The sequence below is a fragment of the Nocardia sp. JMUB6875 genome, assembly GCF_041154655.1.
Lineage (GTDB): Bacteria > Actinomycetota > Actinomycetes > Mycobacteriales > Mycobacteriaceae > Nocardia.
In genome coordinates this window covers 1-46,775 of sequence record NZ_BAAFGR010000048.1, presented here as the reverse complement: position 1 = coordinate 46,775, position 46,775 = coordinate 1, and the positions used below count along the sequence as shown (strand labels likewise).

The following is a 46,775-nucleotide window of genomic DNA, read 5'->3' as shown; positions in this document are numbered from 1 at the left end:
GTGACGATGCGTTGGCGGGGGTCGCCGGGGAGTTCGAGGTTCTCGTAGGAGAAGTGCAGGGTGCCGGAGTGGGGGTGGGCGATGAGTTTGGTGCCGTGGGTGCGGAGTTCGACGGCGCCGGTGCGCCAGAGGGCGGCGAATTCGATACTGCCGGTGGCGAGTTCGTCGATCAGGGCGATGGTGTCGGGGTCGTTCGGGTAGAGGCCGGTGACGCGGCGCAGTTGGGCGACGGTGGCCGCGGCGACGGAGTCCCAGTCGAGATAGAAGTCGCGGGCGGCCGGATCGAAGAACAGTGCGCGGGCCATGTTCTTGTCGGCCATCGAGCCGAAGACGTAGTGCGCCAGTGGGTTCGCGGCCAGGACGTCGAACAGGTCGGTGATGACGACGGCGGGCGCCTTGTCGATGAGGTCGAGCATGCGCAGTAGTTCCGGACGCGGTGTCGGAGCGGCGGATTCGACCGTGCGCGGTGGACGAGCGAGCGCGTGCAGGTGTTCGGTCTCGATGTGGTTGAGCCGCAATGCCGTGGCCAGCGAGTCGAGGACCTCGGCCGACGGGTTGGCGGCGCGGCGTTGTTCGAGGCGCTGGTAGTACTCGGCGCTGATGCCCGCCAAGTGGGCCAGTTCGGAGCGGCGCAGGCCGGGTACCCGCCGCATGCCGGAGGGCGGCAGCCCGGTGTCTTGCGGATCGATCCGGGCGCGCCGGGACTTCAGGAATTCCGCCAGGTCCTCACGTACGGCCATGTCCGCAGTGTGGCACAGCGCGGCGGTGGGTGGCCCTGGGAGTACGAGGCACGGCGTGAGCTGGTTAGGGGCTTTCGGGGCCAGCAAGCTCGAACTCGTGAACGAGAGATTCCAGCGGGGAGCCGCCAGGCAAGCCGAACTCGGTGGGGCGGGCGGTGTTCGGGCACGCGTCTATGGCGAACTGGCCGACATCGCACCGGACCTGCACCGGTTCGCGGTCGAGTTCGCCTACGGCGATATTCATTCCAGGCCCGGCCTGGATGCGGGCCGTCGCGAGCTGGTGATCATCGGCGCGCTCATCGCGCTGGGCGACACCCGGCCGCAGTTGGAGGCGCACCTCGGCTCGGCGCTGAATGCCGGTGTCGTACCGGGCGAGATCGTCGAGGCGATCCTGCAGGCCCTCCCCTACGCGGGCTTCCCCCGCGTGCTCTCGGCCATGTCCGTCGCCCGCGGCGTCCTGGCCGCCCGTGATCTGCTTCCCGTCCCCGATTCCATTGCACCGTAGGAGAATTGCCATGCCCGCCACCGCTCAGCAGCGCGCCGAGATCATCGAGGCCGCCACCCGCTTGTTCTGGTACATCGACATTCGCGACTGGGACACCTTCCCCAGCGTCTTCGCCGACGAAGTGACCCTGGACTATTCGAGCATCTGGGGCGGCGAGCCCTCGACCGTCACCCCGGCGCAGATCCGCGCCGACTGGGAGAAGCTCATCGGCGCCTTCGACGCCACCCAGCACCTACTCGGCAATCACCTCGTCACCGTCGACGGCGACCGCGCCGAGCTCACCGCCGTCTTCCAGGCAATCCACTTCCTGGCCAACCGTTTCGGCTCGCCGCGCTGGACCCTGGGCGGCACCTATCGGATCGGCCTGCACCTGGTCGACGGCGATTGGAAGATCGACACCGTGGTGATGACAGCCCAGTGGGCGGACGGCAACAAGGACATACTGATGATCGTCTCTGGTGGAGAGCGCCCGGAAGCGGCGTAGCAGGTCTCACCCGGACATGCGAATGGGAAGGACTATTTCCTTCCCATTCCAATCTATATCGCACATGGGGGCTTGCCGCAAGGCCCCGGTAGTGGCGCACAATCTCTTCCCTAAGGCCGCAACCTGCGGAAATTGGTATCCGCGGTGGGCGGGGACGGCCAGGCGGGAAGGGTGAGGTGCTGGTGACTGATCAGGGTTATGAAAACGAACTGCGCTCCGAGCAGGAGTACGTGGCCGGTCTGTACGCGCGGCTCGATGCCGAGCGCGCACGGGTGAAGGGCCGCTACAACGACACGTTGACGGTGCGCGGCAATGCGACGGCGCTGGTGGAGCGCGATGCCGAGGCGCGGGCGCTGGCCAAGGAGATCAATCGGCTGGGTGTGGCCGACAACGGCCTGTGCTTCGGCCGGCTCGACAGTGTGACCGGGGAGCGGACCTATATCGGCCGCATCGGGATCTTCGATGAGGAGAACGAATTCGAACCGCTATTGATGGATTGGCGTGCGCCCGCGGCGCAGGCCTTCTACATCGCGACGGCGGCGAGCCCGGAGAACATGCGCCGCCGTCGTCAGTTCCACACGCGCGGGCGGACTGTGGTGGACTTCACCGACGAGGTCTTCGGTCGTCCGGGTGAGGGTGAGCGCGGTGACGCGGCGTTGCTCGCGGCGGTCAACGCGCCCCGCGGCGAGGGCATGCGCGACATCGTGGCAACCATTCAGGCCGAACAGGATCGGATCATCCGTCTCGATCACCCGGGTGTGCTGGTGATCGAGGGCGGCCCGGGCACCGGCAAGACGGTGGTGGCACTGCACCGGGTGGCGTATCTGCTCTACACCCAGCGCGAGCAGATGGAACGCAATGGCGTGCTGGTGGTCGGCCCGAACAAGGCCTTCCTCAAGCACATCGGACGCGTGCTGCCGTCGCTGGGCGAAACCAACGTGGTGTTCACCACCACGGGCGAACTGCTGCCCGGCCTGCACGCGACCGCCGAGGACACGCCGGATGCGGCGCGGCTGAAGGGTTCGCGCAAGATCCTCGAGGTGCTGAAGGCGGCCGTCGCCGACCGGCAGCGGGTGCCGCAGGATCCGATCGAGCTCGAATTGACCGATGTCACAGTGCGAATCGGCGCGGACATCGTGGGCTGGGCGCGGGAGGAGGCGCGTGAGAGCGGGCGTCCGCACAACGAGGCCCGCGCGGTGTTCCTGGAGGTGCTGACCTGGGCGCTCACCGAGCGCGCGATCGCCAAGATCGGCAAGGGCTGGCTGACCCGAGAGGACAAGGAGGCGTGGGAGAACATGCGCGCCGACCTGCGCACCGAGCTGGCCGAGTACGAGGGCTTCGCGGCGGCGATCGAGGAGCTGTGGCCGACGCTGACGCCGGAACAGCTACTGGGCGAACTGCTTTCGTCGCAGGAGCGCTTGACGGCGGCCGGTGCGCCGCAGGCCCTCTACCGCGCCGAGGGTGAGGCGTGGACAATCTCGGACGTGCCGCTGCTCGACGAGCTGGTCGATCTGCTGGGCCGCGACACCTCCGCGGAGGAGGCCGCGGCCGAGCGGGAGCGCAAGCGCCAGATCGCCTATGCCGAAGGCGTGCTGGACCTGCTGGTGAGCCGCGCCGACCACATGGACGACGAGGACCACCTGTTCGCCACCGACCTGCTCTACGGCGAGGACCTGGCCGAGCGTTTCATCGAACGCGATACCCGCGAACTCGCCGAACGCGCTGCGGCGGACCGGGATTGGACCTACCGCCACATCGTGGTCGACGAGGCGCAGGAGCTGTCGGAGATGGACTGGCGGGTCCTGATGCGACGCTGCCCGAGCCATTCCTTCACGGTCGTGGGCGATCTCGCGCAGCGCAGTTCCCCCGCGGGCGCGACCTCGTGGGCGACCATGCTGGATCCGTACGTCCCCGGCCGCTGGCTCTACCGGTCGCTGACGGTGAACTACCGCACCCCGGCCGAGATCATGGCGGTGGCCGCGGCGGTGCTCGCCGACTTCGCCCCGGACGTCCAGCCGCCGGAGTCGGTGCGCGCCTGCGGCGTCCAGCCGTGGTCGCGTCAGCTCTCCATCGACGACATGCCTTCGGCCATCGAGGAATTCGTCCGTGAGGAGGCGCAGCGGGAAGGCACCAGCATCGTGATCGGCCCGCCCGGTATGCCGGGCACGGTGCCGGCGTGGGAGACCAAGGGCCTCGAGTTCGACGCGGTGCTGGTGGTCGAACCCGACCACATCCTGGACGAGGGCCCGCGCGGCGCGGCCGAGCTGTACGTCGCGCTCACCCGCGCCACCCAGCGCCTGGGCGTGCTGCACGAGGGCCCGCTCCCCCAGGCCCTCGCCGGTCTGGCTCCGCGCGTCGATCTCTCCACGGCGAAGTAGGGCTGCTTACACGTCGAAGTAGAGCTCGAATTCGTAGGGGTGCGGGCGGACGTTGATCTCGGCGATCTCGTTCTCGCGCTTGATGCGGATCCAGGTGTCGATCAGGTCCTCGGTGAAAACCCCACCCTGCGTGAGGTATTCGTGGTCGGCCTCGAGGCGGTTGATGACCTCCTCGAGGCTGCCCGGCGTCTGGGTGACCTCGGCGCTCTCCTCCGGGGTCAGCTCGTAGAGGTCCTTGTCGACCGGCAGCGCGGGCTCGATCTTGTTGGTGATGCCGTCGAGCCCGGCCATCATCATGGCCGCGAAGGACAGGTACGGGTTGCCCGAGGAGTCGGGGCAGCGGAATTCCAGGCGCTTGGCGCTGGCACTGGTTCCGGTGACCGGGATGCGCACGGCGGCTGAGCGATTACGCTGGCTGTACACCAGATTCACCGGGGCCTCGTAGCCGGGCACCAGGCGCTTGTAGGAGTTGACGGTCGGGTTGGTGAACGCCAGCAGGGACGGCGCGTGGTGCAGCAGCCCGCCGATGTAGTGCCGCGCCAGATCCGACAGTCCCGCGTACCCGGCTTCGTCGTAGAACAGCGGTGAGCCGTCCTTCCACAGCGATTGGTGCACGTGCATGCCCGAGCCGTTGTCGCCGAACAGCGGTTTGGGCATGAAGGTGACGGTCTTGCCGAACTCCCACGCGGTGTTCTTGATGATGTACTTGTAGAGCATCAGATCGTCGGCCGCGGCGAGCAGCGTGTTGAATTTGTAGTTGATCTCGGCCTGCCCCGCGGTGCCGACCTCGTGGTGGCCCTTCTCCAATTCGAATCCGGCGGCCTGCAGATTGGTGCACATGCGGTCGCGCAGATCCACATCGTGGTCATAGGGCGCCACCGGGAAATAGCCGCCCTTGGGCCGGATCTTGTAGCCGCGGTTCGGGGTGCCGTCGGCATTGAGTTTCTGGCCGGTATTCCAGTCCGCCGACGCCGAATCCACCTCGTAGAAGGCGCGATTCATGGTGGTGTCGTAGACCACCGAATCGAAAATGTAGAACTCGGCCTCCGGACCGAAATACGCGGTGTCGGCAATACCGGTGGAGCGCAGATATTCCTCGGCCTTGCGGGCCACATTGCGCGGATCGCGGCTGTAGGCCACGCGGGTGTGCGGATCGTGGACGAAACAGTCGATATTGAGGGTTTTGGCGGTGCGGAAGGAATCCAGTTGCGCGGTACGCAGATCCGGCAGGAGGAGCATGTCGGATTCGTGGATGGCCTGGAAGCCGCGCACCGACGAGCCGTCGAAGGCGATGCCGTTGTCGACCAGATCCGGGCCGAACATGCTGGCCGGGATCGAGAAATGCTGTTGGATACCGGGGACGTCGCAGAATCGGATGTCGACGTATTCGACTTCCTCGGTGTTGATGTAGTCCTGTACTCCATTGGTGGTAGGGGTGATCACCGCTCGCTCCTCGTGGCCGCGCACGCCTACCCGATCGGACGGCCCGGTCGGGGTCCGGCGGTCCTGTTCGTGCTAACACGATACGTCGCGGGCATAACCGGCGGACGCGAATGAGCCTGTGTATCAAGATCATTCGTTAATTTCCGCTCACCCCGAAGGGCGTCCGGCGGGCAGCGCGGCCCCGGAGCCGGACCCCTCTCCCCCGCCTTTGTCACTGTGCACAAATCCGCCGACACAGATCTTCGCCATTGCCAGTAGTCCGGCCCGTCCTTTGTGCGGTCTGCTGTACTCCGTGAGTTCTACACCGGCTGCGGGAACGGCCCCGCGCACGATGGTCGAGGCGTTCCAGGCCAATGTGGCCCGCTACCCGGACGCGGTCGCGCTGCGCACGCTCGGCGGCGAGGTCGCCATCACCTGGCGCGAGTACGGGGCGCGGGTGCGGGCGCTGGCGACCGGGCTGGCGGCGCTCGGCATCGGGCGCGGCGACACGGTCGCGCTGATGATGACCAACCGGCCCGAATTCCACCTGTGCGACACCGCGATCCTGCACACCGGGGCCACGCCGTTCTCGGTGTACAACACCAACCCGGTGGATCTGCTGGTCTACCAGTTCGGCAATGCCGGCAACAAGGCGATCATCTGCGAGCGGCAGTTCGCGCCGCAGGTGCTGGCGGCCGTCGAGAAGGCCGCGGCGCAGGGCGTCACGGTCGAGCATGTGATCTGCGTGGACGAGGCGCCGGCGGGGTGCGTCTCGCTCGCCGAGGTCGAGGCGACCGAACACGACGGCTTCGATTTCGAATCCGCCTGGCGCGCGGTCGATCCCGAGGATCTGCTGACCATCGTCTACACCTCCGGCACCACCGGCCCGCCCAAGGGCGTCGAGCTCACCCACACGAACTTCCTCGAGAACGCCAAGGTGGTGGACGAATTCGGCGGCGGCTCACCCGCCGACAAGGTGGTCTCCTACCTGCCCGACGCGCACGCGGCCAATCGCTGGTTCGCGCACTACCTGTCATTGCTGACCGGCGGCCAGATCACCACCTGCCCGGATCTCAAGCAGGTGGCCTCCGCCCTGACCGAGGTGCATCCGACGGTGTTCCTGGGCGTGCCCCGGGTGTGGGTGAAAGTCAAAGCGGCACTGGAGGAACGCTTCGCCGCCGAGGCCAGCCCGGTCAAGCGCCGGCTCATCGCCTGGGCGATCGAGACCGGCCGGGCCCGGGCCCGCGCCGCCTCGGACGGACGCGGCCAGAACATCCTCGCGACGCTGCGGTTCCGGCTGGCGGATCGCCTGGTGCTCAACACCATTCGCACCCAGCTCGGCATGGATCAGATCCGCATCGCCGTCACCGGCTCCGCGCCGATCCCGAAGGACACCCACGAGTTCTTCCTGGGCCTGGGCCTTCCGCTGTGCGAGGGCTACGGCATGACCGAATGCACCGCGGGCGCCACCGTCGACCGCCCCGAACGCATCAAGATCGGCACGGTCGGCCGCCCGCTGCCCGGCGCGGAGGTCCGCATCGCCGAGGACGGTGAGGTGCTGGTGCGCGGCAAGATGGTCATGCGCGGCTACCGCAACGCCCCCGACAAGACCGCCGAGACCATCGACGCCGACGGCTGGCTGCACACCGGCGATATCGGCGAACTCGACGCCGAGGGCTTCCTGAAGATCGTCGACCGCAAGAAGGAACTCATCATCAACGCGGCGGGCAAGAACATGTCGCCGACCAATATCGAGAACACGATCACCGAGAACACCCCGCTCGCGGGCACGGTGGTCGCGATCGGCGAGGGCCGCTCCTACAACACCGCGCTCATCTGCCTGGACCCCGATCTGGCCGCCGCCTTCGCCGAGCGCCACCAGCTAACCGACCGGAGCATCGCGGCCCTGGCCCAGGACCCGCTGGTGCTGAAGTCCCTGCAAGAGGGCGTCGACGCCGCGAACGCCAAGCTCTCCCGGGTCGAGCAGATCAAGAAGTTCGCGGTGCTGCCGGATGTGTGGGCACCGGGCAGCGATAACCTCACGGCGACCGGAAAACTCAGGCGCAAACCGATAGCTACCAACTACGCCGCTACTATCGAGTCGCTGTACGGGTAGTAGGAGAGTTATGCACGCGCGATTGCGGGACCGAGCGCTCGAGGAGCTGTACCGGCGTGCGGTCGTGGCGCGCGAGGCGATCCCCGAGGCCGTCGGACCCTATCGAACCCTGCCGGAACCGCTGGTCAGCAGCGGTTTCGAGCGCGGCACCAAACTGAATGTGGACCTGTTCTTCGACTTCATCCGCACGGGTCGTCCGCCCGCGCCGGAGGACACCCACGAACTGGTGCAGATCGCGCTGAGCCGGGTGCGCGACGGCGAATCCCTCGAGGATGTGCTCAGCCGCTACAGCCTGGGCGCGGAGTACATCTGGTCGCGGCTCAAGGAGTCCGCGACCGAACCCGAGCGGGAACTGCTCAATGACGCTGCCGTGCAGCTGCTGCAGTACGTCACCTTGATGACCACCCGGATCGCCACCGCGTGCGTGCAGCGGGCGCACGATCCGCGCTGGGAGTTGCTGGAGCGCCGCCGGGCCATTGCCGACGCGCTGCTGACCGGGCGCGATCCCATCGAATGGGCCGAGGAACCCGCGATCGCGGTGCCGGACGCGTTCCTGCTGGCCGTGTTCCGGCTCGGGGCCACGCGCGGTACCGACACCAGCGAGCTGCGGCATCGCATCGAAGCCATTCCGGGTGTGTTCCTGCGCCTGGACAGTGGCGGCTGGACCGCGCTGCTGCCGCTGCAGCCCGGCGACGACGGGACCGCGACACTGGCCGCGCTCTCGGCGCGGCTGCCCTCGCACGGTCAGCTCGCGTCGCGGCCCGCGCTTGGGCAGGCTGCACAACCGGCCGAGGCATCGGCGTCGAGATCGGGCCCGCCCGCGCCGTTCTGGGTCGGGGTCGCCACCGCGGGCTCGCGGGCCGAGGTTCCGGCGGTATTCGCCGAGGCGCGCATGCTCGCCGAACTCGGCCGCTGCCTGGATCGTCCGCATGCGGTATGCCGTCGCCCGGATCTCATGTTCGAGTACACCGTCGCCGCGGGCGGTCCCGCGCGCACCGGGCTGGCGGCCGTGCTCGCGCCCCTGGACTCGCAGCCCTTGCTGGCCGAGACCCTGGAAGTGTTCGTGGACACCGGATTCAATCAGCTGGCCACCGCGCGCCTGCTGAACATCCACCGCAATACGGTCACCTACCGGTTGGCGCGGGTGCACGAGCTCACCGGGCTGGATCCGCATCGCCCGACCGATGCCATGACGCTGTCGGCGGCCCGTATCGCGCGGCGTCTCGAATCCGCGTCGTTCGCACCGTAATTCGGCGTCTTTCGCACCCGTGATGTCGGCGTGCCTACGCTCCGGCGTCCTTGGTCAGATGCACAATGACGCGTCGCGCAGTCTTGGCGATTGCCGGTAGCGACGCGCGGGCGCTGTGCGGTGTGCTCGATTCCGACGACGAGGTCGTGCGGTCCGCTGCATTCGCGGCGGCGCGCTGCGGCCTCCCTACATCCGCAGAGGTAGATCGTTGAGTAGCACCTTCCGGCCGCGCCGGTGCCGTCTGGCGCCGTGGGCCGTGGCCGGTTTCTCCGTCCTGGCCATGACCGTCACGTCCACCACGCCCGCGGGGGCCGCGCCCGTCATCGGCCCGGTGCCGAACGCGCCCGCCAACTTCGGGCTGCCGTCGGACTATCAGCCGACTCCGGCGCCGTACGGCGTGGGTTATCAACTGGGACAGATCGTTCCGCTGTCCGACGGCGCGCAGTTGCAGGCCGAGGTGCGGTATCCGACCGATCCGGCCACCGGGCAGCGGGCCGCCGGCGAGTTCCCGGTGATCGTCAACTTCACCACCTACGGCGCGGTCACCAGTGCGCTGACCGCGGCCCTCACCAGCGTCATCGACGAGCTGCACATTCCGCTGCCGGACCAGTTGAAGGATGCCCGCCGCGTCATCAACCAGGCGACGTCCATGCAGGACATGCTGGTGCGCCACGGCTACATCGAGGTGACCGCGGACGTGCGCGGCACCGGCGGCTCGACCGGTGCGTGGAGCCCGGCGTCCAAGCAGGACGGCAAGGACGGCGCGGAGCTGGTGGACTGGGCGGCCAGGCTGCCCGGCTCCAATGGCAAGGTCGGCATGTACGGCTATTCGTTCCCGGGCCTGTCGGCCATGCGCACCGCCGAAACCGTCGGCCCGGATTCGCCATTGAAGGCGATCGTGCCGTTCGCGGTGCCCAACAACATCTTCGACGAGGTGCTCAACCACGACGGCATGATGAGTCCGCTGCTGCTGACCGTCATCTCGCTGATGGTGCCGTATCTGAGCCTGATCGGGCCGTTCGTGAGCGCGGTGGTGTCGCCGCAGCAGTTCCTGAGGTCGCTCGGCGATCACCTGACGGCGCTGGTCGGCCCGGACACCAGCACGGTCAAGCTGCTGTTCGACGCCTACACCGGCGGCCCGACCGCCTACGACAATTCCTGGTGGCAGGACCGGCGTTTCGAGACCGACCTGCACAATCTGGTGGACAACGGCATCGCCATGTACCAGGTCGACGGCTGGTGGGATCTGTATCAGGAAGGCGCGGTGCGCAATTACGCGCAATTGCAGAACCTGGCGGCCGGACGCGATCAGTTCGCGCCGATGGCCGCGGATCAGAAGGCCGACGGCCGCTACCAATTGCTCATGGGCCCTTGGTATCACGTCGGACTGGGCCTGGGCCCCGGGTCGCGGATGGATACCGATCTGATCACCCTGGCGTGGTTCGACCGGTGGCTCAAGGACATTCACAACGGTGTCGACGAGACCGGCAACCCGCTGCACGTCATCGATACCAACAACCATGCCGCCGACACCGCCCGCTACCCGTTCGAACAGGCCGCGGTCCAGCAGCGCTACTTCGACGGTGACCGGCTGGTGGCGGACAAGCCCGTCGCCGCCGACGCCTCGGATCGCCTGGCGTACACCGGTATCGACAACATCTGCAATCGCGAGTCACTGGGCCAGTACACCGCGGGCCTGCTCGATTTCGTGTTCCGCGTCTTCACCGTGTCCAACCCGTGCACCGAATGGGTGCAGGACCCGACCGCGGGTCCGCGCTACACCATGGCTCCGGTGACCGAGCCGACCATGCTGGCCGGGCCGTCGAGCGTCACCCTCTACGCGTCCTCGACCGGTACCGATGCCGCGTTCCAGGTGTGGCTCGACGATGTCGCGCCGGACGGGACGGCCGTGAACATCACGGGCGGTTCGCAATTGGCGAGCCAGCGCACGCTCGATCCGGGCAAGACCTGGAGCGCCGCCGACGGCACCGTCTACGCGCCCGAGCACACGGTGCTGAAGCAGAACGAGCAGCTGCTCGCACCCGGTGATGTCGTGAAGATGGAGATCAAGATCCGGCCCGCGTTCCACCGGCTCGAGCCGGGGCACTCGCTGCGACTGCGGATCACCTCGGGCACCTTCCCGTCGACGATCCCGAATCCCGCGGATGTGGGCCGCTTGCTGGGGACTTCGCAGCAGATCCAGCGCAATGCCGTCTACCCGTCGGCCTTGGTGGTGCCGCTCGCACCGGCGGATTCGTTCACGCACTGAGGATTCGGTCCGGTTCACAGCGCCATTGACTCGCCCTCCCGAAGGGTTCAAGCTGATTTCGATCGGATTGTCCCAGACAGAGGAGAGCCGAAATGGCGCTGCGAACCGACTCCACCGCCGAGGTCCGGCAACGCACCGTCCGCAATGGTGATATCGAGCTCGCCGTCTACGAGCAGGGCGTCGCCGACGGTCCGGTCATCGTGCTGGTGCACGGCTGGCCGGACTCACATCGTCTGTGGGACAACGTGATTCCCCATCTCGCGGATCGCTTCCGCGTGATCAGCTATGACTCGCGCGGGCACGGGCGCTCCAGCAATCCCGAGGACTTCCGCGCCTTCGCGATCGCGGAGCTGGCCACGGACTTCTTCGCGGTCATCGATGCGGTAAGCCCCGACGAGCCGGTGCACGTACTCGCCCACGATTGGGGTTCGGTGACCGTATGGGACGCGGTGTGCGAACCCGACGCCGAACTGCGCATCGCCTCCTTCACCTCCGTCTCCGGCCCCAATCTCGACCACGCCGGAGCCTGGGCGCGGCGGCGTTTCGCCCGCCCGACCCCGCGCAACCTGGTCGGCCCGCTCGCCCAATTGGCCTCGGTCGCCTATCAATTCGCGTTCATGGCCCCGATCACCCCGGCGCTGGTGCGACGCGGCCTCACCGATCGCGCCTTCCGCCTGGGCCTGCGGCTGGGCCAGGGCACCCCGCCCGAACAGGTCACCCTGGGTGACACCTTCACCGCCGACGCGGCCAACGGATTGAAGATCTACCGCGCCAATCTCGTGGTCGCCAAGGTGCTCTCATCCCGAGACCGCCACACCAAGGTCCCGGTCCAGCTCATCGTCCCCGCCTACGATCCGGCCGTCCGCCCGGCGGTGTTCGATGACGAATCCGCATGGACGCAACAACTCTGGCGCCGTGATATCGATGCCGGTCACTGGGTGCCCTATTCGCATCCCCGGGTCCTCGCCCGCGCCGCCATCCAGCTCATCGACGCCGTCTCCGGCAAGGAACCCTCCCGGGAACTGCGCCGCGCCGAGGTGGGCCGCCCGCCCGGCCGCCCCTTCGACCATCACCTGGTGGTGATCACCGGAGCCGGTTCGGGTATCGGCCGCGAAACCGCCCTGGCCTTCGCCCGCGCGGGCGCCGAGGTCGTGGTCTCCGATATCAACCGTGACGCCGCCCGCGAAACGGCCACCCTGATCGCCGAATCCGGCGGCACCGCTTACCCTTACGCCCTCGACGTCTCCGACGAATCGGCCGTCCAGGCCCACGCCGACGAGGTGGCCGCCGTCCACGGGGTCCCCGACATAGTCGTCAACAACGCGGGTATCGGCCAAGCGGCGCCCTTCCTCGACACGCCTTCGGAGAGTTTCAAACGGGTCCTCGACATCAACCTCTACGGCGTGATCCACGGCTCCCGCGCCTTCGCCCGCCTGATGTCCGACCGCGGCCTGGGCGGCCATATCGTCAATATCTCCAGCATGGCCGCCTACGCCCCGCAGCAGGGCTTCAGCGCCTACTCCACCAGCAAGGCAGCGGTTTTCACCTTCTCCGACTGCCTTCGTGCCGAACTGGCCAAGGACGGCATCGGCGTCACCACCGTCTGCCCCGGCATCGTGCACACCAATATCGTTCGCACCACCGAGTTCTCGGGCCTGTCCCCCGAGAAGGAACAGGCCCGCCGGCAACTCTTCGACACCCTCTACCGTCTCCGCAGCTACCCGCCCGCCAAGGTGGCCGAGGCGATAGTCGCCGCCGTGCAACACAATCGGGCGGTGGTCCCGGTGACCCCGGAGGCGTGGGTCGCCTACTACGCGACCCGCCTGACCCCACCGAGCCTGATGCGTTTCGCCACCGCCCGCGCCAGCCTGGCTCGCTGATCCTGATAGAAAGTCCCAATGGCACCGCGCCTTTCGCGGCGCGGCTGCGATGATCAGGTCACGGTTCCTCGACGCGGAAGGGCAGTGCCATGGCTTCTATCACCCGAGAGATCCTCATCGACGCGGCGCCCGATGAGGTGTGGGCGGTGGTCGCCGACTTCGGGGAAGGGCCGCTCCGGATGGCTCCGGGGTTGGTCGTCGCGAGCGTCGATCTGGGTGCCGGCCTTCGTGAGGTGACCTTCGCGAACGGCACCGTGGTTCGCGAACGCCTGATCACCGTCGACCACGAGGCCCGCCGGTTCGTCTACTCGGTCATCGGCGGCACCGCGGCACCCTTGCACGACAATGCGGTCTGGCAGGTATTCGCGCACGGCGACAACGGGTCCCGCTTCGTCTGGTCTCGCGATATTCTCCCCGACGCGATGGCCGCCCCGTACGCCGCCACCATGGATCAGGCGCTGATCATCGTCAAGAAGACGATCGAATCCGCCTGATCCACCCGCGAATCGGCCGGTGTCACGGTTACTGCTCGGCCGCGGAGGTGGTCGGTGCGCCGAGGTCCGGGAGGTCGGCGTAATCGGGCAGCTCGACGCCGTTGATGGCGCGGTTGATCAGATCCATGTCCCATTCGACAGGTTCGTCGCTCGGGTCGGCGGGGTGGGCGAGACTGTGCGCGTGGAGTCGGCCGATTTCCTGGTTGGCTTCGACGAAGGAGCGCATGCGGGATTCGAAGGCGGCGAAGCCGGTTTCCGGATCCCAATCGGCGGCAGCCAGTTCGCCGGCCAGCAGGTAGGCGCCGACGAGGGCCAGGCCGGTGCCCTGACCGGACAGCGGTGAGGAACTGAAGGCGGCATCGCCGATCAGGCCGACCCGTCCGGACGACCACTGGTCCATCACGACCTGGGCGACCTCGTCGAAGTAGAAGTCCGGGGTGTCGTCCAGGTGCGCGAGGATGTCCTGGGTCCGCCAGCCCATGCCCGCCATCCGATCCCGCAGCAGCTGCTTCTGGCCTTCGATATCGCGGTAGTCGATATCGACATCGGGCGAGACGAAGGAGAAGATGGCCATCGCGCGGGTGGGATCCGGAATGGGTCGCAGACCGGCGGTGCGCCCGGAATCGTGGTGGTCGATGAGAAAGCGCTCGATCCCGAATTCGTTGGGCACGGTGTAGAAGGCCAGCGTGTGCCCGAGGTGCCGGATGAACTTCTCCCGCGGCCCGAAGACCATCTCGCGCAAGGACGAATGCAGCCCGTCCGCCCCGATCACCAGGTCGAAGCGCCGCCGGTCACCGCCCGCGAAGACCACGTCGACGCCGTCGGCGTCCTGGGTCAGCTCGGCGATCCGGTCGCCGAAGAGGTACTCGACGCCGTCGCGGGTGTCGTCGTAGAGCACCCGGGACAGATCCCCGCGCAGGATCTCGATCTCGGCGATGTATCCGTCACCGCCGTCGTCGTCCGCGCGAAAGGTCTCCAGCACCTTGCCATCCGCGTCCACGGTGTGCGCGCCCGCGGTCTCGGTGCGCGCCGCGCGCACCGCCTCCTCCAGACCCATCCGCCGGATGACCTCCTTGGTCACCCCACGCGCATCCACCGCCTGCCCGCCGGGCCGCAGCCCCGGCGCGCGCTCCACCACAGTCACCTCGGCTCCGCGCCGCCGTAGCCAATGGGCCAACGCGGGCCCCGCGATACTGGCTCCCGCCACCAAAACCTTGATACCGCTCATCGCGCCTCCCGCTCGCCCCGCCGGATCCCTGTCCGGTTCGATTGCTTCTACTCTGGCCCACCGGTCTCGGTGCATCCAGACGTATCGACGACATGTCCATCCGGAATTCATCGGTGCGGTCGAGATCGTTTTCAGCGGGCGAGCCTCCTGTCCTGAGCGACATATCTTCTGGCGGTTGCGGCCTACCCACGAAGATCGACCCCGTGACACACTGAGACACCCGAAATTTCGGAGGTCATCCATGCTCGAACCGCGTCAGGGTGGATTGCGGCGACTGCGCCGCCGCACGTCCGAGCCGGACGATCGGCTGCCGAACCGAACGGCCCTGCCGACCCGAACCGCCGTCCGCAATGCCAAGATCACCGCCCTGCCGGTGGCGTACGCGGCCCGGAAGATGGGCGGGCTGGGACGGCGGGCCCTGGGCACCCCGGCGCGGGACATCGAACTCGATATCCAGGCGCGCACCGCGCAGCACATGTTCGAGGTGCTCGGGGAACTCAAGGGGTGCGCCGCCAAACTGGGGCAGTTGCTGGCGCTCTACGAACTGGCGCTGCCGCCGGAACTGGGCGAGCCCTATCGCGAGGCTTTGACCCGCCTGCAGGATTCGGTTCCGGCCATGCTGCCCACCGCGGTCGATGCCGCCATGACCGCGTCACTGGGTGAGGAATGGCGAAACCTCTTCGCCGAGTTCGATTCTCGGGCTGCGGCGGCCGCTTCGGTGGGTCAGGTCCATCGCGCGATGTGGGCCGATGGCCGACGGGTGGCGGTCAAGCTCATGTATCCGGGCGCGCGTGCCGCGGTCGCCTCCGATCTGGAGCAGGTGCGCCGACTCGCGCCGCTGGCAACTGTTTTCGCGCCCGACGTCGATGTGCGCGCCTTGGCCGACGCCTTCGCCGACTGCATCAGCGAGGAACTCGACTATGTGAAAGAGGCCGCGACACAGCGGATCTTCGCCGCCGCGTACGCGGACGACCCCGATTTCCATGTCCCGGATGTCGTGCATCAGCAGGGCGATGTCCTGATCACCGAATGGCTCGACGGCATTCCCCTGCACCGGGTCATCGCGACCGGCGATCCGGCCGAACGCGATCGGGTGGGCCTGCTGGTGGCCCGCTTCGTCATGTCGAGTTTCACCCGCACCGGGCTGATCTACACCGATCCGCATCCCGGCAATTTCCGCATCCTGCGCGACGGCCGACTCGGCGTCGTCGATTTCGGCGCGTGCACCCCGTTCCCGGCGCACTTCCCCGCCCTGTGCGGTGAGATCGGCGATGCCGCGCTCAATGGCGCGGATGCCGATCTCGAGGCGGCGCTGCGCGGTCACGGGTTCATCCGCGCCGACCGTGAATTCGATATCGCCGCCTTGGTCAGGATGATCGCGCCGATCCGCGAGCTGTTCTATCAGCGCGAGGTCCACCTGACCATGCCCTGGCTGCGCAAGCAGGTGCTCCGCGCCACCGAGCCGAGCCTGTCGAATGTGGCCCGCCACCTCACCACACCGCCGGAGTACACGCCGATCGGCCGCACCATCCTGGCCACGGCCGGGGTGCTGTGCCAGCTCGAGGTGAAGGGCCCGCTGCGCGACGAATTCACCGCGCCGCTACCGGAATTGGCGGCCGCCGTGGAGCGCTTCCACCTCGGCGAGGGGCTGGCGGCCACCGCGCCGGCACGCACCGTCGTCCCGTTGCGCGCTACAGGTGCATCCAGTTCGGCCACACCTGTGCCCACGGCTTCTTCTGTCCCGAGCAGGTCCAGATGGTGACGTCCTGGGTGTTGCCCTTGAAGCCGAGCCGGGTGTCGACCTTGCCGACGGGTGTGACGTGCTCGAACTGGCTGCGCAGCACCGCTTCGTAGCCGCCGACGGCGATCACCACGGACGCATCGTCGGGTGGCGTCCCGAAGTAGCCGAAGCCGCGGCTGGGACTGTAGATGGGCGGCAGCTTCGAGCGGCCCATCTGATCGAGAGCGCTGGCCTGCCAATAGGTGTCGGTGATGATGACAGCGTGCGCGCGCTCGGCCGCCGGTAGTCCGTCGTACACGCCGATCACCTCGTCGGTGAGCTCGTGCCAGCCGAAGGAGCCGTAGACGCCGATATTGATGGCCGCCTCGGCATCGTCCTTGGGCGGATGCACCTCGTCCGCGGGCCGCCAGGGTGTGGAGTACAGCGTGAAAGCCGTTGCACCCACGGCCAATACGGCGACGAAGGCCGTCAGGATGCGCCGCCACAGCGGCTTCACGCGCTCGGCCGTGCCGACCACACCGACCGCGCCCGCCGCGATCATGACCGCGTACATGCCGACCGCGTAATAGATTCGCCCGCCGGTGAGCAGGAACGCCGCGTACAACAGCAGCAGGGTGACCGCGAGAAATCGATAGGGCCGCAACGTATCCCAGCGCAGCAGCACCCACAGCCCCCACACCAGCAGCAGCGCACCGAGGTATCCGGCCAGGCTCACCGACATCGGCACGAACAGCAGCCGCCCGCCCAGAATCCCCTGTTCGGCCCCGATCACGCCGCCCATCTTCAGCTGCGGCCAGTCATGGTGTGCCTGCCACAGCAGTTCGGGCACGGTCGCGACCACCACGATCGCGCCGCCCAGCCACAGCAGCGGACGCCGCACCAGCGCGCGCGGACCGCACAGCAGGCTGCTGGCCGCGAGCGCGATCCAGAAGAACGGGATCAGCCACTTCACCTGCATGTCCACCGCGGTCACCAGCGCCGCGGCCAGCAGCAGCCGGTCGTCACGGGTGCGCACCCAGCGCACCACCAGCCAGGTGATGATCACCCACAGCGCCGTATCCACCGCGTTGGTGGTCAGCATGGTGCCCTGCAGCAACAGGAACGGCGAACTCGCGTATCCGAGCGCGGCCAGCAGCTGCGCCCAGCGCCCGCCCTCGAATTCGCGGGCCAGCATGGCGCACAGCACGATCGCGGCGACGGTCAGCAGCACCGACGGCAGCCGCAGCACCAGGAACGATCCGGGTGCGATGAGATCCATCAACCGCGACAGCAACGGCAGCACCGGCCCCTGGTCGGCGTACCCGAACGCGGGCCGCCGCCCGGCCGCCAGGAAGTACAGCTCATCACCGAAATACCCGTACCGCGAGGCCGACAGCACCAGCACCACCGCCGCCGGAACGGCCACCGCCGCCACCGTCCACCACGCCATGGGCGGACGATCCGAGGCCTTCGCATGCCGCCCGGAACCGCTGGGCCGGGCCGGGCGATCCACCACATCGGTCAACGCGCACTCCTCGACGGCGGGTGATGCTGCGAACAAGCCGAATCTACAGCTTCTTTCCAGCAAACCCGAGACCCGGCGCGGATCGCCGTGCCGTCTTGTCAGGCGCTCTATACTCGATGCCGGTGTGATTGCCGCGCAACGCGTTTCAGCGAAGGAGGCCCGGCATGACCGAGCAAACCCCAGACACCAATCCCTACGGCACCCCGACCACCAGCGGTCCGGAGCCGATCCGCTCCTATCAGAACGTGCTCAACGCCTTCATCCGAAGCCTGCTCAAGGTGCCGTTCCTGGCGCCCCAGGTCGGCAAGCGGCTGTGTGTCCTGCATGTGGTCGGCCGCAAATCCGGCAAGGTCTACGACGTCCCGGTCGCCTACACCCGCCATGAGGGCGATGTCCTGATCGGCACCGCCAAGCATCCGTGGGTGAGCAATATCCGCAAGGGCACCCCGCTCGCGGTGTCCTTCGGCGGCCCGAAGCGCACCGCCGACGCCGAGGTCCTCACCGACGCCGAATCGGTGGTGCGGCTGACCGAGATCATCGCCCGGGACAACAAGCAGTGGGCCAAGTTCAACGGCGTCGGCCTCGACGCCCAGGGCAATCCGAACAAGGCCGACGCCTACCAGAGCTGGCAGCAGGGCACGGTGATCATCCGGCTCACCGTGCACTGAACGCCCGCTCAGTGCACCAGGCGGGCCTGCACGTAATCCTCCGCGTTCAGGCCCACCAGCACCTGCCGCACCAGCGGCGGGGCCCAGGACGCGGACGCGTCGTGCCCGAGCACCGGATCGGTGAGCGTCACCGTGCGCCCGCGATGCTCGAACTCGAAGGTGCCCGCGGCCCGGATGTTCTTGAGCCAGTCCACGTCCCGCCCATAGGTCAGCGCGATGCGATAGCCGCCGTCGCGCGGGAAGACCATGACCGGGGACCGGTAGACCCGCCCGGACTTGCGGCCGCGATGGATCACGACTCCGAAGAACGGCGCGATCCGGGCCGCCACGCCCAGCACCGGATTGCTGATCTTCCGATTGATCTTCGCGAGTGTCCTGGGCAGCGGCATAATCTCGTCCTCCCTGACGAAAGCGATTGCGCCCCTGAGGCTACGCCGCCATCCTTCCGGCCGCCCGGTATCGCCGACGGCACGGCCGGGCCCCGGCCCGCGGTCCACGGCTAAGGTGCACGGCAGGGCGCCGGGTTGCGCGGCGCGGCGGAAACGGAGGGCCCGGCCCATGGCGGAGATGATCGCGGTGTACGACAAGGCCGGTCGCCAGATCGGCGCGGAGGAACGCGCCGTGGTGTACGCCGAGGGCATCTGGCACGCCAGCGCGGGCGTGCTGGTGCGCTCCCGCGACGGCTCGAAGGTGTACGTGCACAAGCGAACCGACACCAAGGCGGTCTTCGCGGGTATGCACGACTGCCTCGCGGGCGGGGTCCTGGATCCCGGCGAGGATCCGGCGGGCGCCGCGATCCGCGAACTCGGCGAGGAACTCGGCATCGAACTGGGCCCCGACGATGACAAGCCGCTCCCCCTGGCCACCGCGTCCTGGGACGGCGAGTGGGCGGGCCGCCCCATGCGCTGCCACCTGTTCGCCTACGAGCTGCGCTACGACGGTCCGATCCGCCATCAGCCCGAGGAGATCGTGGACGGCTGGTGGTGGACCGACGACGAACTGCGCGCCCACCTGGCGGACCCGTCGTGGCCCTTCGTCCCCGACACCCGCTCGCTCATCCCCGACCTGCTGCGCTGACCGCACTACCCCGGAAAATGCCGACGGCCCATCGAATCCCGCGCGATTCGATGGGCCGTCGTGGCTCAGTGATTCAGGTGGCTCACTTGCCGGTGGAACCGGGGACGCCACTGCCCGAGAACAGACCCTGCAGGGTCTTGATCAGGACGGCGGCGAAGAAATCTTCTGCGGAACCGGTCACGCGCGTACTCCTCATCTGTGCAATGTCGCGTCGAGCATGTGAATCATGCACGGTTCACATTCTTGTGGGAGCGATTTCCGCGGGAAATTTCCCCCGGGCCCGACTGGAGCTACACGGTAGAACGGGTTTCACCAGGCTTTATATCGGTTTGATAAAAGTGTGACTTAGGTCACAGCACTAACCGGACGAAGCACTCGAACCGGCCCACGCGGCGAAGGCTCCGGGGTTGCGGGTCTGCAGCAGTACCCGCCCCGGACCGGTGAAATCGAATACCAATCCCTCGCCCGATTTAAGCGATTGCAGCGATCGGCCGGAGACCGCGCGGCGAATGGTGAAATTCATCGCCAGGTCGTAGGCGACCACGTGTCCGGTGTCGATGGTGACCGGTTCGCCGGGTCCCAGATCGATGACGTCGATCGCCCCGAACACGCCCAGCACCACCTCGCCCTGCCCGTGCGCGCGCAACCCGAACCCGCCCTCGCCGCCGAACAGATTGGCCAGCCCGCCCCATTTGGCCTCCACGGTCACCCCGTGCGAATTGGCGATCCAGCCGCCGCGGCTGATGAAGAACGGCCGCTCCGGCGTGATCGACAAGGCCAGCATGTCGCCCGGTAGCGCCGGGGCCACGTCCACCCAGCCGCCCTCGGGCGGTGCGGTGAACGTGGACACGAAGAACGACTCCCCCGCCAGCACCGAGCGCTTGAGCCCGGCCAGGATGCCGCCTTCGGCCTTGGCGGCCAAGGTGACTCCCGCCGAGTGGGCCACCATGGCCCCGCTCTCCACGCGCATGGGCTCGCCCCCGGCCAGGAAGCAGCGGGCAATGGTCGACGACGGATTGTGCCGCAGTTCCACCTTCATGCCGCGAGATTAACAGCGCTGACCGGCGCGGGGGCGAACCTCACGGATGCGTTATTTGCCGCCCTCGGTGAGGGTGACCGGCTGTGCGGCGTAAGAACTTCCGGTGACGTCCACGCCCTGGGCCTTGAGCAGATCCAGTGCCTTGGTGACGTACTCGACCGAGTAGGCCGCGGCGTCGGGATCCTTGGTGAGGACGGTCTTGCCCTCTTGATTCTTGGTGGTCTTGGCGATGGCGACGGTGCGGTCCCAGGCGGTCTTGTCGAAGGCCCCGATTCCGTTGGGGGACGGCCAGATCAGCTTGTTCACCTCGGTGATCTGCCACTGCTGATGGCTCGCGCCCAGCGTCGATCCGGCGGCCACGGTGAGGTCGCGGCACTTCTCGACATTGTCGCGGCAGTACGCCCAGCCTTTGAGCGAGGCGGCGATGAACTTGACCGTCTGGTCGGCGTACTTCGAGTCCTTCAGCTTCTCGGTATTGGCCCAGATGGCATCCTGCAGCATGGCCACACCGGCGTCGTTCCAGTCGATGGTGGCGAAATCGTCTGCGGTGTAGAGCTTTCCGGTGGCCGGGTTCTTCACCTCGAGCAGCTGTGCGTACTCGTTGTAGGACATGGCCTGGGCGGCGTCGATGTCGTGGGCGAGGAAGGCGTTCATATCGAATTGCTGCTGCACCAGGGTGACGTCCTTGGCCGGGTCCAGGCCCGCCTTGGTCATGCCCGCGAAGAGCTCGAATTCATTGCCGTAACCCCAGTTTCCGACCTTCTTGCCCTTCAGGTCGGCGGGGCCGGAGATGCCGGCGCTCTTGAACGACACCTGTTTGGTGCCGGAGCGCTGGAAGATCTGGGCGACATCGGTGATGCCCGCCCCGGCCTCGCGGGACGCGAGGGCCTTGGGCACCCACGCGATGGCGTAATCGGCCTGGCCCTGCGCCAGCACCGTCTGCGGGACGATATCGGTTCCGCCGTCGAGGATCTGGACGTCGAGCCCCTGCTCCTTGTAGTAGCCCTGCGAGACCGCGGCCAGGTACCCCGCGAACTGGCCCTGTTTGAACCACTGCAGCTGCAGCTTGACCTTGGTGAGTCCGTCGGAGGTGGTGGAGTTGTCGGTGGTGCTGCATCCGGACAGTGCGGCCACCGCCAGGGTGGCGGCCGCCAGCACGGCCCGGATACGCAATCTACGTGTGGTACTTCTCATTTCGTTCTCCCAGGGATGGTGCGGGGTCTGCGGGTGAGCTGCTCGAGCAGCAGCACGGCGGCCAGGAACACCAGGCCGAGGATCATGGCGGCCACGACGTAGGCCCAGGCGCGCGGGTAGGCGGTATTCGCGGCCGCGGAGGTGATGCGGCTGCCGAGGCCGTGCTGCAGGCCGCCGAAGTACTCGGCGATGATGGCCGCGATCACGGCGCCCGGCGCGGCGATGCGCAGGCCGGTGAACAGGTGCGGCAGCGCGGCGGGCAGGCGGACGGTGCGGGTGAACTGCCAGCCGGTGGCGGCGTAGGCGTGCATGAGGTCGGCGTGCACGCGCGGGACCTGGCGCAATCCCCGTGCGGTGCTGACGAAGACGGGGAAGAACACCACGATGGTGGCCACCAGGCGGCGCGGCAGGTCGGTGGTGGTGGAGTACATGGAGTTCAGCAGCGGGGCCAGCGCCACGATCGGAATGGCGGCGGCACCGGCGGCGAGCGCGCCGAGGATGCCGTTCACCAGCTGGAAGCGGGCGGCCACGATGGCGGCGGCGATGCCGAGGAATGCGCCCGCGATCAACCCGACCAGCGCGTTCTTACCTGTGGCGACGGCCGCCTCGAGAATCGCGTGATGATTGTCGCCGAACGCCTTTCCGATGGCGCTGGGCGAGGGCAGCAGGAACGACGGCACCCCTGCCGCGACGGTCAGCACCTGCCACAGGGTGAGCAGGGCGACGCCGAAAAGCACTGGCGGCAACCAGGTTTTGAGCATACGGGTCATCGGATGTCCCGTCCTGCGGTGCTTTTCGGCGCGCCTGCGCCGCCGTGCCCCTCATGCAGGGCGGCGCGGACCGCGGCCACCGCGGAGAAGAACTCCTCGCTGGACCGCACATCGTCATCGCTGTCGCGATCCCAACCACCGGTCGACAGCACGTCGGTGATCCGGCCGGGCCGCGGTGACATGACCACGACCCGGTCGGACAGGAATACGGCTTCGGGGATCGAATGCGTGACGAAAAGCACCGCGGCCCCGGTCTCTTCGGCGATCCGCAACAGTTCGCCCTGCATACGTTCGCGGGTCATCTCGTCGAGCGCGCCGAAGGGCTCGTCCATGAGCAGCAGCGGAGGCTTGCGGGCCAGCGCCCGGGCGATGGCCACGCGCTGCTGCATGCCGCCGGACAGCTCGGCCGGGAAGCGGCGCGCGAACTCGCTCAACCCGGTGATCTCGAGCAATTCCGCACTGCGGGCGCGCCTTTCCTGCTTCCCGACGCCGTGCAACTGCAGCGGCAGCTCGATGTTCTCCTGCACGGTCCGCCAATCCAGCAGCCCGGCCTGCTGGAACGCGATCCCGTAGTCCTGATCGAGCCGCGCCTTGCGTGCGGTCTTGCCGTGCACCACAACGGTTCCCGAGCTGGGCTGCTCGAGGTCGGCGACGATGCGCAGCAGGGTCGATTTGCCGCAGCCGGACGGGCCGATGAGCGAGACGAATTCACCGGCGGCGAGCGTGAGACTCACGTCCTGCAGCGCGGTCACCTGCCCGGCGCGGAAGATCTTTCCGACGCCGGTCAATTCGACGGCGGGCACGGTGTCGACGGCCGGGTCCGACGCGGCCACGGATGTCTCGATGGTCACGGGGTACCTCCGAACGAAAGGGGTGGAGCTGAATTCACCGACGCGCTCCCGAGGTGTGGCCGGGGCGGGCGTAGCGGCGCAGCAGAACTTCCAGCAGTGCGACCAGGCCGGTGAGCACGACGCCCAACAGGGCGGCGGCGATCACGGCGGCGTAGAGCCGCGCCGCATTACCGGTGGACTGCTGGGAGAACACGATGATCTGGCGGCCGATCCCGCCCGCGGTCCCGGTCGAGATCTCGGCGACCACACTGCCGATCACCGCGGCGGCGGCGCCGAGACGCATGGCGGGCAGGATGTGCGGCACGGCGGCGGGTAGACGCAGGTGCAGCACTGTGGCCCACCATCCGGCGGCGCAGCTGTGCAGCAGTTCGACCGAAGCCTTTGCCGGAGACTGCAATCCGCGCAAGGTCCCGATGGCGACCGGGAAGAACACCAGGTAGGACGCGATCACCACGATGCTCATCCACGGCTGCCAGGGCTGCCCGCCGATATTGATCTTCCCGCCCCAGCCCGCGACCAGGGGTGCGAGCGCGATCAGCGGAATGGTCTGGGAGACGATCACATACGGCAGCAGCCCGCGTTCGACGAGCGTGAACCGCTGCATGAGCAGCGCCAGTGCGATGCCGACCACGGTGCCCAATCCCAGTGCGAGCAGGGCGAGTTCGAGGGTGAAGCCCGCCGTGCGCAGCAGTGTCGCGCCGACGGTGGTCTTGCCGTCGCGCTCCCCCAGCACGGTCAGCACGGCCCACGAGTGCGGCAGCGCCGCGTCGGTGGTGCGCGGCAGCACCCGCTGGCTGCCGATGCTGGCCCCGTTGGCGGGTACCAGAGCCTTCACCAGTTCCCACACGCCGATCACCAGGACGAACGCGGCGACCGGATACAGCACCCGCCACGCGCCCCGACCCACTCCGCCGAATCCGCGGGCGGGGGGAGCCACCTGTACCTCGACGGCATCGGCGGCCCGGGTGACGGTCGTAGCGGTCATGATTCGGTCACCGTCGCCTCGATCGGATGGGCCAGGCGCGGCAGCACCGATTCGCCGTAGGCCTCGAGGGTCGAGGTCTTGGCGTCGTGCTGCAGGTAGACGGCGAACTGGTCGACGCCCATCGCCTCCAGTTCCCGCAGGCGGGTCAGGTGCTCGTCCGGGGTGCCGAGCAGGCAGAAGCGGTCCACGATCTCGTCGGGGACGAACTCGGCGTGGGTGTTCCCGGCGCGGCCGTGCTCGTTGTAGTCGTAGCCCTGGCGGCCCGCGATGTAGTCGGTCAGCGCCTTGGGCACCTCGGAGTCCGAGCCGTAGCGGGCGACGATGTCGGCGACGTGGTTGCCGACCATGCCGCCGAACCAACGGCATTGCTCCCGTGCGTGTTTCAGTGCCGCGGCACTGCCGTCGGTGATGTAGGCGGGCGCGGCCACGCAGATAGTCACGTCCTTCGGGTCGCGACCCGCGCGCTCGGCGGCGGCCCGTACCCGGGCGATGGTCCAGGCGGTGATGTCCGGGTCGGCGAGTTGGAGGATGAATCCGTCGGCGACCTCGCCGGTGAGATCCAGTGCGCGCGGGCCGTATCCGGCCACCCACACCGGCAGCCGCGACTTCTCCGCCCACGGGAAGCGGATGGTGGTGTCGCCCACCTTCGCGCTGCGGCCATTGCCCAATTCCTGGATGACGCCGATGGATTCGCGCAAGGTCGCGAGGTTGGCGGGCCGCCCGCCCAGGGTGCGGACGGCCGAATCCCCGCGTCCGATACCGCAGATGGTGCGGTTGCCGAACATGTCGTTGAGGGTCGCGAAGGTGGAGGCGGTGACCGTCCAGTCGCGGGTGGACGGATTGGTCACCATCGGCCCCACCACGACCTTGCGGGTCGCGGCGAGGATCTGGCTGTAGATGACGTACGGCTCCTGCCACAGCAGGTGCGAATCGAAGGTCCACACATGCGAGAACCCATGCGTCTCCGCGATTCTCGCCAGCTCCACCACCCGTGACGCGGGCGGCGTGCACTGCAGCACCACACCGATATCCATGCGGCACTCTCCCCTCGTAGCTCGGGTGATCAGATGAGGTTCTGGGACAGTCCGCGTTTGACGAACCGGCCGTGGCCGGCGCTGCCCAGGTACTGCCCGGCGTCGACGAGGACCCGGCCGCGCGAGATGACGGTGTCCACGTGGCCGTCGATCTCGAAGCCCTCGTAGGCCGAGTGATCCATGTTCATGTGGTGGGTCTTGCCCAGGCCGATGCTGGTGTGCCCGTTCGGGTCGTAGATCACCACGTCCGCGTCGGCGCCAGGGCTGATGATGCCCTTGCGCGGGTACAGCCCGAACATGCGGGCCGGGGCCGTGCAGCACACCTCCACCCATTTCTCGAGGGAGATCCGGCCGTCCTTGACGCCCTGGAACATCAGGTCCATGCGGTGTTCGACGCCGCCGATCCCGTTGGGGATCTTGGAGAAATCGCCGAGGCCGAGTTCCTTCTGGTCCTTCATGCAGAACGGGCAGTGGTCGGTGGCCACCGTGGTGACGTCGCCGGTGCGGATGTAGCGCCACAGCTCGTCCTGGTGCCCTTCGGCGCGGGATCGCAGCGGTGTCGAGCACACCCATTTCGCGCCCTCGAAACCCGGTGCGCCCAGGTTCTCCTCGAGCGAGAGGTACAGGTATTGCGGGCAGGTCTCGCCGAAGACGTTCTGCCCCTTGCCCCGTGCCTCCGCGATCTGTTCGAGAGCTTGTTTGGCCGAGACGTGCACGACGTACAGCGGCGCACCGGTGTACTGCGCCAGCATGATCGCGCGGTGGGTCGCCTCTTCTTCCATCTGCCACGGGCGGCTCACGCCGTGGTAGTAGGGCGAGGTCTCGCCGCGTGAGAGCGCTTGCTCGACGAGCACATCGATGGCAATCCCGTTCTCGGCGTGCATCATCAGCAGTGCGCCGAGATCGCCCGCGGTTTGCATGGCACGCAGGATCTGCCCGTCATCGGAGTAGAACACGCCCGGATAGGCCATGAACAGTTTGAAGCTGGTGACGCCCTCGGACACCAATTCGCTCATGCCCTTGAGGGATTCGGCGTCCACCGACCCGATGATCTGATGGAACCCGTAGTCGACCGCGCACTTCCCCGCGGCCTTCTCGTGCCACGACGCGAGGGTGTCCTGCACCCGCTCCCCCGGCTTTTGCACTGCGAAGTCGATGATGGTGGTCGTACCGCCCCACGCGGCTGCCCGGGTCCCGGTCTCGAAGGTGTCCGAGGCCTCGGTGCCGCCGAACGGCAGCTGCATATGGGTGTGCCCGTCGACGCCGCCCGGGATCACATACTTCCCGGTGGCGTCGATGACGGTGTCCGCGGTGGCGGCCAGGTCGCTGCCCAGCGCGGTCGATCCCGGTTGCACCACCGCGGCGATGGTCTCACCGTCGATCAGGACGTCCAGGGCCTGAGATCCGGTGGCGGACACCACGATTCCGCCCTTGATGAACGTCGTGCTCACGGCTCCACCAGCTTCCCGTAGGCGTCCGGCCGCCGGTCCCTATAGAAGGCCCACCGGTCCCGAACCACCTTGATCAGATCCATATCCAGATCCCGCACGACGAGCTCGGGCGCGGTATCGGAGGCCACCTCCCCCACGAACTTCCCTTCGGGATCGACGAAGTAGCTGGTCCCGTAGAAGTCGTCGTCCCCGTACTCCTCGATGCCGACCCGGTTGATGGCCCCGATGTAGTACTCGTTGGCCACCGCCGACGCGGGCTGCTCGAGCTTCCACAGATAACTCGACAAACCGCGTGACGTGGCGGAGGGATTGAAAACGATCTCCGCGCCCGCCAGGCCCAGCGCGCGCCAGCCTTCCGGGAAATGCCGGTCGTAACAGATGTAAACCCCGACCTTGCCGACAGCGGTATCGAAAACCGGCCACCCGAGATTTCCGGGCCGGAAATAGAACTTCTCCCAGAACCCGGTCACCTGCGGAATGTGATGCTTGCGGTACTTGCCGAGATACGTCCCGTCGGCGTCGATCACCGCCGCGGTGTTGTACAGATGCCCCGGCTGCTCCTGCTCATACACCGGCAACACCATCACCATGCCCAGCTCCCGCGCCAACGCCGCGAACCGCTCGGTCGTGGGCCCCGGCACCGACTCCGCGTACTCATAGAACTTGGTGTCCTGCACCTGGCAGAAATACGGCCCGTAAAACAGCTCCTGAAAGCAGATCACCTTGGCCCCGGCCGCAGCCGCCTGCCGCGCATAGTCCTCATGCGCCTTGATCATGGACTCTTTATCGCCGGTCCAGTTCGTCTGCACCAGCGCCGCTCGAACGATTCCCATGCCTTGTGATACTGCACCTGAAACGAATCCGCTTGTGTTACAAGTTGATGGAAACAGTTTCGTGACCGTAAATCCTCCGCCCGGGCTCTCGGAGCCGCCGGGCCCGGCACGCAGAATCGCACTGTGACAACCGAACTCGGACCCCCACACGCGGCCGGGAACGACGACACCCCCGCCGAAACGGCCGCCGACCTCGCGGCCGCCGCCCACGACCGCACCGCGGCCGGGATCGCCGCGGGAATCAGCCATCGCATCCGCTCGGGCGCGCTGCCACCCGGCACCCGCCTGCCGACGGTGCGCGATGTGGCGCGGGAGCTGAAGGTCTCACCGGTCACCGTCAATCAGGCCTGGCGTGCGCTGGCGGCGGCCGGGGCCATCGTCGCGCGGGGCCGCGCGGGCACCTTCGTCGGCGACAGCCCGCACCCACCCCATCCCCCTGTCGGCCGCTATCAGCGCCTACATCCCCAGTCCGACAACACCTTCCGCGTTGACCTCTCGCGCGGCACCCCGGATCCGGAGTTGCTGCCCGATCTGACCGCGGCCCTGCGTGACCTGGGAGCCGCCGCCCTCGACGGCCTGTCGGCCACCTATCTCGGCGAGGCCGTCCTGCCGGAGCTGGAGGCCGCCGTCCGCTCCGATTGGCCCGCGCGCGCCGAACGCCTCACCATCCTCGACGGCGCACTCGACGCCGTGGACCGGCTGCTGGCCGCCCATGTGCGGCTCGGCGATCCGGTGGCGGTCGAGAATCCTTGTTTCCCACCGTTTCTCGACATGCTGTCCAGACTCGGCGCGCGCCCCGTCCCGATCGACCTGGACGAGCAGGGATTGCTGCCGGACCGGCTCGCCGCGGCGCTGGCGACCCACGCGCCGGTGGCGCTCCTTCTCCAGCCCCGCGCGCAAAACCCCACGGGCGCATCCTTTTCCGCACAGCGCGTCCGTCAACTGGCCGACGTCCTGGCCGACGCGGCCGTCACCGCGGGCACCGCCCCGCTGCTCATCGAGGACGACCACAGCGCCGGCATCACCCACGCTCCCCTGCGCTCGCTGGCCACCCGCCTGCCCGCCCGCACCGTCCACATCCGCTCGTACTCCAAATCCCACGGCGCCGACCTCCGCCTCGCAGCCGTAGGCGGCCCCGCCCACTACCTCGACCCCGTCCTCGAACGCCGCATGCTCGGCCCCGGCTGGTCCTCCCGCCTCCTCCAGCGCGTCCTGCTCCACATGCTCACCGACGACACCGCCCGCACCACCGTCACCCAAGCCCGCACCCACTACCGCACCCGCTCTGACACCCTCCGAAAATCCCTCTCCCGCCACGGCATCCACCTCCCCCGGGGTGACGGCATCAACCTCTGGTTCCCCGTAGCCGACGAGAACGCCGCCATGATCTCCCTCGCCGCCGCCGGCATCAAAGCGGCCCCCGGCGGCCCCTTCGAGGTGACCGACCACCCGCACACCGACCACCTCCGCCTCACCGTCGCCGCCCTGGCCGAATCAGAAATCCCCGACGTGGCACGCCATCTCGCCACCGCGGCCGAAGCTGCCCCCACCTACCGCCGCATCCGGCGCGGGTAGATCGCATCCGCTCACAACGGTGCGGCGTTCCACCATTGTTCGATCAGTTCCTCGGCGGTGGTTCCGCCGATCACGGTCAGCTCGCAGAAGTTGCGCGCCTCGTCGTCGAACCCGATCACCAAGGTCCCCGTCGGCTGCTGGTATTGACCGGTGCCGATTCCCCATATCATTCGCCCGGTACCGGATCGGCGCTCCCAGGTTTTCGAGCCGAGAGTTGTACTGTCGTTGGGCATTTCGATATTCATGGGATTCCGATGGACGTTGCAGGAGACGAACATCCAATCCAGGGGTGCGCCATTGCCGTTGCATCGCAGCCGGGCTGATTCACCGAGCGGCGCCGTGATGGCGATCCGCTCGCTCTCCCGGTCGACGGCCTGGCAGTGGAGTCCGCGGTAGCCCCCGGAAGTCGGTGTGGGCGGTAGCAGGGCGGGTAGTGCCTGGATCATGAAATCGTAGGCGCCCCAGGCGATTCTGCCGCCGCTGGCCGTTGTGGTCGCGGCGGCGGGCAACGTCGAGGGTGTCACCGGGGCCGGGTCCTGCGCGCCCGACAACTGATGCGCCCTCAGCGCGACAATACCGGCGGCCACCACTACCGCCGCGGACAACGCCGTCGCTGAGATCACCACCCTCCATCGTCGAGGGCGAGGCCTCCCGTGCTCCGGAGCATTCGCACCGGTCAGCGCATCCACCGCCGCCTGCGCCAGCGCACCGCACGAGTCGAATCGTTCGGACGGCTCCTTGGCCAGAGCCCGCTGAATCACGTCGCCGATAGCGTCCGGCAACGCGGGATTGCACTGGCTGACCAGCGGCGGCCGCTCCGAAAGATGGGCACGGATCAGCTCGGCATGACTCGACCTCACGAAAGGCGGTGCGCCGGTGAGCAGTTCGTGCAACGTACAGCCGAGCGCATAGACGTCGGCGCGTTGGTCGACGGTCTGGCCTGCGAGCATCTCCGGGGCTGCGTAGGACAGCGTAGCCACAACCGTGCCCGATTCGGTCAACTTATCCGCCTCGACCAGAGGCCGGGCTATCCCGAAGTCGGTCACATATACGCGGTCCGGTTGACCGGCTCGGGATTCCAGCAGAATATTCGCCGGTTTCACATCCCGGTGCAGCACCCCGATTCGGTGTGCCTCGTCCAAACCCCGCGCCGCACCGACCGCGATATGCGCCGCGACCTCCACCGGCACCCCACCCGGATGCCGGCGGATCAGTTCGGAGGCGTCGATACCGTCGATGAATCCCATGGCGATCCAGGGACGCCCGTTCTCGGTCCCCCTGTCGTGTACCGGGACGATATTCGGATGCTCGAGCCGCGCGACCAGCTCCGCCTCGCGGACGAACCGGGCGGTCGATTCGGCCTCTGCGGCGGTGCGCCCCGATCCGGCCGGGTTTGCCGACGCCATCACCTTGAGCGCGTCGTATCGCGGCAGCCGCGGATGGGCCGCCAGGTAGACCGCGCCCATGCCGCCACGGCCGAGCACCCGCTCGATCCGGTATCCGGCGAACACCGCGCCGGGTGCCAGGTGGTCGGTCATCGCCCTATCCGCTGGTGGCCAGGAGGCCGTACTGGGCGGCGATCCGCTGCCGCAATGTGTTCAGATCGCGGCTGACCGTCGCACCCACATAGCGCCCGTGGAGTACCCGGCAGCTGTACCGCGTTTCCTCCATCGCTTCCGGACTCACATCCTCGTCACAGGAGACATCCGGGACGCCCGCGGGCCCGTCGACATAGCGATAACCTTTCTCGGGCGTATGCGACCGCAGGTACCCGTCGAAGAAGCGGCGGGCCGCCGCCACGGTGGCGAAGCGGCCCAGTTCGGTCCATCCGTTGACCGCCCGCAGCTCGATCCCCGAATCGACCAGCCTGCGCCCGTTCACCAGCTGCGCCGCACGCGGACCGAAGACGACGCCCGCGCTGAATACCAGTGGACTCCACTGCGCGACCCGTCCGGGGTTGCCCACGGTGACTACCGGGTACGGCCAGCGACCGGGTGCTTCCGGCACCATCCGCGACAGCATTCCGTCCCGGTCCAGCGGCATGGTGGACAGCCGGTCACGCGCGGTGGGCACGAATTCGCGAATCCTGGGCAGCTGTGCGTCGAATGTCTTGCGGGCCATCCCCGTCAGCGTGTCCTGATCGGCGACGAGGTCTCCGATGAGAAGGCTCACCACATTGGCGCCGTCCGCGATCGTCGTCGCCATCGTCGGCACGTCCGGACGCCAATGAGCGTGCGCAGCAGCGTATCCCGGAATCAGCACCGATACATTGCCGGGACTCACGGCCGCATCGACGACATCGATGTCGGCGGCCGCGCGCTGGGCGGCGCTCTCGTCCGGGAACCGCAGCACAATCACCGACAGCACCTTGGCGGCACCGATCTGTGGACCGTCCACCGCGGGCTCGGAGTCGGTTCCACTGGCCGCACAACCGGTCAGCATGCCGTTCTGTTCGAGCACGGCTCGCACCGGCTCCGCCAGCAGCAGGGTCGCCTTGGCCGGAGTGGGCAGGAGCAGCACACCCTGCGGGCTGGCGGCATGGGTCAGGGTCGCGTCTACCTGGATCGGATCGATGAGCGTTTCGGCCAGGCGCGCCGCTTCGACCACCCGGCCGTATTTCTCGCTTCCGCTCGGCTGATCCAGCGGATCGATGCTGTACTTGCCGACATTCAGCGGCGCGGGGTCCGGGTAGTCGGCAACTGGGTTCCCCTCCACGACACAGCCTCCGGTCAGCATGACCACCGCCGCTGTCACCAGTGCGGTCACCGAGCGCACCGCGGCAACGAGACCGATTCGCTTCAAACCCGATTTCCTTTCAGCCGTGGATGATTCAGAGCGGTGCGTCCGGCCACCACCGCGCCCGGAGTTCCGCACCGCTGGAAGTGTTGCCGTACAGCTGAATTCGACAGAAGTTGCGCGCGGCATCGTCGAAGTACAGGTCGAGCGTGCCGAGCGGGCGATCGGAGATCACCGAATCCCCCGAGGGGGCTCCTGCCGTGGGGGTACCGAAGCCCCAATGCACCGTTCCCGAACCCGATTTGCGCGACCATCGTTCACTGCCCTCGCTGCGTACGGCCGAGAAGTCCGGGGAGATGGGCGACCGATCGGCATTGCACACCACGAACATCCCGTAGACCGGATCGTTGTCGCCGACGCAGTACAGGGTGGCTACCGGAACCTCGGCATCGAAGGACAGCACGTCGTAGTGCGATTCCTCGCTCATCGGCATACACCCGGTCAAGGCCTGATAGCCGGCCCCGTTCGGAGTGGCCGGCAGAAGATCCGGGAATGCCTCCGCGATGTAGGCGAACTTGCCCCACTCGGCTGGTTCGATGGTCCCGGTCACCGGCGGAGTCGGAACCTTCGTCCCGGCGGTCGGACCGTCTGCTCGCTGGTCGTGGCCGTTGGTCACGACGCCGACCGCCGTCCCCGCGGCGATGGCCACGACCGCGAGCGCCGCGAGAAATCCGATCCGCCGCCGCTTCCCGAACCGGGATACCCGTGGAAGACCTGCCGCCCGGGCCGGAACCGTCGGAGCGACCCCGGCCAGCGCCGCCCGGGCCGCCGTCGCCAGGTCGCCACAACTGTCGTAACGATCCTCCGGACTCTTGGCCATCGCCTTGGCCACGACCGCGTCGAAACTGGTCGGCACCGCGGCATTCACGCTGGACGGGGACGGCGGCGGCTCATGCAGATGGGCGTACATGAGCGCGCCTACCGAATCTCGCGGGAACGGCACCGAGCCCGTGAGCATCTGAAACAGCGTGCAGCCCAGGGCATAGACGTCTGCGCGATGGTCGATACGGCTGGTCTCGAGTTGCTCGGGCGCGGCGTAGGCGAGCGTTCCGGTGAATCCGCCGGCGTTGAGGGTCGTCCAATCCTCCACGCGCCGGGCGATTCCGAAGTCGGTGACCAGGACCTGATCGGCCCGGCCGTCCTCCTCGGCGATCAATATGTTGGCGGGCTTCACATCCCGGTGCAACAGACCTGCCCGATGCAGCTCATCGAGCCCCTGCGCCGCCTCACCGAGAATGTGTACGGCCCGTTCGACATTCCCGCGGAGCCTTCCGAGCCGGATCACCTCGGCCAGATCGCCACCCTCGACGTACTGCATCGCGATCCACAGCCGCCCCTCGGATTCTCCGCGGTCGCGCACCGCCACCAGATTCGGATGCCGCAGTCGCGCCGCGACCTCCGCTTCCCGGAGAAAACTCGCCCGGAACCCCGCAGCGTCGGTGTGCTGTCCCGACAACACTTTCAAGGCATCGCGCCGCGGCAGACGCGGATGCCGGGCCAGGTACACCGCACCCATGCCGCCCGCGCCGAGCTTGCGCTCGACCAGATAGCCCGCGAATTCGGTGCCGACCATCAACTCCACGGGTTCCCCTCCCGATGCCCGCTTCGCCCCACGGATCGAAACAGCACAGCAAGCGTTCTGGGCGGAACTATACCGACCGATCAACACGCCGTCCTGCACAGTGACCACTCGATGGCCGCGATCGTGGTTGGGAGATAGAAAGATTCACGAACCCGTCGCGTCGAGGAGTCGCATGAACCAGCTCGAAACCCGTCTCGCACTGCGTGAATTGACCGAGCGCTACGCGTCCTGCGCCGACCGCCGACGCGATGCCGCGCTGGCCGAACTCTTCACCGAGAACGGCAGCTTGACCATCGAGTGGGGCGGGGATCAGCCGACGTCAACCGTCCGCGGCCGCACGGAGATCGAGGCGGCCATGAAACCCCTCGACCGGTATCGCGTCACCCAGCACGTGATCGGCAATCAGCTGCTCGACTTCTCAGGGGACGTGGTGCGCGGCGAAACGTATTGCACCGCTTCCCATGTCTACGACGACGAGAGCGGCTCCCGGGTGTTCGTCATGCACATCCGGTATGTCGACACCTTTGTGCGGGACGGGCAGCTGTGGCTGTTTCGGGAGCGCCGTCTAGCCGTCGATTGGACCGAGGATCGGGCTCTCACCAGTCCCAGCCCCAGGTGACCACGGTCCAGGTCTGCATGGAGAAGGGGACGTCGCACCAGGCTTGCGAATGGGTTGGGCCCCAGGCGACATTGCCCCAGCGGTCGTAGTGGGACCACCAGTTCCACCAGGACCAGCAGGTGATGTGGACTTGATGCCAGACGCCGAGGCCGCATTGGGAGTAGGCGCCGGTGCCCCATTGGGGATTCACCGAGCAGTATCCGGGCGGCTGGGCTTCGGTGGCGGGTGCGGCCATCAGGGCGCCGGAGGCGAGCAGTGTCGCCGTGGCGAATCCGACCATCGTGCGCTTCATCGCGTTCATGACAAACCTCCACTGGGCGTGGGGCTCGTATTCGCCCCGACCCGTGCAGGTCCCACGCATGGTTCCGAATCCGGTGACCGCCAGGCATACGGCCACCATCTATGTGATGACCATCACTGCTATAGCAGGGTCCGTTACAGCCACCGCACGGCCGCCGATGCCCTCAGAGATGATCGATATCGATAGACGTTCCAAGGAGGGGTACATGCGCACCATCACCCGAAGCGTCACCCGCGCGGCCGTCGCCGCCGCCATCGCCACCGGCGCCCTGGCCGCCACCACCGGCACCGCCAGCGCCGACGAGTGGCCCGTCCAGCAGCCGAACAGCCCGATCTACGTCGTCGAGGCCCACAACTTCCTGACCCCGTCGGACCTCGACTACTGGAACCCCTTCGTGGACAAGGCGCGGTTGACCTCGCCGTACGGAAACAGCACCCGGATCGTGTGCACCGGCTTCCACGGTGTCACCACCAGTTGCTTCCAGGCCGATGCCGATGGCAACCCGCATCAGCTCAAGGCGCTGCCGATGAACTTCCCGAATTTCACCGGCTACCTTGCTCCCGGCGGCGGCGTCAAGCACTGGGTCTACCCCGGCTTCGTTCCCGGAAGCTGAGCAGCAACACCGCGGTTCGAGCAAGCGAAAGGCCCGCTTCCGAAAGGAAGCGGGCCCTTTGCTTTCCGGCTTACAGGTACTGGCCGGTGTTCGACTCGGTGTCGATGGCGCGGCTCGCGCTGGCGTTCTTACCCGTCACCAAGGTGCGGATGTAGACGATGCGCTCGCCCTTCTTACCCGAGATCCGAGCCCAGTCATCGGGATTCGTGGTGTTGGGCAGGTCCTCGTTCTCGGAGAACTCGTCCACGATCGAATCGTAGAGATGCTGGATGCTCAGGCCCGGGTTGCCGGTTTCCAGGACCGACTTGATGGCGTACTTCTTGGCCCGGTCCACGATGTTCTGGATCATGGCGCCGGAGTTGAAGTCCTTGAAGTACAGGACTTCCTTGTCACCGTTGGCGTAGGTGACCTCCAGGAAGCGGTTGTCCTCGCTCTCGGCGTACATGCGGTCCACCACGCGTTCGATGGTGGCCTGCACGCACTTGCCGCGATCGCCGTCGAACTCCTGTAGGTCGTCCGAGCGCAGGGGCAGCGTCTCCGTCAGGTACTTGGAGAAGATGTCCTGCGCCGCTTCGGCATCGGGGCGCTCGATCTTGATCTTCACGTCCAGGCGGCCGGGCCGCAGGATCGCGGGGTCGATCATGTCCTCACGGTTGGAGGCACCGATCACGATCACGTTCTCGAGACCCTCGACACCGTCGATCTCCGAGAGCAGCTGCGGCACAACGGTGGTCTCCACATCGGAGGAGACACCCGAACCGCGGGTGCGGAAGATCGAGTCCATCTCGTCGAAGAACACGATCACCGGCGTGCCCTCGGACGCCTTCTCACGAGCCCGCTGGAAGATGATCCGAATGTGGCGCTCGGTCTCACCCACGAACTTGTTGAGCAGCTCGGGACCCTTGATGTTCAGGAAGAACGACTTGGCTTCCTTGGCATCCTCACCGCGCGCCTCGGCGATCTTCTTCGCCAGCGAGTTGGCAACGGCCTTGGCGATCAACGTCTTACCGCAACCGGGCGGACCGTAGAGCAGCACGCCCTTGGGCGGGCGCAGCGCGTACTCGCGGAACAGATCCTTGTGCAGGAACGGCAATTCGACGGCGTCGCGGATCTGCTCGATCTGGCGCGAGAGACCACCGATGTCCTCGTAGTCGACATCGGGCACCTCTTCGAGCACCAGATCCTCGACCTCGGCCTTGGGAATCCGCTCGAAGGCGAATCCGGCCTTGGTGTCGACCAGCAGCGAATCACCCGGGCGCAGTTTGCGAATGGGGCGATCCGGATCCTCGAGATCATCCACGTCGACCAGCGCGGACAGCGGCCCGGACAACCAGACCACCCGCTCCTCGTCGGCATGCCCGACGACCAGGGCGCGACGCCCGTCGTCGAGAATCTCACGCAGCGTGCCGATCTCGCCGATGGCATCGAAACCGCCCGCCTCGACCACGGTCAGCGCCTCGTTGAGACGTACGGTCTGCCCGTATTTGAGGATGGTGGTGTCGATATTCGGCGAACACGTCAGCCGCATCTTGCGCCCGGAAGTGAACACATCGACCGTCTGATCGTCGTACACGCCGATGAGGATGCCGTAGCCAGAAGGTGGCTGGCCGAGGCGATCCACTTCCTCGCGGAGAGCGACCAGTTGCTGGCGCGCTTCCTTCAAGGTATCCATCAGTTTGGTATTGCGAATCGTGAGCGAATCGACGCGCGCTTCCAATTCCCGTGTGCGATCCGGCGTGTCGGCGAGTTGCCTCCGGAGTGCAGCGGCCTCGGCGCGTACTGCCTCGAGTTCCCTCCAGGCCGCCGAGTCCGAATGTTCGATGGGGCTCATGATGCTGCTCCTCCCAGTCCCGGTCTATCAACGCTACCGGGCTCTAACCGTTCCCGCTTTCCGACATGGTTTCGTCGTGATCACATCTAGGCTGCGGCCGACGTGCCGAGCAGGCATGTTAGCCTGCCCTAACCTGTTTCCGGCGAGTTAATCGCCGGCCGAGCCGAAAGGTGCCGTTGATGCTCCTTCCCACCAGTCGTACTCCTGGTAAGCGCAACGTCACGCGGACGCTTCGTGTTTCCTCGAGCACACTCCGTGTTTCCGTGGCTACCGTCGCGGCCCTCGCGGCCGTTACGGCAACTCTGACCGGCTGCGGCTCCGACGACAAGGGTTCTTCGTCCTCGTCTTCGTCCACCGCGACCAGCTCGTCGACCGCCGCCGCCGCGCCCGCGCCGACCGCGGAAGCCCTGCAGAGCGTTCTCACGGCCTTCGCCGACCCGGCAAAACCGGCTGCCGACAAGGCCAAACTAGTCGTCGACGGCGACAAGCGTCTCGGAAATATCGACACCATGAATCAGGGGCTTGCGCATTACCAGGTCGGATTCACCGTCGGTGAGATCAAGCAGGACGGGACCAAGGCGGATGCGAAGGTGTCGGTGACCTCGCCGCACGGCACCATGCCCGACGTCCCGATGACGTTCCAGTACAGCGACGGCACGTGGAAGCTCTCCGACGCCGGGGCGTGCACCGTCCTCGGCATGGCGCGTGCCGCCTGCCAGTAATACCCATCCGATATCACGAAAGGCCCGTTCGTTCATGCTCGCTCGTTCCATTCGTCTGTCTCTGTCCGTCGCCGCCGCCGCGGTCGCCCTCACCTCGGGCGCGGGCCTGGCCGCCGCCGACACCGCCGCGCCCTCGGCCGAGGAGCTGCAGTCGACGCTGACCCGCTTCACCGACCCGTCGGTTCCGGCCGCGGACAAGACGAACCTCATGGTCAACGGCGGTGCGCGCACCGCCAATATCGAGAAGATGAACCAGGGCCTGGCCAACTACGGCACCATCGGCTGGACGGTTTCGGGCGTACAGGCCAACGGCGACAACGCCGATGCCTCGGTCGCCATCTCCTCCCCGCACGGCACCATGCCGGGCGTGCCGATGACCTGGCAGCACACCGACGCGGGCTGGCAGCTCTCCGAGAGCACCGCGTGCACCATCCTCGCCATGGGCAAGGCGCCCTGCTGAGTCCGACGCCACAGCGGCGAGATCGGCTCGCGAGAGCCTGAATTCGACAACGCGCCCCCGCCGGATACCGGCGGGGGCGCGTTCGTTCCGGGCCGAATTCGGCCGGGAAATATATTCTTCGGTGTCTCAGCCCTTGGACGGACGCCGCTGCGGCTTGGGCGCGGTGACGCCGTCGGCGAGGCGGCGGGCCTTCACCAGGAACGCGGTGTGGCCTTGCATGCGATGCTCCGGGCGCACGGCCAGACCCACGACATGCCAAGGGCGAACCATGGATTCCCAGGCGGTCGGTTCGGTCCAGCAGCCCTGGCGGCGCAGCGCCTCGACGACCTCGGAGAGCTGGGTGGTGGTGGCCACGTAGGCCAGGAAGACGCCGCCGGGGATGATCGCCTTGGCGACCGCGTCGAGGGCGTCCCACGGCTTGAGCATGTCCAGGACCACGCGGTCGACCTGCTCGCCGGAGTACTCGCCGACATCGCCGAGGGTGAGTTCCCAGTTGGCGGGGCGTTCGCCGAAGAATCGCTCGACATTCTTGACCGCGTGCTCGGCGTGGTCCTCGCGGATCTCCCAGGAGATGACCTTGCCCTCGGGGCCGACCGCGCGCAGCAGCGAGCAGGTCAGCGCGCCGGAACCGGCGCCGGCCTCGAGCACCTTCGCGCCGGGGAACATGTCGCCCTCGTGCACGATCTGGGCGGAGTCCTTGGGGTAGATGACCGCCGCGCCGCGCGGCATGGACAGCACGTAGTCGGTGAGCAGGGGGCGAAGCGCCAGGTAGGGGGTGCCCTTGGCGGAGTTCACCACGCAGCCCTCGTCGGCGCCGATGAGGTCGTCGTGGTTGATGTGGCCGGCGTGGGTGTGGAACTCCTTGCCCGCCTCCAGGATCACCGTGAACTTGCGCCCCTTGGCGTCGGTCAGCTGTACCCGGTCACCGATCTGGAAAGGGCCGGTCCGTCTGGCCGTCATGAATCTCCGTCCTACGTGTCGTGGGTGAAAACGTGCGTCGCTGCGATATTGCGGCGTCGAATGTGCCCGCACCTTGTCGGTGCCTGCGTTTAGCCTGCCAGGTATGTCGGTTGACGCGATCAGTACCCCGGAGACAGAGCGGTTCGGTCCGCGTGGTCCCGCGCTGTCCCCTTCGCGCGCAATCGATTACAAGCAGTGCCCGTTGAAGTACCGGCTGCGGGTCATCGATCAGATCCCCGAGCCGCCGTCGAAGGCCGCCGTGCGCGGCACCGTGGTGCATGCCGTGCTGGAGGCCCTGTTCGGCCTGCCCGCCACCGAGCGCGATGTCGACGCCGCTCTCGCCCTCATCGAACCGGCCTGGGCCGGGGTGCGCGAGTCCCGGCCCGAGGTCGAGGGGCTGATCCCGGACGCGGAACTCGCCGATTTCCTGGCCGAGGTCCGCAAGCTGGTCGGCGTCTACTTCCGGCTCGAGGATCCGACCGGTTTCGAGCCGGAGTCGTGTGAGACCTTCATCGAGGCCGAGCTGCCCGACGGCACGCCCCTGCGCGGGATCGTGGACCGTCTGGACCGCTCGCCCGAGGGCGATCTGCATGTGATCGACTACAAGACCGGTCGCGCCCCGGGCCTGGCGTACGAGACCAAGGCGCTGTTCCAGCTCAAGTTCTACGCGCTGGTCCTGCTGCGCACCCAGGGCCGGGCGCCCGCCGAACTGAAGCTGATGTACCTGGCCGACGGCGTCACCCTGACCTACAAGCCGGATCCGGAGGAGCTGCTGCGGTTCGAGCGGATCCTCTCGGCGCTGTGGGCGGCGATCGTGACCGCCGCCGAGACCGGTGAGTTCCCGCCCAGTCCGGGCTGGATGTGCCAGTACTGCGATTTCAAGCGACTATGCCCCGAATTCGGTGGCACCACACCGCCTTTCCCGTCCGGCGAGGACGAGCCGGAGTACGACCCGTCCTGACCGGACAGGGATCAGAAGGCGCGGCAGGAGCGGATGTCGGTGGCCAGGATGGCCTTGGCGCCCAGATCGGCGAGCTGATCCATCAACTCGTTGCCGTTCTTGCGCGGCACCAGCGCGCGCACCGCGACCCAGTCGGGATCGGTGAGCGGGGCGATGGTCGGCGACTCCAGGCCGGGGGTGATGGCGACCGCCTGGTCGAGCAGCGCCTTGGGGCAGTCGTAGTCCAGCATCAGGTACTGCTGGGCGAAGACCACGCCCTGGATGCGGGCGACCAGCTGGTTGCGAGCCTTGTCGTGCTGATCGGCGCCCTTGGCCTCGATCAGCACGCCCTCGGAGTCGCACAGCGACTCGCCGAAGGCGACCAGGTTGTGCTGGCGCAGGGTGCGGCCGGAGCCGACCACGTCGGCGATGGCGTCGGCGACACCGAGCTGGATGGAGATCTCGACCGCGCCGTCGAGGCGGATGACCTCGGCCTCGATGCCGCGCGCCTTCAGATCCCCGCGCACCAGGTTCGGGTAGGAGGCGGCGATGCGCTTGCCGTGCAGGTCCTCGACCTTCCAGTCCTGCCCGGCCGGGGCGGCGTAGCGGAAGGTGGAGCGGCCGAAGCCGAGCGCGAGCCGTTCCTGCACGGGCGCACCGGAATCCAGCGCCAGGTCGCGGCCGGTGATGCCGAGGTCGAGCTCGCCGGAGCCGACGTAGATGGCGATGTCCTTGGGCCGCAGGAAGTAGAACTCGACCTGGTTGGCCGGGTCGAGCACGCTCAGCTCACGCGAATCGGTGCGCTTGCGGTAGCCGGCCTCGGACAGGATGGCGACCGCGGATTCGGAGAGGGCGCCCTTGTTGGGGACTGCGACGCGAAGCATGGGAGGTCCTTTCGGAACGGAGGGAAGACGCGGGGACGACGGCTGGATGGGCGGAAACACTCACCGCGCCGTGCGGGTGCACAGCGCGGTGAGCGGCACATCACAGATGTCGGTACACGTCCTCGAGCCGCAGGCCGCGGCCCACCATCAGCACCTGCACCCAGTAGAGCAGCTGCGAGATCTCCTCGGAGAGTTCCTCATCGCTCTGGTACTCGGCGGCGATCCAGACCTCGCCGGCTTCCTCGAGTACCTTCTTGCCCTGCGCATGCACGCCGGCGTCCAGGGCGGCGACGGTGCCCGACCCCTCGGGGCGGTTGGCGGCACGATCCTGCAGCTCGGCGAACAGGGCTTCGAAAGATTTCACGGGGAGTGATTCTCTCAGACGAGCGCACACTCCCCGCAATCGGTTATACGGTGAGCAGTTCGGTGAGTTCGGCGACCGCCGTGCGCAGGTGCCCGGCGAAGTCGTGCATTGCCGGTGCGACGTGCTTGGGTGTGGCCAGGTAGAGGTTCCAGCGGTCGGGCAGCAGCACGTAGGCGATGCCGATGCACTTGGGGCTGGTGGAGCCGAAACCGAAGAACTGGATGTTCACCGACGGCGCGGAGCTGGTGGACAGGTAGTCGTCGCGGGTGATGGTCCAGCCGGGGCTGTCGTAGAAGGCCATCGGCGCGGTCGCGCCCAGCTGCTCGCCGCGGCGGCGCTGGATCCACTGCAGCTCCCACAGGTGCTGTTCGGGGGCCTCGCCGCGCTGGCATTCCTGGGCCCGGCGCACGTGCGCCTCGGCGGCGGTGCGCAGCGCCACCAGCTTGCGGTCCCGGTCGACGTCCGGATTCTCCATGGCCGCAACGAAATCCAGCATCTCCTGGGTGACCACGCGCATGGCCTCGGTGCGGCCGTTGCGGAACTGGCGGGTGGCGATGGATTCGTAGGTCGCGCCGTTGAGGCCCTTGCTGCGCTTGTGGGCGAGCTGATAACTCAACTGGGCCAGGGCATCCGGTGAGATGCCGAGGCTCTTGGCGCGCTTGGTGCCGAAATCGAAGGACACCGTGGTGGTGGCGTTCTCGGCCGCGTACTGCGCGAAAGAGGCGGCGGCGGAGGCGATCTCGGTCTTGGCCTCCGGGCCGAGGGTGAATTCGATGGGCTCGGTGGCGGGCAGGCCCTGCGGCTGGGCGCCGGACTGCTCGGCGTGCGCCGTCACCGGGGCTTCCAGGAGGGTGTCGACGAAGGACAGGATGGTGGTGCCGTCGAGCCCGCAGTGCTCGACATTGATGCCCGCGCTCCCGTCGGCGAAGACGATGAACGACACCGCCTTGTCGAACCAGCGGTTGCCGCTGTCGCCGTGCAGCAGCTGGTCGCAGGCGTGCAGGGTGTCGCGGGGCGCGAAGTCCTCGAGGCAGACGCAGAACAGCGCGGTCTCGATGGTGTCGAAGGCGGCGGTATTGGCGGGCCGCAGGTTGGCGTAGATCGGCGCCCAGTCGGCGCGGGCCAGGCTGGTGAGATGCCCGGGCGCGGCATTGGTGGCGGCACGGCGCGCGCCCGCCTTCATGACCGCCTGCAGACCCGAGGCCAGATCCTCCGGGGTGTAGGGCACACCGCTCGGACCGATCACGTCCATCCGGAACATGTTGCCGCGGTAGAAGACCACGATGTGGCGGGCCTCCGAATGCCCCGGCCATTCCTCGCTGTAGGGCACCCGCACGGTGTCCTGCGGCGCGCCCGGGATGCGGGTCTCGGAGAACAGGAACTTGTTCTGCGCCATATTGAGTCGCGTGCCGCGCTGGGTGGCGGGCGGGATCTCCTCGGCGTCCAGGCGCAGCTTGTAATTGACGGCCGCACTGACAATTGCGGCGGCCCGCTCGCTCTGGTCGGCACTGGTGGACGCGGCCAGCATGGTGTCATCGCGGAACAGGAAGAAGAAGTTGGCGTTCAACGCGATTCGGTCGCGCCGCCCCAGATAGCGCGACGGCCAGAACTCGTCGAGCCAGCTCCCCACGCCCGGAGTCTTGTCGAAGCGTTCCAGATCGGCGTGCAGGGTGCGGGCGGGGCTGTCGGGGCGCAGCAGGTCCTCGACGCTGGCCGCGGTGGCGGCGTACTGGTCGGAGGTCAGCAGCGGCGCGCACCAGTGCAGGAATCGGGTGCAGCTCTCCTCCAACGTGGGCAGCGGGACGCGGGGCAGCTGCTCGTCGAAGGCGAAGGTGCTGTCGCTCAAGGGGTGTCCTCGGTGTCGATGGGTCAGGGGTGGCCTGGCTTTGCACACGCGTGACCGTCCCCCGTGCGGTCACTGCCCCCATTCTTGCCATCGAACCGGTCGGCGCGCCAGGATTTCCGGCGAATCCCGGATGGGTGCGAATGGAAGCTGTTTTACTGCGCGGCAACAGTTTTCATGCGAGCCAGGTGCCGGCCGAGCCCGGCTCGCACAAACGCTTCAACCGCAGCTCCACCTCATCACTGGTCAGGTAGCAGCCGGTCTGCTCGAACCCGCCGATGGTGTGCGTGGCGTAGTCGCCGTAACCGATGCGCAGGAAGTCGTCGCCGCTGAGCCCGTGCACCGCCCAGTCGAAGGCGACGCGGGCCCGCGCCACCACCGTCCGCAGCGCACCCAGATGGTAGCTCCGTGTCACGAATTGCGCTGGGACTCCGCGCAATCCGATCTTCAGCGGGCGGGCCAGCGCGTCCCGGCCGCCGAGGTCGACGACCAGCCCCAGATCCGGATGCCGATACGGGGTGACCTGCCCGCCGCGCAGGGTGGCGAGCAGATTCTTGGCCATGTGCTTGCCCTGGCGCATGGCGTGCTGCGCGGTGGGCGGGCATTGCTTGTCCGGGCCCGCGGCCAGATCGGGGACGGCGGCCGCGTCGCCGAGCGCCCAGACGCCTTGCAGGCCCGGCACACTGAAGTCGGGATGGACCACGATCCGGCCGCGGTCGGTATCGGCGCCCAGATGTCCGGCGAGCGGGCTGGGCGCGACCCCGGCCGTCCACAGCACCGTGCGCGAGGGAATGAACCGGCCATTGGTGAGGGTGACGCCGCGCGCGGTGACCTCCTGCGCGGACGCGCCCGAAATGAGTTCGATGCCGCGTTCGGCCAGAATCTTTTTCGCGTTCGCGCCCAGGCGCTCGCCGAGTTCCGGCATGATCCGGTCGCCGTGGGTGACCAGGTGCCAGCGCACCATGGTCGATTCCGTCTCCGGGAAGTAGCGGCGGGCGGCGGCCTGGCAGACCTTGTTGAGCACCGCGGTGGTCTCGGTGCCGGCGTAGCCCGCGCCGATCGTGACGAAGTTCAGGCGTTCGCGGTCGATGTCCTCCTCCCCGCGCACCGCGGCCACGTCGAGTTGCCGCAGCACGTGATCGCGCAGGTACATGGCCTCCGAGAGCGTCTTCATCCCGAACCCGTGCTCGTGCAGACCGGGCACGTCCTGGATGCGGGTGATACTGCCCGGGGCCAGCACCAGCTGATCGAACTCGTAGGCGCATTCCTCACCGGAGTGCCGCCGCACGATGACCTGCCGGGTCTTCGGATCGACCCCGACCGCCATGCCGGGCACCACCTCGGTGCGCCGCAGCACCCGCCGCAGCGGCACCGAGACCGAGCGCGGATTGAGCGTGCCGGAGGCGACCTGCGGCAGCAGCGGCAGATACAGCAGCCCGGCATCGGGCGTGACGAGCTGGACGTCCGCCTCGTGGGGCTTCAGGCGGCGCTCCAGATATCGGGCGCACTCCACGCCCGCGAAACCACCGCCGATTATTACGATCTTCGCTGGTGCCACCGATTCACCGTAACAATCATGCGCGAGTTTGAGGTGAATCCGGGAATTCGAGTTGCCTCATGCGGTGCCTTTTTCACGATCCGGTGCCACCGCCCGAATTGGGACGGGAGATATACAGCTGGGCATAGAGCCAACCGTCGGATTCGCAGTCGGCCGTATCGATTCCCTTGTCCGCCAGGGTGTTCAGGACCCGCACCCGCTCGTCCGCGGAGGCGAAACGCCGCTGCCGGAACACGCCGGGCGCGCGTTCGGTGCGGTAGCCCAGGGCGGTGAGGCGCGTGGCGATGGTGTCGAAACTGAACATGCGCAGCACGAAATGTGCCATCCAGGGCAGTTTTCCGCCGTGTGCGTGGGCGACCCGCAAGAGGGTTTTCTCGGTGATGTAGCCGACGCAGCCGGTGGAGATGACCAGGTCGGCGCCGGCCAGGATGGCGCGCTGTGCCTCGCTGGGATCGCCCGCCTCCAGATCGGCGTGCACGATGTCCTGCAGGAATCCGGCCGCCTTGGCGTAGTCGAGGGCGGGACGCGAGGCATCCATTCCGACGAATCGGACACCGGGTAATCGGTCGTCACTCTCGAGGAGTTCACGGTCGCGGTCGATGAGTTTCTCGGTGTCGCCGGTGCTGCGATAGTGCTCGGCCAGCTCGGACATGCCGGTGTCCAGGCGCAGCAGGGCCGCGTTCACGCCGTAGGAGCAGCCGATATCGAGGACCGTCGGTGCGGCGATCCCGGTGGCGGCCTTGTATTCCGCCAGCAACCGCTGAAAGTGCGGTTTCGCCAATTCCGGTATCTGATAATCCAATTCGGCCATCCGCGCGTAATACTCGCGTGGATCGGGCCGGTCGTAGATGTCGTCGAACGATGCTTTCCCGGTGGAACTGTGCAACGAAACCGGCACGCGCTGGCCCCTTCTCAGTCGAGCAGTGAATCGCCGCGGACCTCGCCGACGGCCAGATGATCCGCCGATACCCGCCCGAACAGCTGACGAGTCCGCTCGGCCGTGCCGATCAGTCCCGGTGTGTCGCTGTAGGCGAAGATCGCCGAATGCCGTTGCACCGTCCCGCCTACCGGCGCGACCCGATGCAACGAAAACCTCCCCTGGAACAGCTGCAAATCCCCCGGCCGCAGCTCCAGCCGCTTGATGAATCGCTCCCCGTGCCCGGTGAGCACCGCGTTCACATCCGCGAAGTTCTCGGCCTGCCGCGACCGGATGTTCGGGCAATACTCGAACACCCCACCGCATTCCGGCTCCTGGGTGAGCATGCTGACGGTGAACTCATTGGTGTCGAAGTGCCACGGATGCGACATCCCCGGCGCAACGACATTGAGGCACAACCCGGCAAAGGGATCGGTGTACTCGTGCAACTCCGCCAGCCCGAAGCAGTCCGCCACGAACCGCTGGAACCGCTCGTCCATGTACAGCCGATGGATCAGCGCATCGGCGGGTATGAGATCCCTTGCCACAAAAGCATTTCCACGCCGCAGCACGATGCGTGCGGGATGGTCCTCCGACAGGTCCGCATCCAGTGGAATGTTGTACGCGTTGACATTCTCCACGGTGTAATACGCGTGGGGAGCCAGCAGCACACCTTCGCTCCGCAAGGTACCCAGCAACTCCCGCCGAATGAACCCGGGCAATACGCAGCACCCATCCGCCGCGAGCTCTTCCCGAGCCGCCCGAACGGCCGCGTTCCACCCGTCGCTCCCCGGCGAATCCAGCGGATACTTCTCGAAATCCACCCCGGGCACATGCCCGCCGGCGTCCTGCGCGTCGACCCAACCCCCAACCGCAACCATGCCGCCCATTCTTGCCGC

General features: G+C 67.5%; 42 protein-coding genes. 17 read left to right on the top strand and 25 right to left on the bottom strand.

Going from position 1 to position 46,775, the window contains the following annotated elements; genetic code table 11:
* A partial coding sequence (locus tag ACAM49_RS14955) for a helix-turn-helix domain-containing protein (RefSeq protein ID WP_369636096.1) occupies nucleotides 1-740 on the bottom strand: 740 nt, incomplete at its 3' end.
* Between the two features lie 97 nt (nucleotides 741-837).
* Here ACAM49_RS14955 and ACAM49_RS14950 point away from each other — a divergent pair.
* The 3 genes from ACAM49_RS14950 to helR all read left to right on the top strand — a co-directional run bounded on the left by ACAM49_RS14950 (nucleotide 838) and on the right by helR (nucleotide 4,107).
* Nucleotides 838-1,245, top strand: coding sequence for a carboxymuconolactone decarboxylase family protein (locus ACAM49_RS14950; RefSeq protein WP_369636095.1), 408 nt, complete (start codon nucleotides 838-840; stop codon nucleotides 1,243-1,245).
* A 10-nt stretch (nucleotides 1,246-1,255) separates the two neighbouring features.
* Entirely contained in the window at nucleotides 1,256-1,729 is a 474-nt protein-coding gene (locus ACAM49_RS14945) for a nuclear transport factor 2 family protein (protein ID WP_369636094.1), read from the top strand.
* A gap of 182 nt (nucleotides 1,730-1,911) precedes the next feature.
* On the top strand, nucleotides 1,912-4,107 hold the full coding sequence (gene helR / locus ACAM49_RS14940) for an RNA polymerase recycling motor ATPase HelR (protein WP_369636093.1): 2,196 nt from the start codon (nucleotides 1,912-1,914) through the stop codon (nucleotides 4,105-4,107).
* Between the two features lie 6 nt (nucleotides 4,108-4,113).
* Here helR and glnA read toward each other — a convergent pair whose 3' ends face one another.
* Nucleotides 4,114-5,550, bottom strand: a complete 1,437-nt coding sequence (gene glnA / locus ACAM49_RS14935) for a type I glutamate--ammonia ligase (protein WP_369636092.1) — start codon at nucleotides 5,548-5,550, stop codon at nucleotides 4,114-4,116.
* Between the two features lie 331 nt (nucleotides 5,551-5,881).
* On the opposite strand from glnA, the gene ACAM49_RS14930 reads away from it, so the two are divergent.
* The 5 genes from ACAM49_RS14930 (at nucleotide 5,882) to ACAM49_RS14910 (ending at nucleotide 13,537) form a co-directional block, all read left to right on the top strand.
* Nucleotides 5,882-7,645, top strand: coding sequence for a long-chain fatty acid--CoA ligase (locus ACAM49_RS14930; protein WP_369636099.1), 1,764 nt, complete (start codon nucleotides 5,882-5,884; stop codon nucleotides 7,643-7,645).
* Between the two features lie 10 nt (nucleotides 7,646-7,655).
* Nucleotides 7,656-8,894, top strand: a complete 1,239-nt coding sequence (locus ACAM49_RS14925; RefSeq protein ID WP_369636091.1) for a PucR family transcriptional regulator — start codon at nucleotides 7,656-7,658, stop codon at nucleotides 8,892-8,894.
* A 208-nt stretch (nucleotides 8,895-9,102) separates the two neighbouring features.
* A complete protein-coding gene (locus ACAM49_RS14920; protein ID WP_369636090.1) occupies nucleotides 9,103-11,163 on the top strand; it encodes a CocE/NonD family hydrolase in 2,061 nt (686 codons plus the stop codon).
* Between the two features lie 92 nt (nucleotides 11,164-11,255).
* Nucleotides 11,256-13,043, top strand: coding sequence for an SDR family oxidoreductase (locus ACAM49_RS14915; protein ID WP_369636089.1), 1,788 nt, complete (start codon nucleotides 11,256-11,258; stop codon nucleotides 13,041-13,043).
* Between the two features lie 89 nt (nucleotides 13,044-13,132).
* On the top strand, nucleotides 13,133-13,537 hold the full coding sequence (locus tag ACAM49_RS14910; protein WP_369636088.1) for an SRPBCC family protein: 405 nt from the start codon (nucleotides 13,133-13,135) through the stop codon (nucleotides 13,535-13,537).
* Between the two features lie 28 nt (nucleotides 13,538-13,565).
* Here ACAM49_RS14910 and ACAM49_RS14905 read toward each other — a convergent pair whose 3' ends face one another.
* Nucleotides 13,566-14,765, bottom strand: coding sequence for an FAD-dependent monooxygenase (locus ACAM49_RS14905; protein ID WP_369636087.1), 1,200 nt, complete (start codon nucleotides 14,763-14,765; stop codon nucleotides 13,566-13,568).
* 241 nt (nucleotides 14,766-15,006) lie between these two features.
* Between ACAM49_RS14905 and ACAM49_RS14900 the strand changes: the two genes are divergently transcribed.
* Nucleotides 15,007-16,527, top strand: a complete 1,521-nt coding sequence (locus ACAM49_RS14900; RefSeq protein WP_369636086.1) for an ABC1 kinase family protein — start codon at nucleotides 15,007-15,009, stop codon at nucleotides 16,525-16,527.
* Here ACAM49_RS14900 and ACAM49_RS14895 read toward each other — a convergent pair.
* Entirely contained in the window at nucleotides 16,457-18,046 is a 1,590-nt protein-coding gene (locus ACAM49_RS14895) for a glycosyltransferase family 39 protein (protein ID WP_369636085.1), read from the bottom strand. The two genes, ACAM49_RS14900 and ACAM49_RS14895, sit on opposite strands and share 71 nt — an antisense overlap.
* A 128-nt stretch (nucleotides 18,047-18,174) precedes the next feature.
* Here ACAM49_RS14895 and ACAM49_RS14890 point away from each other — a divergent pair, with 128 nt between their 5' ends.
* Nucleotides 18,175-18,678 (top strand): nitroreductase family deazaflavin-dependent oxidoreductase, encoded by a 504-nt coding sequence (locus ACAM49_RS14890; RefSeq protein WP_369636084.1) that lies wholly within the window; start codon nucleotides 18,175-18,177, stop codon nucleotides 18,676-18,678.
* 8 nt (nucleotides 18,679-18,686) lie between these two features.
* Here the strand turns inward: ACAM49_RS14890 and ACAM49_RS14885 are convergent, their stop codons facing one another.
* Complete coding sequence (locus tag ACAM49_RS14885; protein ID WP_369636083.1) at nucleotides 18,687-19,067, bottom strand: nitroreductase family deazaflavin-dependent oxidoreductase; 381 nt, start codon at nucleotides 19,065-19,067, stop codon at nucleotides 18,687-18,689.
* Between the two features lie 169 nt (nucleotides 19,068-19,236).
* On the opposite strand from ACAM49_RS14885, the gene ACAM49_RS14880 reads away from it, so the two are divergent.
* Nucleotides 19,237-19,755, top strand: a complete 519-nt coding sequence (locus ACAM49_RS14880) for an NUDIX domain-containing protein (protein WP_369636082.1) — start codon at nucleotides 19,237-19,239, stop codon at nucleotides 19,753-19,755.
* Nucleotides 19,756-20,113: 358 nt separating this feature from the next.
* Here ACAM49_RS14880 and ACAM49_RS14875 read toward each other — a convergent pair whose 3' ends face one another.
* The 8 genes from ACAM49_RS14875 to ACAM49_RS14840 are packed head-to-tail and all read right to left on the bottom strand — an operon-like array spanning nucleotide 20,114 to nucleotide 27,912.
* Nucleotides 20,114-20,794, bottom strand: a complete 681-nt coding sequence (locus ACAM49_RS14875) for a TIGR00266 family protein (RefSeq protein WP_369636081.1) — start codon at nucleotides 20,792-20,794, stop codon at nucleotides 20,114-20,116.
* A gap of 51 nt (nucleotides 20,795-20,845) precedes the next feature.
* Nucleotides 20,846-21,988 (bottom strand): ABC transporter substrate-binding protein, encoded by a 1,143-nt coding sequence (locus ACAM49_RS14870; protein ID WP_369636080.1) that lies wholly within the window; start codon nucleotides 21,986-21,988, stop codon nucleotides 20,846-20,848.
* Nucleotides 21,985-22,758, bottom strand: coding sequence for an ABC transporter permease (locus ACAM49_RS14865; protein ID WP_369636079.1), 774 nt, complete (start codon nucleotides 22,756-22,758; stop codon nucleotides 21,985-21,987). Before ACAM49_RS14865 ends, ACAM49_RS14870 begins: the two co-directional genes overlap by 4 nt.
* Nucleotides 22,755-23,609, bottom strand: coding sequence for an ABC transporter ATP-binding protein (locus ACAM49_RS14860; protein ID WP_369636078.1), 855 nt, complete (start codon nucleotides 23,607-23,609; stop codon nucleotides 22,755-22,757). Before ACAM49_RS14860 ends, ACAM49_RS14865 begins: the two co-directional genes overlap by 4 nt.
* 34 nt (nucleotides 23,610-23,643) lie before the next feature.
* Nucleotides 23,644-24,594, bottom strand: coding sequence for an ABC transporter permease (locus tag ACAM49_RS14855; RefSeq protein WP_369636077.1), 951 nt, complete (start codon nucleotides 24,592-24,594; stop codon nucleotides 23,644-23,646).
* Nucleotides 24,591-25,628 carry a TIGR03842 family LLM class F420-dependent oxidoreductase gene (locus ACAM49_RS14850; protein WP_369636076.1) on the bottom strand — a complete coding sequence of 346 codons (1,038 nt, stop codon included), beginning with the start codon at nucleotides 25,626-25,628 and terminating at the stop codon, nucleotides 24,591-24,593. The genes ACAM49_RS14855 and ACAM49_RS14850 overlap by 4 nt, the downstream gene beginning before the upstream one ends.
* A 29-nt stretch (nucleotides 25,629-25,657) precedes the next feature.
* On the bottom strand, nucleotides 25,658-27,079 hold the full coding sequence (gene hydA, locus ACAM49_RS14845) for a dihydropyrimidinase (RefSeq protein WP_369636075.1): 1,422 nt from the start codon (nucleotides 27,077-27,079) through the stop codon (nucleotides 25,658-25,660).
* Nucleotides 27,076-27,912, bottom strand: a complete 837-nt coding sequence (locus tag ACAM49_RS14840) for a nitrilase-related carbon-nitrogen hydrolase (RefSeq protein WP_369636074.1) — start codon at nucleotides 27,910-27,912, stop codon at nucleotides 27,076-27,078. The genes hydA and ACAM49_RS14840 overlap by 4 nt, the downstream gene beginning before the upstream one ends.
* 123 nt (nucleotides 27,913-28,035) lie before the next feature.
* Here ACAM49_RS14840 and ACAM49_RS14835 point away from each other — a divergent pair, with 123 nt between their 5' ends.
* Nucleotides 28,036-29,487: a PLP-dependent aminotransferase family protein gene (locus tag ACAM49_RS14835; protein ID WP_369636073.1), complete on the top strand. Its 1,452-nt coding sequence runs from the start codon at nucleotides 28,036-28,038 to the stop codon at nucleotides 29,485-29,487.
* Nucleotides 29,488-29,498: 11 nt separating this feature from the next.
* Here the strand turns inward: ACAM49_RS14835 and ACAM49_RS14830 are convergent, their stop codons facing one another.
* From ACAM49_RS14830 to ACAM49_RS14820, 3 genes are read right to left on the bottom strand one after another with little or no spacing between them, the layout of a single operon-like run.
* Nucleotides 29,499-31,025 (bottom strand): serine/threonine-protein kinase, encoded by a 1,527-nt coding sequence (locus tag ACAM49_RS14830; RefSeq protein WP_369636072.1) that lies wholly within the window; start codon nucleotides 31,023-31,025, stop codon nucleotides 29,499-29,501.
* A gap of 4 nt (nucleotides 31,026-31,029) precedes the next feature.
* Complete coding sequence (locus ACAM49_RS14825; protein WP_369636071.1) at nucleotides 31,030-32,289, bottom strand: hypothetical protein; 1,260 nt, start codon at nucleotides 32,287-32,289, stop codon at nucleotides 31,030-31,032.
* Between the two features lie 28 nt (nucleotides 32,290-32,317).
* Nucleotides 32,318-33,856, bottom strand: coding sequence for a serine/threonine-protein kinase (locus ACAM49_RS14820; protein WP_369636098.1), 1,539 nt, complete (start codon nucleotides 33,854-33,856; stop codon nucleotides 32,318-32,320).
* 181 nt (nucleotides 33,857-34,037) lie between these two features.
* Here ACAM49_RS14820 and ACAM49_RS14815 point away from each other — a divergent pair, with 181 nt between their 5' ends.
* On the top strand, nucleotides 34,038-34,484 hold the full coding sequence (locus tag ACAM49_RS14815; protein ID WP_369636070.1) for a nuclear transport factor 2 family protein: 447 nt from the start codon (nucleotides 34,038-34,040) through the stop codon (nucleotides 34,482-34,484).
* Here the strand turns inward: ACAM49_RS14815 and ACAM49_RS14810 are convergent.
* Nucleotides 34,462-34,785, bottom strand: coding sequence for a hypothetical protein (locus ACAM49_RS14810; RefSeq protein WP_369636069.1), 324 nt, complete (start codon nucleotides 34,783-34,785; stop codon nucleotides 34,462-34,464). The genes ACAM49_RS14815 and ACAM49_RS14810 overlap by 23 nt on opposite strands.
* A 205-nt stretch (nucleotides 34,786-34,990) precedes the next feature.
* Between ACAM49_RS14810 and ACAM49_RS14805 the strand changes: the two genes are divergently transcribed.
* Complete coding sequence (locus ACAM49_RS14805; RefSeq protein WP_369636068.1) at nucleotides 34,991-35,398, top strand: hypothetical protein; 408 nt, start codon at nucleotides 34,991-34,993, stop codon at nucleotides 35,396-35,398.
* Between the two features lie 70 nt (nucleotides 35,399-35,468).
* Here the strand turns inward: ACAM49_RS14805 and arc are convergent, their stop codons facing one another.
* Nucleotides 35,469-37,229, bottom strand: a complete 1,761-nt coding sequence (gene arc / locus ACAM49_RS14800) for a proteasome ATPase (RefSeq protein ID WP_369636067.1) — start codon at nucleotides 37,227-37,229, stop codon at nucleotides 35,469-35,471.
* 263 nt (nucleotides 37,230-37,492) lie between these two features.
* Here arc and ACAM49_RS14795 point away from each other — a divergent pair, with 263 nt between their 5' ends.
* Entirely contained in the window at nucleotides 37,493-37,951 is a 459-nt protein-coding gene (locus ACAM49_RS14795) for a hypothetical protein (RefSeq protein WP_369636066.1), read from the top strand.
* 34 nt (nucleotides 37,952-37,985) lie between these two features.
* Entirely contained in the window at nucleotides 37,986-38,411 is a 426-nt protein-coding gene (locus tag ACAM49_RS14790) for a hypothetical protein (protein ID WP_369636065.1), read from the top strand.
* Nucleotides 38,412-38,537: 126 nt separating this feature from the next.
* Here ACAM49_RS14790 and ACAM49_RS14785 read toward each other — a convergent pair whose 3' ends face one another.
* Nucleotides 38,538-39,371, bottom strand: a complete 834-nt coding sequence (locus tag ACAM49_RS14785) for a tRNA (adenine-N1)-methyltransferase (protein ID WP_040809069.1) — start codon at nucleotides 39,369-39,371, stop codon at nucleotides 38,538-38,540.
* 103 nt (nucleotides 39,372-39,474) lie between these two features.
* Between ACAM49_RS14785 and ACAM49_RS14780 the strand changes: the two genes are divergently transcribed.
* The gene (locus ACAM49_RS14780) at nucleotides 39,475-40,332 is read left to right on the top strand and encodes a RecB family exonuclease (RefSeq protein ID WP_369636064.1); all 858 of its coding nucleotides are present in this window, start codon (nucleotides 39,475-39,477) and stop codon (nucleotides 40,330-40,332) included.
* A gap of 11 nt (nucleotides 40,333-40,343) precedes the next feature.
* Here the strand turns inward: ACAM49_RS14780 and hisG are convergent, their stop codons facing one another.
* The 6 genes from hisG to ACAM49_RS14750 all read right to left on the bottom strand — a co-directional run bounded on the left by hisG (nucleotide 40,344) and on the right by ACAM49_RS14750 (nucleotide 46,766).
* Nucleotides 40,344-41,195 carry an ATP phosphoribosyltransferase gene (hisG, locus tag ACAM49_RS14775; protein WP_369636063.1) on the bottom strand — a complete coding sequence of 284 codons (852 nt, stop codon included), beginning with the start codon at nucleotides 41,193-41,195 and terminating at the stop codon, nucleotides 40,344-40,346.
* Between the two features lie 100 nt (nucleotides 41,196-41,295).
* Nucleotides 41,296-41,559, bottom strand: a complete 264-nt coding sequence (locus tag ACAM49_RS14770; RefSeq protein ID WP_033085388.1) for a phosphoribosyl-ATP diphosphatase — start codon at nucleotides 41,557-41,559, stop codon at nucleotides 41,296-41,298.
* Nucleotides 41,560-41,602: 43 nt separating this feature from the next.
* Nucleotides 41,603-43,405 carry a choline/carnitine O-acyltransferase gene (locus tag ACAM49_RS14765; protein ID WP_369636062.1) on the bottom strand — a complete coding sequence of 601 codons (1,803 nt, stop codon included), beginning with the start codon at nucleotides 43,403-43,405 and terminating at the stop codon, nucleotides 41,603-41,605.
* 172 nt (nucleotides 43,406-43,577) lie between these two features.
* A complete protein-coding gene (locus tag ACAM49_RS14760) occupies nucleotides 43,578-44,960 on the bottom strand; it encodes an NAD(P)/FAD-dependent oxidoreductase (RefSeq protein ID WP_369636061.1) in 1,383 nt (460 codons plus the stop codon).
* A gap of 73 nt (nucleotides 44,961-45,033) precedes the next feature.
* On the bottom strand, nucleotides 45,034-45,858 hold the full coding sequence (locus ACAM49_RS14755; RefSeq protein WP_369636060.1) for a class I SAM-dependent methyltransferase: 825 nt from the start codon (nucleotides 45,856-45,858) through the stop codon (nucleotides 45,034-45,036).
* Between the two features lie 14 nt (nucleotides 45,859-45,872).
* Nucleotides 45,873-46,766: an arpA protein gene (locus ACAM49_RS14750; protein ID WP_369636097.1), complete on the bottom strand. Its 894-nt coding sequence runs from the start codon at nucleotides 46,764-46,766 to the stop codon at nucleotides 45,873-45,875.
* Nucleotides 46,767-46,775: the final 9 nt, after the last annotated feature.

Coding starts and splice junctions, on each gene's coding strand:
- ACAM49_RS14780 (WP_369636064.1), top strand. CDS start 39,475: ATGTCGGTTGACGCGATCAGTACCCCGGAGACAGAGCGGTTCGGTCCG.
- ACAM49_RS14890 (WP_369636084.1), top strand. CDS start 18,175: ATGACCGAGCAAACCCCAGACACCAATCCCTACGGCACCCCGACCACC.
- ACAM49_RS14850 (WP_369636076.1), bottom strand. CDS start 25,628: ATGGATATCGGTGTGGTGCTGCAGTGCACGCCGCCCGCGTCACGGGTG.
- ACAM49_RS14930 (WP_369636099.1), top strand. CDS start 5,882: ATGGTCGAGGCGTTCCAGGCCAATGTGGCCCGCTACCCGGACGCGGTC.
- ACAM49_RS14925 (WP_369636091.1), top strand. CDS start 7,656: ATGCACGCGCGATTGCGGGACCGAGCGCTCGAGGAGCTGTACCGGCGT.
- ACAM49_RS14865 (WP_369636079.1), bottom strand. CDS start 22,758: ATGACCCGTATGCTCAAAACCTGGTTGCCGCCAGTGCTTTTCGGCGTC.
- ACAM49_RS14805 (WP_369636068.1), top strand. CDS start 34,991: ATGCGCACCATCACCCGAAGCGTCACCCGCGCGGCCGTCGCCGCCGCC.
- ACAM49_RS14945 (WP_369636094.1), top strand. CDS start 1,256: ATGCCCGCCACCGCTCAGCAGCGCGCCGAGATCATCGAGGCCGCCACC.
- ACAM49_RS14790 (WP_369636065.1), top strand. CDS start 37,986: ATGCTCGCTCGTTCCATTCGTCTGTCTCTGTCCGTCGCCGCCGCCGCG.
- ACAM49_RS14785 (WP_040809069.1), bottom strand. CDS start 39,371: ATGACGGCCAGACGGACCGGCCCTTTCCAGATCGGTGACCGGGTACAG.
- ACAM49_RS14855 (WP_369636077.1), bottom strand. CDS start 24,594: ATGACCGCTACGACCGTCACCCGGGCCGCCGATGCCGTCGAGGTACAG.
- ACAM49_RS14885 (WP_369636083.1), bottom strand. CDS start 19,067: ATGCCGCTGCCCAGGACACTCGCGAAGATCAATCGGAAGATCAGCAAT.
- ACAM49_RS14870 (WP_369636080.1), bottom strand. CDS start 21,988: ATGAGAAGTACCACACGTAGATTGCGTATCCGGGCCGTGCTGGCGGCC.
- ACAM49_RS14830 (WP_369636072.1), bottom strand. CDS start 31,025: ATGACCGACCACCTGGCACCCGGCGCGGTGTTCGCCGGATACCGGATC.
- hisG (WP_369636063.1), bottom strand. CDS start 41,195: ATGCTTCGCGTCGCAGTCCCCAACAAGGGCGCCCTCTCCGAATCCGCG.
- ACAM49_RS14750 (WP_369636097.1), bottom strand. CDS start 46,766: ATGGGCGGCATGGTTGCGGTTGGGGGTTGGGTCGACGCGCAGGACGCC.
- ACAM49_RS14905 (WP_369636087.1), bottom strand. CDS start 14,765: ATGAGCGGTATCAAGGTTTTGGTGGCGGGAGCCAGTATCGCGGGGCCC.
- ACAM49_RS14875 (WP_369636081.1), bottom strand. CDS start 20,794: ATGAAGGTGGAACTGCGGCACAATCCGTCGTCGACCATTGCCCGCTGC.
- ACAM49_RS14840 (WP_369636074.1), bottom strand. CDS start 27,912: ATGGGAATCGTTCGAGCGGCGCTGGTGCAGACGAACTGGACCGGCGAT.
- ACAM49_RS14815 (WP_369636070.1), top strand. CDS start 34,038: ATGAACCAGCTCGAAACCCGTCTCGCACTGCGTGAATTGACCGAGCGC.
- ACAM49_RS14910 (WP_369636088.1), top strand. CDS start 13,133: ATGGCTTCTATCACCCGAGAGATCCTCATCGACGCGGCGCCCGATGAG.
- ACAM49_RS14915 (WP_369636089.1), top strand. CDS start 11,256: ATGGCGCTGCGAACCGACTCCACCGCCGAGGTCCGGCAACGCACCGTC.
- ACAM49_RS14820 (WP_369636098.1), bottom strand. CDS start 33,856: ATGGTCGGCACCGAATTCGCGGGCTATCTGGTCGAGCGCAAGCTCGGC.
- ACAM49_RS14810 (WP_369636069.1), bottom strand. CDS start 34,785: ATGAACGCGATGAAGCGCACGATGGTCGGATTCGCCACGGCGACACTG.
- arc (WP_369636067.1), bottom strand. CDS start 37,229: ATGAGCCCCATCGAACATTCGGACTCGGCGGCCTGGAGGGAACTCGAG.
- ACAM49_RS14880 (WP_369636082.1), top strand. CDS start 19,237: ATGGCGGAGATGATCGCGGTGTACGACAAGGCCGGTCGCCAGATCGGC.
- ACAM49_RS14900 (WP_369636086.1), top strand. CDS start 15,007: ATGCTCGAACCGCGTCAGGGTGGATTGCGGCGACTGCGCCGCCGCACG.